Below are 56,860 nucleotides of genomic sequence, written 5' to 3'. Positions count from 1 at the left end.
GGCCAGCCCGCGTACCAGCGGCGCAGCAGGGCGAGCTGGGTCTCCGGCGGCTCCGGGCGGGGCGCGCCGGCGGCGGTGGCCACCCAGTAGATGCCGCCCCGGCTGGAGCCGCCCGAGGAACCACGCTCGCCCAGCGAGGCGGACACGAAGCGGTAGCCGGCGCCGAGCACCTCGCCGCCGACGGGCTGTTCGGCGGGCAGCTTCGGGGCCCGGTACCAGGGGATCACCGCCCGCCAGGCGGCGCAGCCCGAGCTGATCACGCCGGACTCCGGCGCGAGCTGCCGGCGGATCTCGCTGTCGGTGCCGTCCGCGGCGACGACCAGGTCGGCCTCGATGGTGTGTCTGCCGTCGCCGACCGCGGGACGCTCGCCCGACACGGCACGGACCGTCCGCACGGTCACCCCGGTGCGCAGCTCGACCTCGTCGCCGAGCCCGGCGATCAGCGCGTCGTGCAGGTCCTCCCGGTGCACCACCACCGGCAGCCGGTCGGCCGGGGTCTGGCGGGGCTGCACCAGCCGGTGCCCGTCCGGGCGGCGTACCCCGCCGTCGGGCACCGTCGTGGCGATCGCCTCCAAGCCGGCGCCGAGGCCCAGGGCGCGCAACGCGCGTACGCCGTTGGGCCAGAGCACCACGGCGGTCGGATCGGGGCGGACCCGGTCGGCCCGCTCCAGCAGGGTGACCCGCCAACCGGAGCGGGCCAGCGCGCCGGCGACCGCGAGGCCGCCGATTCCGGCGCCGACCACGACCGCGCTACGCATTGTGGTGTTCCTCCTCAGCTGTCGCGGTCGGCAGGCCGGGCGCCCGTGCCCCCGGCCCGGTCCTCCAGGGTCTCCCCGGTGGCGTCCGACCCGGCGGACGCGGCGCCGTCACGGACCGCCGCGGGTCCGGCCTCGTCGCCACCCGGCCCGGCACCGGTCGGTGATTCGTCCTCGTCGGGGTGTGCCTCCCCGGCCGGTTCGGCCGGCGCCTCGCCGGTCTCCTGCCAGTGCCGGTACTGCTCCTCGCTCACCACGCGGTAGCCCTCGGGAGCGGCCGGCTGGGAACCGGCCTCCCGCGCGGACAGGTCGACCTGCGAGACGTCGGAGTCGTCGGCCGCAACGGGCGTCGCGGCGGGGCCGACCGGGACGAGGTACTCCCGGGGCCCGCGTACCCGCACGAAGTAGGCCAGGGCGCCGAGGAAGACCAGGCCGGCGGTCCAGACGTTCAGGCGTACGCCGAGGATGGTGTTCGCCTCGTCGGTGCGCATCAGCTCGATCCAGAACCGCCCCGCCGTGTAGCCCATGACGTAGAGGGCGAACGCCCGGCCCCGGCCGAGGCGCAGCTTACGGTCGAGGGCGAAGACCAGCGCGGCCACGCCGAGGTTCCACAGCAGCTCGTAGGCGAACGTCGGGTGGTAGAGGCCCGGTTCGAGGATCGGCTGGCCGGCGTCGTCCCGCAGGGCGTGCCCCGGATTGTCCGGGTCCATCCGATGGATCTCCAGGCCCCACGGCAGGGTGGTCCGGCCGCCGTAGAGCTCGTTGTTGAACCAGTTGCCGAGCCGGCCGATCGCCTGCGCCAGCGGCAGGCCCGGGGCCAGCGCGTCGGCGACCACCGCGAACGGGATGCCGAGCTGCCGGGCCGCGAGCCACGCGCCGACGGCCCCGCCGGCCACCGCGCCCCAGATGCCGAGACCGCCCTCCCAGATGGCGAACGCCTTCATCGGATCGCCACCGGTGCCGAAATACTTCTCCGGCGAGGTGATCACGTGGTAGATCCGGGCACCGATGATGCCGGCCGGCACCGCCCAGACCGCGATGTCGAGGACCGCGCCGGGGGCGACGCCCCGCGCGCGCAGCCGCCGCTCGGTGACCCAGCAGGCCACCACGATGCCGAGGATGATGAACAGCGCGTACGCCCGGATCGGCACCGGCCCGAGCTGCCAGACCGCGGTGCTGGGGCTGGGCAGGGCTGCCTGGGGGGACAGCGAGGCGAGAGTCACGGGTGCACACGCTACCGCCGTGGGCCCCTCCCGCGGCACCCCGGTCCGCCGTGGCCCGATCCCGGTGACTTCTGGTTTGCGCCGCCGTACGCTGTTTGTCCATGGGTGCGTTCACCTGGGCGGTCGCCGCGGTCGTCACCGACGACGCCGGCCGGGTGCTGCTGTGCCGACAGGGCCGGGGCGAACGCCGCCACGCGCTTCCCGGCGGGCGGCTGCGCCCGGCGGAGAGCCCCGTGCACGCCGCCGCACGCCACATCCGGGCCGAGACCGGGTGGGAGGTGGAGGTCGTCGACCTGGTCGGCATCTACCACCTCACCGGAACGTGCGGGCCACCCCCGGCCGGTCACGCCGGGCCGCTACCCGACGTCCTGGTGCACGTCTTCCGGGCCCGCGCCCGGGGCACGGGCCCGGCCGGCGACCCGATGGGCGGGTGCCGGTTGTCCTGGCACCACCCCGGGGCGCTACCCGAGGCGCTCACGCCGACCACCCGGGCGGCGCTCACCGACGCACTGGCGGACCGCTCCGGCGTCCTACGCCACGCCACCCCCACCAGCCCTGCCCCGCTCCCGCCCACCCCTGACGAACCCGCCCCGGGTGATCCCGCCACGGTTCCACCTGCCACGGGCGGTCCCGCCACGGGCCTGTCCACCACGGGCGATCCCGCGCCGACCACCAACCACCCACCAGGCCAACGAACCACCCCGCCCACCACCCACATGACCCACCCCTGACTCCGTTCCACACGGGGCCGGCACCACCCCGCTCCGTCCCACCCCCTGCCCGGCTCGGCCCGGCTCGGCCCGGCCCGGCTCGGCCCGGCCCGGCTCGGCCCGGCTCGGCCCGGCCCGGCTCGGCCCGGCTCGGCCCGGCCCGGCTCGGCGATCTTGCACTTTCCGCCCCGACAAGGCGGACATAAGCCGCGAACGCGGGGCGCAAAGTGCAAGATCGCGGGGAAGAGGGCACGGAGGGGCGCAAAGTGCAAGATCGCGGAGGCGAGGGCGCGGAGGAGAGGGCGCGGAGGGGCGCGAAGTGCAAGATCGCTGGGAGGGGGAACCGCTAGGGGGTGGGGGTGCGGACGCCTTCGGCCAGTTCGGTGCTGAGGGTGCGGAGGGCGGCCAGGCCGGATGCCTCGTCCGGGGCGTCGAGCAGGCAGCGGATCAGGGCGCTGCCGACGATGACGCCGTCGGCGTACCCGGCGACCGTGGCGGCCTGCGCGCCGGTGCCGACGCCCAGCCCGACGCCGACCGGCAGGTCGGTGACCTCCCGCGTACGGGAGACCAGGATCGGGGCCGCGTCGGAGGTCTTCGCCCGGGCACCGGTGACGCCCATGATGGCGGTGGCGTAGACGAAGCCCCGGCAGTGCCCGGTGGTCATCGCCAGCCGCGCGTCGGTGGAGGACGGCGACACGAGGAAGGTGCGGTCCAGCCCGTACGCGTCGGAGGCGGCGAGCCACTCGCCCGCCTCCTCCGGGATCAGGTCCGGCGTGATCAGGCCGGTGCCCCCGGCCGAGGCCAGGTCGCGGGCGAAGGCGTCGACGCCGTAGCGCTCCACCGGGTTCCAGTAGGTCATGGTGACCACGGGCGCCCCGGTGGCCGCGACCGCCTCGATGATGCGCAGGGTGTCCCGGGTGCGTACGCCGCCCGCTAGGGCGATGTCGCTGGCCTTCTGGATCACCGGGCCGTCCATCACCGGATCGGAGTACGGGATCTCCACCTCGATCACGTCGACACCGGCGGAGACCATCGCGGTCATCGCGGCGATGCTGCCCTCGACGGTCGGGAACCCGGCCGGCATGCAGCCGACCAGCACGGCCCGCCCGTCGGCGCGGGCCTTGTCGAAGGCCACCCCGATCCGGCTCACGCTCTCACTGCTCCTTGTCGAGGATGCCGAAGTAGTCGCCGGCGGTGTGTACGTCCTTGTCACCCCGGCCGGAGAGGTTGATCACGATGGTGGGTTCCCGGCCCAGCTCCGCGGCGAGCTTCGGCGCGATCTTGAGGGTGCCGGCGAGTGCGTGCGAACTCTCGATCGCCGGGATGACGCCCTCGGTCCGGCAGAGCAGCTCGAACGCGGCCATCGCCTCGTCGTCGGTGACCGGCAGGTACGTCGCCCGGCCGCTGTCGTGCAGCCAGGCGTGCTCGGGCCCGACGCCCGGGTAGTCCAGCCCCGCGGAGATCGAGTGCGACTCGCACGTCTGCCCGTCGGCGTCCTGGAGCACGTACGTCCGGGTGCCGTGCAGCACCCCGGCGGAGCCGCCGGTGATGCTGGCCGCGTGCCGGCCGGTCTCCACCCCGTCGCCGCCGGCCTCGAAGCCGTAGAGCCGCACGTCGGGGTCGCCGACGAAGGCGTGGAAGATGCCCAGCGCGTTGGACCCGCCGCCGACGCAGGCGGTGACCGCGTCGGGCAGCCCGCCGGTGAGGTCGAGGCACTGCTGGCGCGCCTCGTCGCCGATGCCGCGGACGAAGTCGCGGACCAACGCCGGGAACGGGTGCGGGCCGGCGGCGGTGCCGATCAGGTAGTGGGTGTCGTCGACGTTGGCGACCCAGTCGCGCATCGCCTCGTTCATCGCGTCCTTGAGGGTGCGCGAGCCGTTGGTGACGGGGACGACGGTGGCGCCGAGCATCCGCATCCGGGCCACGTTGAGCGCCTGCCGCTCGGTGTCGACCTGACCCATGTAGACCACGCAGTCGAGGTCGAACAGGGCGGCGGCGGTGGCGGTGGCGACGCCGTGCTGGCCGGCGCCGGTCTCCGCGATCACCCGGCGCTTGCCCATCCGCCTGGTCAGCAGGGCCTGGCCGAGCACGTTGCGCACCTTGTGCGCCCCGGTGTGGTTGAGGTCCTCCCGCTTGAGCAGCACCCGCGCCCCCACCCTGGCGGAGAACCGGCGGGCCTCGTAGAGCAGCGAGGGGGTGCCGGCGTAGTCGCGCAGCAGGGCGGCGAACTCGGCCAGGAACGACTCGTCGGCCATCGCCGCGCGGTGCGCGGCGTCCAACTCGTCGAGCGCCGCGACAAGCGCCTCCGGCACGAACCGGCCGCCGAACCGGCCGAAGTGACCGGCCGGGTCGGGCAGTGGACCGGCCGCGGCGGCCAGCGCGTCGGCGCTCATGCCGGCACTCCGCTTCGCTCCGCGCCGGCAGGAGGCACCACCGCACAGAACCTGACGATTCGCTCGCTCATGGGATCGTCCTCTCCGGGCTGACGAACCGGCGCGAGCTCAGCGCGCCGGACGGGGAGTCGCCGGGTGGTTGCCGGCGTTGACCAGCTCGGCCACCGCCTCGCGGGGGCTCTTCTGGGTGACCAGGCCCTCGCCGACCAGGACCGCGTCGGCGCCCGCCGAGGCGTACCGGATGAGGTCGTGCGGGCCACGCACCCCCGACTCCGCGATCTTGACGACGCTGCTGGGCAGGCCGGGCGCGATCCGCTCGAACACCGAGCGGTCGACCTCGAGGGTACGCAGGTTGCGGGCGTTGACCCCGATGACCTGGGCACCTGCCTCCAGGGCCCGGTCGGCCTCCTCCTCGTCGTGCACCTCGACCAGCGCGGTCATGCCCAGCGACTCGATCCGCTCCAGCAGGCCCACCAGCGCGTTCTGCTCCAGGGCGGCCACGATCAACAGCACCAGGTCGGCGCCGTGGGCCCGGGCCTCGTGCACCTGGTAGCTGGAGACCACGAAGTCCTTGCGCAGCACCGGGATGTTGACGGCGGCACGGACGGCGGCCAGGTCGTCGAGCGAGCCGCCGAACCAGCGCCCCTCGGTGAGCACGCTGATCGCCCGCGCACCGCCTGCGGCGTAGTCGCCGGCCAGGTCGGCGGGGTCGGTGATCTCGGCCAGTCGCCCCTTGGACGGCGACGACCGCTTCACCTCGGCGATCACCGCGACGCCGGGCTTGCGCAGGGCCGCGTACGCGTCCAGCGGCGGCGGCGCGGCGGCGGCCAGTTCGCGGATGCGCTCCAGTGGAAGCTGCTCCTGTCGCCGGGCGACGTCCTCACGCACGCCGGCCAGGATCTCGTCGAGTACGCCTACGGACGCCGCCGGACCGGCTTCGTCCCCCTCCGCGTGCGCATGCTCAGCAGTCACCAACGGACTCCCCTCTCCGGGTGTCATGGGCCGATGCTAGGGGGCGCCACCTGGCGACAGGTGCCGGGGGTATGGCGTGCCTCACGAGATGGGCTGGGGCATAATGGCCGACCTCCGGTGAACGGGATGTCACGCAGGGCGACCGTCCTCGTCGACGGTCGCCACACGACCACCCCGCCCCCGCCACCCCGGCCATCGACATGATCCTATCCGCCGGCCCGGCGGACCGCTGCCTCGCCCTGCGGCACCGATACCCGTCGATCCTGTGACCTACCTCAAGGGCCAACGGCCCTTTCCCTGGTGGCGGCCCTGGAAGCAGAGTTGACGTGTCGGTCACCACGGCGAAACGTGAGCCAGCCAGCATCGTCCTCGGGCAGACTCGATGAGGCGCCTGCCCCACCGTAAACAACGATCTCCGTGCGGGGTGATCATGGGAACTGTCCAGCCCAACGAGACCATCGGACTGACGACCATCTCGCGGACCGTCGCGTCGCTCGCGGTCGGCGTCGTGCACACCCTGGAGCGCGCGGTGATCGGCGAGGCACGGATGCGCACCGCGCGGGGCAACGCCTGGGAGGCCGTCTGCGCCGACCGGGCCCGCGCCGACCAGCGGGCCGAGATCGACCGCCTGGTGGCGGAGCTGGCGGCGGCCCGGGCCGCCGCCCGGGAACGCCAGCCGGTCAGCTGACCGTCGGGTCCTCGCCCCGGTCCAGCGCGTCCCACGCCTCGGTGGTGTGCCGCCCGGTGACCCGGCCGTCCGCACCCGCGACGCCCGGGCGGGCGTCCCGTCGGGCCCGCCGCTCGTAGCGGGCGCCCATCGCCGGCCACCGGTGCCCCCGCAGCGCCGTCAGCAGCCCGCCCGCCCCCGCGAGCACCCCGCCGAGCAGGCAGAGCCCCGCCCAGTGCCGGCTGACCGCGCCGTCGAAGGCGGCGACGAGGCCGTAGCCTCCGCCGGCCGCCACCGCCGCGCCGAGCCCGCACAGCAGCCCACCCAGCAGCCGCCGCGCCCGGCCCCGGGTGGCGAGTACCGCGCCACCGCCGGCCAGCCCGACCAGCGCCAACGCCGGCAGCCAGGGCAACAGGCCGGCGCCCGTGCGCGCGTCGCGCAGCGGCGGCAACGGAGCGGGCCGGGCCGTCAGGTCGACCGCCCAGGTGCGGGTCGACGCCCACAGGGCCAGGCCCGCACCGGCCAGGCAGAGCAGCACCGCGTACGTCAGCTCGCGCCGGCCCGCGACGGCCCGCGCGCCCGCGCCCGCCTCGGCCACGGCGGCCGTCCCCGGTTCCCGGCCCCGCGGCTGCGCGGCCGTCATCGGGCGGGCCGCAGGGTCTCGGCGGCGGCGATGGCGGCGAGCACGGCGGCGGCCTTGTTCCGGGTCTCCTGGTCCTCGGCGGCGGGATCGGAATCGGCCACCACCCCCGCCCCGGCCTGCACGTACGCCCGACCGTCGCGCATCAGCGCGGTGCGGATGGCGATCGCCATGTCCAGGTCTCCGCCGAAGCCGAAGTAGCCCACGGTGCCGCCGTAGAGGCCGCGCCGGACCGGCTCCAGCTCTTCGATGATCTCCATGGCCCGCACCTTGGGCGCCCCGGAGAGGGTGCCGGCGGGGAAGGTCGCGGCCAGCGCGTCGAAGGCCGTACGGTCCTCGCGCAGCGTGCCGACCACGGTCGAGACGATGTGCATGACGTGGCTGTAGCGCTCGATGGTGGCGAACTCCGGCACCTCCACCGTGCCGGGCCGGCAGACCCGACCCAGGTCGTTGCGGCCCAGGTCGACAAGCATCACGTGCTCGGCCCGCTCCTTGGGGTCGGCGAGCAGCTCCGCGGCGAGCCGGGCGTCGGCCTCCGGGTCGCCGCCGCGCGGCCGGGTGCCGGCGATCGGATGCAGCAGCGCCCGACGCTGGCCGTCGGCGTCGCCGGTCACCTTCAGGTGCGCCTCCGGCGAGGACCCGACGATGTCGAAGCCGTCGAAGCGCAGCAGGTACATGTACGGGCTGGGGTTCGTCGTGCGCAGCACCCGGTAGACGTCCAACGGGTCGGCGTGCGTCTCCCGCTCGAACCGCTGGGCGAGCACGATCTGGAAGCACTCGCCGGCCCGGATCGCCTCCTTGGCCGCCTCGACGGCCTTCGGGTAACCGCCCTCGGGCGTGCGGCTGCGTACCTCGCCCGCCGGTGGCCGGTCGACTGTCGAGACCATCGGCGGGATCGGGCGGGACAGGGCGGTGGTCATCGCGTCGAGCCGGCCGACCGCGTGATGGTAGGCGGCCGTGACCCGCTCGTCGCGGTCCGGCTCGTCCGGCGGCGGCAGGATCGCGTTGGCCACCAGGATCGCGGAGCCGTCGTAGTGGTCGAGCACCACCAGGTCGGTCGCCAGCATCATGCCCAGCTCGGGCACGGCCAGGTCGTTCTCGGTCAGCTCGGGCAGTCGCTCGAAGCGCCGGATCAGCTCGTAGCCGAGGTAGCCGACCATGCCGCCGGTCAGCGGCGGCATGCCGCTGGCCGCGTCCCAGGCCGGGCCGGCGAGCGCCGCGACGGTCTCGCGCAGCACCCGGACCGGGTCGCCGGAGGTGGGCAGCCCGGCCGGCGGGTGGCCCGTCCACACCGCGGTGCCGTCGCGCTCGGTCAGCGTGGCGCTGCTGCGCACGCCGATGAACGAGTACCGCGACCAGGCGAGACCCGCCGAGCCGACACCCTGCTCGGCGGACTCCAGCAGGAAGGTCCCCGGGCCGCCGGCGAGCTTGCGGTAGACGCCGACCGGGGTCTCCGCGTCGGCGAGCAGCCGCCGGGTGACGGGGACGACCCGCCAGCGGGCGGCCAGCTCGGCGAAGGTGGCGAGGTCGGGGCTGACCGTGCCGTCGGTGCGGGAGCCCCCGCCGGGCGTCGCGCGCTGCGTGGTCACCGGCCACCCGCCCCGTCCCCGCCGACCGGCAGCTCGGTGAAGAAGCAGGTGCGCTGCCCCGTGTGGCAGGCCGCGCCCACCTGGTCGACGTCGACCAGCAGCGCGTCGCCGTCGCAGTCCAGCGCGACGGAGCGGACGTACTGGTGGTGCCCGGAGGTGGCGCCCTTGACCCAGTACTCCCGGCGGCTGCGCGACCAGTAGGTGGCCCGGCCGGTGGTCAGGGTGCGGTGCAGCGCCTCGTCGTCCATCCAGGCGACCATCAGCACCTCGCCGGAGTCGTGCTGGCGGACCACCGCGGCCACCAGGCCGTCGGAGGTGCGGCGCAGCCGGGCGGCGATGGCCGGGTCGAGCCGGGACGGACGGGCCGGGCCGGCGGCCGCGGGCTCCTGCGGACTGGGGTGGGCGCCGGTCACGGGCGCGTCAGGTGCGGGCACAGTGACCCATTGTCCCGCACGCGGGGCGGGCACCGGTGACGGCTCCCGCCGGGGGGCCGGCGGCCGGTGGGCGGGCCGGGTCAGCTGGTCGACGTACCGGTCCAGCCGGCCGTCGAGCAGGGCGTCGGCCAGGTCCGTCCCGGCGGCCCGCGCGACCTCGGCGGCGTACGGGCGGATCAGCGGCAGGACCCCGGCGACCAGCCGGGCCGCGGCGGCGCAGAGCTGCCCGGCGGCGCCGGGTCGCAGCCCGAGGCAGAGCAGCAGGTCCTCCCGGTAGTCGGGCGGCGCCACCGGCAGGTCCAGGGCGGCGGTGAGGGCCACCCGGCGCGACGCCACCCGGACCGTGGGGTTGGCCAGCCGCAACACGGACGGGCAGAGCCGGGCCAGGTCGGCGGCGGCCAGCCGGACGCCGAGACGGTCGTCGGCGTCCCGCGCGCCGGCCACCTTGCCGAGCGTCGCGATCAGCTCCTCCAGCTGCGGCTCCCCGGCGGGGTGGCAGAGCACCGGCAGGTCGATCCGGGACCGCCAGTGCGGATCCGCCCACAGCAGCCGGGCCGGCGCCGTCACCGGCAGCCCGAACGCCCAGTCGGCGGGCTCGCCGAGGCGGGCCAGCCAGGACCGGACGTCGCGGGCGGCCACCGAGACGTGGGTCAGCCGGCCGCCGTGTTCCGCGAGGTACGCCTGGCGGGCGGCGTACGGGGCGCCGGCGAGCAGCACGTCGACGTCGACGTCGCTGTGCGCCGTGGCGGCTCTGCGGGCGTGGCTGCCGCGCAGCATGATGCCGACCACGGGCTGCTCGGCAGCGGTTCGCAACCGGCCGGCCCATTCACCGAGGAAACCCTCGTCCGGTGACGCAGCGTGACCCACGGCGTCATCGTGCCGTACGCCCGATCAGGGCGCAATGCCCGATGCCGCGCCGGATGCCCGTTGCCAAGCCCAGTGTCCGGTCCGAAGGCTAATGCCCGACCGTTCTCGGCGCCGCCGTGGGGGTACCGCGCCGGAGCGTTGTGGCCCGGCCGACGGCCCCGCTAGCGTGACCTCCGACGGGTGCGGTGTTCTTCCGGGAGGCGCCGGTGGACGAGGCGATAGCCGTCCGGGGCCTGGTCGTCGACCGGGGCGGGCGACGGGTGCTGCACGGCATCGACGCGTCCGTGCCGCGCGGCCTGGTCACCGGGCTGCTCGGCCCGAGCGGCAGCGGCAAGACCACGCTGATGCGGGCGGTGGTCGGCGTGCAACTGGTCAGCGCCGGCTCCGTGACGGTGCTGGGGCGTCCCGCCGGCGCGCCGCAACTGCGCCACCGCGTCGGCTACCTCACCCAGGCCCCCAGCGTCTACGCGGACCTGACGGTGCGGGAGAACGTCCGCTACTTCGCCGCCCTGTACGGCCGGGGCCGGGCCGAGGCCGACCGCGCGGTCGCCGACGTCGGGCTCGGACCGGCCGCCGGCCAACTGGTCGGCACCCTCTCCGGCGGGCAGCGCAGCCGGGCGTCCCTGGCCTGCGCCCTGGTCGGGGAGCCGGAGCTGGTCGTCCTCGACGAGCCGACCGTCGGCCAGGACCCGGTCCTGCGGGCCGACCTCTGGGACCGGTTCCACGCCATGGCCGCCGCCGGCACCACCCTGCTGGTCTCCAGTCACGTCATGGACGAGGCGGCCCGCTGCGACCGGCTGCTGCTGATCCGCGAGGGGCGGCTGATCGCCGACGACACCCCCGACGCGGTCCGCGCCGCCGCCGGCACCGCCGACCTGGACGAGGCGTTCCTGCGGCTGATCAGGGCGGGCGGGCCGGGCCCCACCGGCCGGGAGGCGTCGTGAACCCCCGGATCCTGGCCGCCACCACCGGCCGCGTCCTGCGCCAGCTGCGGCACGACCGGCGCACCGTGGCGCTGCTGGTGGTGGTGCCGTCGGTGCTGCTCACCCTGGTCCACTACATGTACGTCGACCAGCCCGCCCCGCCGGGCCAGCCGTCGACGTTCGACCGGGTCGCCCTGGTGATGCTCGGCTTCTTCCCCTTCGTGATCATGTTCCTGGTGACCAGCATCGCGATGCTGCGCGAGCGCACCTCGGGCACGCTGGAGCGGCTGCTCACCACCCCGCTGGGCAGGCTCGACCTGCTCATCGGCTACGGCGTCGCGTTCGGGCTGGCCGCGGTGGCGCAGGCCGTCATCGCGTCGGTGGTCGCGTACGGGGTCCTCGGGCTGGACACCGCCGGCAGCAGCGGCCTGGTGATCATGATCGCCGCGCTGAACGCGGTGCTCGCCGTCGCGCTCGGGCTGTTCTGCAGCGCCTTCGCCCGCACCGAGTTCCAGGCCGTGCAGTTCATGCCGGTCGTGGTGGTGCCCCAGTTGCTGCTCTGCGGGCTCTTCGTGCCGCGGGGCGAGATGGCCGGCTGGTTGCAGGCGGTCAGCGACGTGCTGCCGCTGTCGTACGCCGTCGAGGCGCTCCAGGAGGTCGGGGCCAACTCCGCGCCGACCGGCACGATGTGGCGGGACGTGGCGGTGGTGGCCGGCGCGGCGGCGCTGGCGCTGGTGCTCGCGGCAGCCACCCTGCGACGGCGCGGCGGCTGACGGCGCCGGCCGCCGACCAGGCGCGGGTCAGGCGTCGTCGGTGCCGGCCCGGTCAGGCGTGGTCGGCGTGCCGGGAGACGGCGTGCCGGCAGACCAGCGGGTGCAGGATGCGGGCCAGCTCCGCCTGGCCGGCCAGCGGGCGCGGGAACTCCAGCCGGACGCGCCGGCGGGCGCCGGGCCGGCCGTGGGAGACCAGCAGGCCGTACCTGTCGATCCGGACCACCCGGGGCGCGGTGTCGGGGGCGTCGCCCGCGAGGCCGAGCTGGCGGCGCAGGTAGCCGGCGACCTCGGCGCCGTGGTGCTCGGCGAGGTCGGCCAGCAGCCCGGCCTCGACCGGGTGCAGCGGGTCGGGCTCGGCCTCGGCGTACGCCCCGGGATCGATCCGGCGCACGGAGTCGCCGCGTTCCCAGCGGGCCTCGACCACCTCGAAGCGGTGCAGCCGGAACCGGGTGCCGACGTCGAGCAGGTCGCCCGTCGGCTCCGCCGCCGCGAAGTCCAGCGCGGCGTGTCGCTCCTCCGCCCCGTCGAGCCGGGACGCCCAGCCGGACACCCAGGCGCGGCCGAGGCTCGGCGCGCCGGCGGCCGGCGGCAGGTCGAGCACGTCGAGCACCAGCGCGACGTCGGAGTCGCCCGCGGCGGGCCGCAGCGCGGCGGCGAGGTCGCTGACCACCGGCACCAGCAGCAGGACCCGCCCGTCGGGGTCGGTCGCGTGCCGGACCTGGTGTGGGCCGGGCCGGTGCGCGACGTGCACGAGGCCGGGCAGCCGGCCCGAGACGAGGGTACGGACGATCTCCGCCGGGCTCGGTCGCATGGCACGACTCCTCTGTAGGTTAGGCTTACCTAACTCGGAGACTAGAGCACCCGACCGGAGACGTCCAGCGCGATCAAGATCGGGCCACCGCCCCGGCCCTCCCCCGCCCCCGACGCGCCGGCGACGGAGTGCCACGCCCGCCGACCGCTCAGCGGGTCTGCTCCAGCCAGGAGGCGTAGAGCAGGCCGTAGACCGACTCGGGGTCGCGGACCAGCTCGTCGTGCGGGCCGCGCTGCACGATCCGGCCCCGGTCCACCACGATCACCTCGTCTGCGGCCTGCGCGGTGGAGAGCCGGTGCGCGATCGCGAGGGTGGTACGCCCCCGGGTGACCGCGTCCAGGGTGCGTTGCAGCCGCACCTCCGTGGCGGGGTCGACCGCGCTGGTCGCCTCGTCCAGCACCAGCAGGTCCGGATCCGCCACGTACGCGCGGGCCAGCGCGACCAACTGCCGCTCACCGACGCTCAACGCCTCGCCCCGCTCCCCCACCGGGGTGTGCAGCCCCGACGGGAGCCCGTCCACCCAGTCGGCCAACCCCAGCTCGGCGAAGGCCACCGCGAGCTGCTCGTCGGTCAGCTCGGGGCGGGCGAACCGGACGTTCTCGGCCACGGTGGCGTCGAAGAGGAAACCGTCCTGCGGCACCATCACCACCCGCGCGCGCAACGAGGCGAACCGGACCCGCTCCAGCGGCACACCGGAGAGCAGCACCTGGCCGGCGGTCGGATCCATCAACCGGGTGAGCAGCTTCGCGAAGGTGGTCTTGCCGCTGCCGGTCTCGCCCACCACCGCCACGCGGCTCTTCGCCGGGATCTCCAGGCTGATGTCGTGCAACACCGGCGGTCCGCCCGGGTACGCGAAGCGCACCCCCGCGAAGCGGATGTCCAGCGGGCCCGACGGCAGCTCACGCCCCTGCTCGCCCGGGTCGGCGACGTCGGGCGCGACGTCCAGCACGTCCAGCACCCGGCGCCAGCCGGCGATGGCGTTCTGCGCCTCGTTGAGCACCTCGGTGGCGACCTGCACCGGCTGGATGAAGAGCGTGACCAGGAAGAGGAACGCGGTCACCTCGCCGACGCTCAGGGTGCGGTCGGCGCCGAGGGTAACCCCGAGCACCACCACGCCGGCCAGCGCGAACCCGGCCGCCAACTCCCCGACCGAACTGCCCACGATGCTGATCCTGATCGCCCGCTGCTGGGCCCGCCGCTGGGCGTCGATCGCCTCGTCCAGCCGTCGGGCGGTCCGCCCAGCGATCCCGTAGGCCCGGATCACCGGCGCGCCGACCACGCTCTCCCCGATCGTGCCGAGCAGCGTCCCGGTGCGCTGCCGGACCACCCCGTACGCCCCGGCGAGGCGCCGCTGGAGCAGCCGGATCACGAACACCGCGGGCAGGAAGGCGGCGAAGACCACCAGGGTCAACTGCCAGGAGTACGCGAGCATGACCAGCGTGGTGATCGCCAACTGGCCGAGGTTGACCACCAGGATCACGCCGCCCCACTGGAGGAACTGGGTGATCTGGTCGACGTCGCTGGTCACCCGGGAGACCAGCGAACCGCGCCGCTCGGACTGCTGGTGCAGCATCGACAGGTCGTGCACGTGCCGGAACGCCCGCACCCGCACGTTCGCCAGCGCCGTCTCGCTGACCGTGAAGAGCCGGCGCGTCATCAGATACCCGCAGAACGTGGTGACCACCAGCACCGCGGCGGTGGCCGCGACCACCGTCCAGACCACGGTCAGGTCCAGGCCGCCGACGATGCCGTTGTCGATGCCCTGCTGCACCGCCACCGGCACGGCCGCCCGGCCGACCATGTAGACCAGGGCCAGGCCGAGCGTGCCGGCGAGGCCGACCCGCAGCTCCGGGGAGAGCGCCAGGCCGCGCCGCAGCGTCTGCCAGGTCGTCTCGGTCTCCCGCTCATCCGTCACATCCGCGCTCACCGGTCCACCCCTCCCTGCACGACTGCGGGCTGCGCTGCGCTCACCGGTCCACCTCGATCTCCAGGCCCGAGGGGAGCGGCGCCACCTCGTCGTACGGCTCGTCCTTGGCGTGGTCGACCTCGGCCTGCTCGTAGGCGGTGACCAGGTCGGCGTAGCCCGGCACGGTGGCCAGCAGCTCGGCGTGCGGGCCGCTGGCGACCACCCGGCCCTGCTCCAGGTAGACCACCTCGTCGGCCAGCGCGATGGTGGCCCGCCGGTAGGCGACCACCAGGATCGACGCGGCCGGCGCCCCGCCCGCCGAGGAACGCAGCCCGGCCAGGATCGCCGCCTCCACCCGGGGGTCGACGGCGCTGGTCGCGTCGTCGAGGACCAGCAGTCGCGGCCGGCCGGCGAGCGCGCGGGCCAGGGTGAGCCGCTGCCGCTGGCCGCCGGAGAGCGAGGTGCCCCGCTCGCCGACCTTCGTGTCGAGGCCCTCGGGCAGGGCGGCGACGAAGCCGTCCGCCTCGGCCAGCCGCAGCGCGGCCCAGACGTCCTCGTCGCCGATGCCCGGCCGGTCCAGGGTGATGTTGGCCCGCACCGTGTCGTCGAAGACGAACGGCACCTGGGCGACCAGCGCGGCGGTGCCGGCCAGCGAGGCGGCGGTGAGCTGGCGTACGTCGACCCCGTCCAGGCTGACCGTGCCGGCCCGGGGGTCGACCAGACGCACGGCCAGCGAGGCGATCGTCGACTTGCCGGAGCCGGTCGGCCCGACCAGGGCGACCGTCCTGCCCGCGGGCACGTCGAAGGAGACCTCGCCGAGCACCTGCGTGCCGGGCAGGTGCGCCTCGGCCGGTTCGTAGCCGAAGTGGACGTCGGCGAACGTGAGGGTGGCCGGGCGGGGCTCCGCCGGGTCGAGGGTCGTGTCGCCGTACGGCATCTCGCCGGTGGCGTCGAGCACCCGGCGGACCCGGTCCCAGCCGGCGACGCTGCGCGGCAGCTCGGCCAGCACCCAGCCGATGGCCCGCACGGGAAAGGCCAGCACCGTGAAGAGGAAGGCGACGCTGACCAGCTCGGCGACGGTGATCGCGCCCTGCCGCAGCCGGAGCGTGCCGACCACCAGCACGGCGAGGGTGCCGAGGCTGGGCAGGGTCTCCAGCAGCGGGTCGAACACGCCGCGCAGCCGCCCCACCGCCACCAGCGCGTCGCGCAGCTCGCCCGCGCGGGCGGCGAACCGCCCGGTCTCCTGCGCCTCCCGACCCATCGTCTTGACCACCAGGGCGCCGTCGAAGCTCTCGTGGGCGATGCCGCTGACCTCGGCGCGCAGGCGCTGGGCCCGGGCCTGGCGGGGTGCCATCCGGCGGGAGTAGGCGACGTTGAGCCCGAACAGCGCCGGGAAGACCGCGAGGCCCACCAGGGCCAGCGCCCAGTCGGTGACGAAGAGCGACGCCACCGCGCCGACCAGCATCACCAGGGTGCCGACCGCGAACGGCAGCGGGGCGATCGGGTGCCAGGCGGCCTCGACGTCGGAGTTGGCGTTGGACAGCAACGTGCCGGTGGCGTTGCGGTGGTGCCAGGACAGCGGCAACTCCAGGTAGCGGCGGGTGACCCGGCGCCGGTAGGCGGCCTGGAGGCGGTACTGCATGTAGCCCGCGCCGAGCCGGCGGCCGAAGATGCCGGCGATCCGCAGCACGCTGATGCCGAACAGCGCGACCGCCGCCAGGGCGAGCCCGGCGGCCCCGACCGAGCCGCGCTCGATCGCCGGCACCACCACGTCGCCGACCACGGCACCCACCACGTAGGCGCTGCCGACCGTCATGGCCCCGAAGAGCACGCTGCCGGTCACCGCGACCGCGAAGATGCGCGGCTCCTCACGAATCGCTTGCCAGAGGACGGCAAGCCCTCGACCGAGCACGTCCCGACTTGTCCTGCTAGCCACTCTCTCCCCCGCCGTAAGCCGCAATTATCTCCCTCATCCTTACCGGTCGCGGTCAGCTCCGCCGACCCGGCCAGCATGTCCGCCGTCACGTCTCGGCGCGCCGATCCGGCCGTACGCGCCTACGATCGGTGCCATGCCGCGGTACGCCCGATCGGAGCGCGAGGCGCTCGCCGACCTGATGCTGGAGCTGGGACCGGACGCGCCGACGGTCAACGAGGGGTGGACCACCCGCGACCTCGCCGCCCACCTGGTGTTACGGGAACGCCGGCCCGACGCCGCGGGCGGCATCCTGCTCCCGCCGTTACGTGGTCACGCCGAGCGGGTGCGGCTGCGCATCGCCGCCCGCCCCTGGCCGCGCCTGATGGACCAGGTTCGCCGGCCGCCGGCGTGGAGCCCGGTCAGCAACCCGGTGACCGACGAGCTGGCCAACACGATGGAGTTCTTCATCCACCACGAGGACGTCCGCCGGGCCAGCCCCGGCTGGCTCCCCCGCGACCTGCCGGCCGGGCTCCAGGCGGTGCTGTGGCGGCGGTGCGCCGGGCTGGCCCGGCTGGCGCTGCGCCGCTTCCCCGCCGACGTCCTCGTCCAGGCTCCCGGTTACGGCGCACTCTCCGTCGGCCGGGGCGGCGAGCCCGTCCGGGTGGTCGGGTCACCCGGCGAGTTGACCCTGTTCCTCTCCGGCAGGCAGCGGGTCGCCCGGGTGCAGGTCGACGGGCCGCCGGCGTTGGCCGGCCAGCTCCGGGGCGCCGACCTGGGCATGTGACCTGCTGTGCGCAAGCGGTCACGCAGAGATCTGGGAACGCGCTCTCCCCAACGACGGGAGCCGATCCCTGCTCCCGTACGCTGTTGCGCGCCGTCCCACCCGGGGGCGGCGCGACAGGGGGCACCATGCGGACCTTTGCGGTCTCGGCGCTACGTGAACCCCCCTTTCCCGCACGCCGGCACGGCGCCACCGATCGGGTGGCGCTGGAGAGCATCGACTGGGCGCTCCGCCACAAGCTGATCAGAACCGGGCACCGGCTGCACCGGCTGCGCCGCGCCGACGCCGCCGGGCTGGCCGGGCGGGCCTGCCCGGAGGGGCCGATCGACCGCCTGCGGCTGCTCACCGACCTGATCTCCTGGCTGTTCGTGATGGACGACGCCTGCGACGAGGACGGCCTCGGCGAGGCCCCCACCCGGCTGGCGCCGACCGTCGCGGCCCTGCTGGACGTACTCGACCGGCAGGGAGCCCCGGCCGGCGGGCCCGCCACCGATGCCGGCCCGCTCGGCGAGGCACTGGGCGACCTGTGCCGGCGGGTCCGGGCCACCGGGTCGCCGGCGTTCCTGCTGCGCTTCGTCGGCGACGTGCGGGAGTACCTGCTGGCGCTGCTCTGGGAGGCGGCGAACCGGGAGCACGGGCGGGTGCCGGAACTGGCCGAGTACGTGCAGATGCGCCGGCACACGGGGGCGGTCCACCCCAGCTTCACTCTCACCGAGCTGGCCGCCGGGCCGCCGCCGGACCCGTCGAGTCGCGCGGACCCCGCGCTGGTCGCGCTCGACCTGCTCGCCGCCGACCTGGTCTGCTGGTGCAACGACGTCTTCTCGTACGGCAAGGAGAACGTCTCCCAGCCGGACGCGCACAACCTGGTCACGGTGATCGCCGCCGGCCGGCCGGCGGGCGAGGAGGCGGTGGCCCTGCGCGCGGCGGCCGACCGGTTCAACGACTCCCTGGCAACGTACCTGGCGACGGAGAAGGCGCTGCTCGCGACCGGGCACGACGGCTTCCAGCCGGCCCTCACCGCCCGGCGCAACTGGATCCGGGCCACCTACGACTGGTCGCTGGGGGCCGACCGGTACGCCTGAGTCGGGCGCCGCGCACCCCAGACGTGGCCCAGCCGTGATCCACAGGGCTAGCCGATGCCCAGGCGCAGGCAATACCCTTCGGTAACGAACACTGACGTGACGATCGTCACGCCTCCACCCCCGAAGGCGGCTACAGCGATGGCTCTCGATGTACCGTACCGTTCCATCCCCGACATGTTCCTCAAGCGCGTGGCGGCGTCCCCCGACCGCGACGCCTTTGCCCACCCGGCCGCCGACGACTCCGGCCCGGTCTGGCTGAACTGGGAGCAGGTGGCCCACCGCGCCAAGGCGGTCGCCGCCGGGCTGCACGGGCTCGGCGTCGGTCTGGAGGATCCGGTCGCGATCCTGGCGAACACCCGGCTCGACTGGGTGATCGCCGACCTCGGCATCATGTGCGCCGGCGGTGCGACCACCACCGTCTACCCGACCACGGAGCCGGAGGACGCGACCTACATCATCGCCGACTCCGGGTCCCGGGTGCTGTTCGCCGAGAACCCGGCCCAGGCCGCCAAGATCGCCGGGGCGGACCTGCCGGCGCTGACCCACGTCGTGCTCTTCGACGGCGCCGCCGACCCGTCCGCCGCCGTCCCCCAGCTCACGCTCGCCGAGCTCGAGGAGCGGGGCACCAGCGCGCTGGCCGCCGAGCCCGACCTGATCGAGATGCTGGTGGCCGGGATCGGCCCCGACCACCTCGCCACGCTGATCTACACCTCGGGCACGACCGGGCGCCCCAAGGGCGTCGAGCTGCTACACGGCGGCTGGTGCTGGGAGGGCGTGGCACAGGCCGACGTGGGGCTGCTCCGCGACGACGACCTGCAGTACCTCTGGCTCCCGCTGTCCCACTCGTTCGGCAAGACCCTGCTCTGCGGGGCGATCCACGTGGGCCTGCCGACGTACGTCGACGGCCGGGTGGACAAGCTGGTCGACCTGCTCTCGGTGATCCGGCCGACGCTGATGTGCGGTGCGCCCCGGGTGTTCGAGAAGGTCTACAACAAGGCGGTGACCACCGCGCAGGCCGGTGGCGGCGCAAAGGCGAAGATCTTCGCCTGGGGCGTCCGGGTCGGCAAGGAGAAGGTCGCCCTGGAGCAGGCCGGCCGGCCGCTCCCGACCGGGCTGAAGCTGAAGTACGCGGTGGCCGAGAAGCTGGTGTTCAGCAAGCTCCAGGCCCGCCTCGGCGGTCGGATCCGGGTGCTCGTCTCGGGCGCCGCCCCGCTCAGCCCGGAGATCGCCACCTTCTTCGCCGCGGCGAACCTGCCGATCTCCGAGGGCTACGGCCTGACCGAGACCAGTGCCGGCAACTTCGTCAACCCGCCGCAGGGGCTGCGGATCGGCACGGTCGGCAGGGCGATGGGCGACCTGGAGTGCCGGATCGACACCGACGGCGAGATCCTGGTGCGCGGCCGGCCGGTGATGCGCGGCTACCACAACCTGCCCGAGGAGACCGCCGCCGCGTTCACCGAGGACGGGTTCTTCCGCACCGGTGACATCGGCACCCTGGACGCCGACGGCTACCTGAAGATCACCGACCGGAAGAAGGACCTGGTCAAGACCTCCGGCGGCAAGTACATCGCGCCCTCGCACATCGAGGGGATGTTCAAGGCCACCTGCCCGTACACGTCGCAGGCGGTGGTGATCGGCCAGGCCCGCAACTACTGCACGATGCTGGTCACGCTGGACCCGGAGGCGATCAAGGGCTGGGCCGCCGGCACCCCGCTGGAGGGCCGCGACTACACCGAGATCGTCACCTCGTCGGAGGCGAAGGCCATGGTCGAGGGGTACGTGGCCGAGCTCAACGCCAAGCTCAACCGCTGGGAGACGATCAAGAAGGTCGCCATCCTGCCGCGCGACCTGACCATCGAGGACGGCGAGATCACCCCGTCGCTGAAGATCAAGCGCCGCGGTGTGGAGAGCAACTTCGCCGGCGAGATCGAGAAGATGTACGCGGGCACGCTCGCCGAGCTCTGAGCGCACGACGCCGGTGGCCCCGCTCCCGCGAGCGGGGCCACCGGCGTCAGAGATGGTGGCCCCGCCACCGGGTCTGCTCCTCCTCGGAGGCGATCTGCTCCTCCAGCGCCACCTGCCGCACCTGCCGCCGCCGGTGGGTGTCGACGACGGTCTGCGCCGCGACCACCAGCACGGCGGTCGCCGCCAGCACGGCCAGGGCGACCAGTTCCGGCAGCCTCGCGGCCACCGGGACCAGCAAGACGAGAAGCACGACCCCGCCGACGAACGGCCACCGGGGCACGCCGAGCGCCCGCCGGCCGAGCATGATCAGCGTGGACCCGTAGAGCAGCACCCCGCCGTAGAGGGCCAGCAGGTCGAATCCGGGCAGGGGCACGCCCCAGCTCGGGGTTTCCGGCGCCGCACCCTCCTGGATGAGCCCCTTGAGGCCGAGGGCGAAGAGGATCACGCCCGCGATCAGCGGCAGGTGCAGGTAGGTGTAGACGTCCCGGGCCAGCCGGGCGCGGGCGTCCGGGTCGCGGGTGCGGTGCAGGGCCTGCTCCATGGCGAGGGCGAGGGTGTCGAAGTACGCCCACCACAGCGACGCCACCACCGCGATGCCAAGGACCGCGGAGATGATCACCGGCCAGGTCAGCGGCAGGCCGGTGGTGGCGCCGGGAGCGATCCCGAGCGCGATGATCGACTCGCCGAGCGCCACCATGATGATCAGCGCGTGCCGTTCCGCCCAGTGCCCCGCCGACAGCACCGTCCACCGGGCCCGGTGCTGGGCCAGGCCCGAGCCGTACTCGACGCCGAGCGCGGCGATCCAGAACACGAGCCGGAGCGCGAACTCCGCCGTGTCGTCGCCGAGCCGCTGCGGCACCAGCGCGGCGGCGAGAATGAATGCGGTCGCCACCAGGAACGGCAGGGCCAGCCGCGGGATCCGGTGACGCACCGCCGGGTCGGTGCGGACGGCCCAGAGGAAGATCGACACCTGGCTCGCGCGGACCAGGAAGTAGCAGGTGGCGAAGACCAGCGGCCCGGAGAGCCCGCCCGGCCGGTCGATGAACGCCTTCGGCAGGCTCAGCGCGAGCACGAACACGAGGGCCGAGATGGCGAAACCGAACAGTGGCACGATCCCCTGGTCGGTGCGGACCACGTTGCCCAGCGCGGCGAAGCCGGTCCAGCACCACCAGAGCAGGGCGAGCACCACCAGGCACTGGACCAGGCCGCGTCCGGTCAGGTTGCCGGCGGTCACCGTGGTGACGTTGAGGAAGGCGAAGACGAAGACGAGGTCGTAGAAGAGCTCGATGCGGGTGGTGCGGGAGCCCGGCGCGCTCGGCCAGACGCCGCGCGGCCACCTGATGTCGCCCGGGTTCCCCACCTGCGCAGTCTCCCAGCCGGCGGGTGGGCACAGGGCCCATCCCGGCGAGCCGGGTCGCGCCGTTGCCGAAGACGACAGCGGTTCGGCCGGCCGCCGGCCAGGGCCGGCCGGCCGTCAGGGGGCGGGCGACGGTCAGGCGATGACCGCCGGTTCCCGCCACCGTCGACGGCCGCCGTGGTCCAGGTCGTACCGGACGGCGGCGATCCGGCCGACCGCCTCCGCCAGGTCGGCGGCCGGCAGGGTGAACGGCAGCCGCAGGAAGCGCTCCAGCGTGCCGTCCAGGCCGAACCGGGGACCGGGCGCCAGGCGTACGCCCACCTCCTCGGCGGCCCGGGCGAGCGCGCTGGAGATGGGCCCGTCGAGCTCCGCCCAGAGGGTCACCCCGCCGTGCGGGACGGTGACCCGCCACTCGGGCAGGTGCTCGGCGAGCGCCGCCAGCAGCGCGTCCCGCTGGGTGGTGAGCTGCGCCCGGCGCGCGGCGACGATGGCCGGGGCGTCGGCGAGCAGGTGGACCGCCACCAACTGGTCCAGGACCGGGCTGGCCATGTCGACACCGACCCTGGCGGCGGCCAGCCGCTGCACCTGCGGGGCGGAGGCACGGACCCAGCCGATCCGCAGGCCGCCCCAGAACGGCTTGCTCATCCCCCCGATGGTGACCACCCGGGAGTGCCGGTCGAAGCTGGCGGTGGGCGGGGGCAGCACCGTCCCGTCCAGCGGCAGGTCGACGAAGGACTCGTCGACGATCAGGTCGGTGCCGACGGCGTGCCCGGTGGCCACCACCTGCTCGCGCAGCGCCGCCGGCATCAGGTGCCCGGTCGGGTTCTGGAAGTCCGGGATCAGGTACGCCAGCTTGGGCCGGGCCTGCCGGAGGGCGCCGAGCAGCAGGTCGGCGTCCCAGCCGGGCTCCTCGACGGCCAGGCCGTGCGTGGTGATGCGGGCCCGGCGGGCGGCCAGCGCGGCCAGCGCGTTCGGATAGCTGGGCGCCTCGACCAGCACGTTGCCGCCGGGGGCGAGCGTCAGGCGGAGCACCAGGTCGAGGGCGTGCTGGGTGCCGTTGGTGACCATGATCTGGTCGGGCGAGGTGGGCAGGCCCCGGTCGGTGTACGCGCGGGCCACCGCCTCGCGCAGCTCGATGATCCCGGTCGGGTGGTAGCCGGCGCCGCCCAGGTAGCGGGGCAGGTCCTCGGCCGCCGCGCGGGCGGCCGGCAGCAGCTCGGGCGGCGCGGCGAGCGCGGCCACCCCGAGATCGATCATGTCCCGGTCGTCCAGCGGGGTCCAGAGCCCGGTGCTCGCCACCCGGTGGGTGCCCGGGAGCATCGTCCAGCTACCGGCACCCCGCCGGCTGGCCAGGTGCCCGCTCTCCCGCAGCTCCCGGTACGCGGCCGTGACCGTGGTCCGGCTGATCCGCAGGGCCTCGGCCAGTTCCCGTTCCGCCGGGAGGCGTACGCCCAGGGGCAGCCGGCCGTCGGCGAGCAGGCCACGGACGGTGCCGGCCAGCGCCGCGTAGTCGGGGCTGCGGCGACGGGCGGGGAGCGCGTGCCACTGACCGAGGAGCCGGGCCAATTGGACACCTCTAACCTGACTCGTCACGGCCACTCCTCCAGAATTGGCTCTTACGCTGCACCAATTGGCCTTTAGCGTGGCATGGGTGAAACCGATTGGCAATCTCCGGTACCGGCCCGCGCGGCGGCTGGCCCAGCTCTACGCGGGGCTCGTCCTCTACGGCGTGAGCATGACCCTGATGATCAACTCGGGGCTGGGCCTGGACCCGTGGGACGTGTTCCACCAAGGCCTGTCCGAGCTGACCGGCCTCTCCTTCGGCACCGTCACCATCGCGGTGGGCGCGCTGGTGCTGCTGCTCTGGATTCCCCTGCGTCAGCGACCCGGGCTCGGCACGGTCAGCAACGTACTGGTGATCGGGCTGGTCGTGGACGCCACGCTCGCGCTGCTGCCGGCGGGCGGACCGCTGGCCGCCCGGATCGCGCTGCTGGCCGCCGGCATCGTGGCCAACGGCGCCGCGACCGCCCTCTACCTCGGCGCCCGCCTCGGGCCCGGCCCCCGCGACGGCCTGATGACCGGCTACGTCGCCCGCCGGCCCGGCCGCTCCGTCCGGCTCGTCCGGACCGTCATCGAGGTCACCGTGCTGGCCCTGGGCTGGCTGCTCGGCGGGACGGTGGGCGTGGGCACCGTCGCCTACGCGCTCGCCATCGGCCCGCTGACCCAGGCCTTCCTGCCGCTGTTCACCGTCGCCGAGCCGGACAACCGTCCGCAGGGCCCCCTCGCGCCGCTGCCGGCGTCCTGACCCGCCACCATGGCCGGAAGCGTGCCCGCGTCTCGACCCGTCGGCGGCCGTCGGCGGTCGACCGACCCGGCCCGCCGGCGCCTGACCCGGGCCGGTCGGGCGCGTCGCCCCCGCTCCACCCCGGAGCCCCGGCACGGCGACCCCTGTCCCGGAACGCGGACGAGATGCCGGTGTTCCCTTCCGGGGCGACGCCCGGCAGAATCCTCGCATGGGGGAGAACGGATGGCGCTGGACCGACGCCTGGATCTTCGTCTCGGTGGTGATCGCCAGCGGTGCGGGACGGCACCGCCGGGCGGCGTCCAGCAGACGCCCCGAGGGCGTACGACTCGCCGACGTGCTCTCCACCGCCGACCACCTCAACCAGGCGATCCCCGAACGACACGAGGTGGAGACGGCCGTCCGACGCCTCCTCGGTAGCGGTCTGGTCAGCGTCACCGACGGCTGGTTCCGGATCACCGACGACGGGGAGCGCCTGTGGCGCACCCGCCCGAGCGCCGGGCTGGCCACCACTGTCGACACCGTGCAGGGCGCGCTCAGCCGCCGGCACACCCCGGTCAGCGCGGAGTGGCACCTGGACGAGGCCGACCACGCCGCCGCCGTCCAGGAGTACGTGGTGCGTTCGATCCCGGCACCCCGGCGCTCGACCGAGAACCGGTCCCGCCCGGACTGACCCCGCCGCTGCCCCTGGAACGGGTGGTCCGGCCCTCGGCCTATCGGGTCTGCCGCCAGCGGGGTCGGTCGGATTCGACCTGGTCTCCACGCCGAGCGTCTGCGCGACCGCGTGGGCGTCAGCGGACCGGGTGACCCGCCCCGCGCAGCGCGTCCTTGACCTCGGCGACCGTCAGCTCACCGAAGTGGAAGACGCTGGCCGCGAGCACCGCGTCGGCGCCGGCGCCGATGGCCGGCGCGAAGTGCGCCACCTCTCCCGCGCCACCGCTGGCCACCACCGGGACGTCGACCACCCGGCGGACCGCGCCGATGAGTTCGAGGTCGAAGCCGGCCTTGGTGCCGTCGGCGTCCATCGAGTTCAGCAGGATCTCCCCCGCGCCCAGCTCGGCGCCGCGGCGGGCCCACTCGATCGCGTCCAGCCCGGTGCCGCGCCGGCCGCCGTGGGTGGTGACCTCGAAGCCGCTGGGCGTGCCGCCGCCGGGCGTACGCCGCACGTCGAGCGAGAGCACCAGCACCTGCCGCCCGAACCGGTCGGCGATCTCGGCGATCAACTCGGGGCGGGCGATCGCCGCGGTGTTCACTCCGACCTTGTCCGCCCCGGCCCGCAGCAGGGTGTCGACGTCGGCGACCTGGCGGACGCCACCACCGACGGTCAGCGGGATGAAGACCGACTCCGCCGTGCGGCGGACCACGTCGAGCATGGTGCCCCGGTCGCTGGAGGAGGCGGTGACGTCGAGGAAGGTCAGCTCGTCCGCGCCGGCCCGGTCGTAGGCCGCGGCCAACTCCACCGGGTCACCGGCGTCGCGCAGGTCGAGGAAGTTGACCCCCTTGACCACCCGACCGGCGTCCACGTCCAGACACGGGATGACCCGCACCGCCACCGTCATGCAGTGAGCCTATCCTTCCCGGCGACGGCGGCGGCCGACCTGTGAGGCCGGCCACCGCCGTTCCGTATGCGGCCCGTGCGACCACCGGTTAGGAAGGGGCCCTTCCTCTACCGAAAGCGTTAGGAAGGTGCCCTTCCTTACAGCCGGACGAGCATCTTGCCGAGGTTCTCGCCGCGCAGCAGGCCGAGGAACGCCGCCGGGGCGTTCTCGATGCCGTCGACGACCGTCTCGTCGTACGAGACCTGCCCGTCGCGCAGCCAGCCGGACATCTCGCGTACGAACTCGGCGCGCAGGTGGTTGTGGTCGCCGACCAGGAAGCCGCGCAGGGTGAGCCGCTTGCCGATGACCAGCGCCAGGTTGCGCGGGGCGGCCGGGGGCTCGGTCTCGTTGTACTGCGCGATCATGCCGCAGATCGCGGCCCGGCCGTGCACGTTCAGCGCGGAGATCGCCGCCTCCAGGTGGTCGCCGCCGACGTTGTCGAAGTAGACGTCGATGCCGTCGGGGGCGGCAGCCTTCAGCGAGTCGCGTACCGGGCCGTCGTGGTAGTCGAAGGCGGCGTCGAAGCCGAGCGCCCGCAGCCGCTCCACCTTCGCCGCCGAGCCCGCGCTGCCGATCACCCGCGCGGCGCCCCTGAGCCTGGCGATCTGGCCGACCAGGCTGCCCACCGAGCCAGCGGCGGCGGAGACGAAGACGGTCTCCCCCGGCTTCATCCCGGCGACCTCCAGCAGACCGGCGTACGCGGTCAAACCGGTCATGCCGAGCACGCTCAGGTAGGCGTTCACCGGGGCGACGTCCGGGTCGACCTTCCGGGCGGCCTTCGCGTCGAGCAGCGCGTACTCGCGCCAGCCGAGGTTGTGCAGCACGGTGTCGCCGGGCCGGACGCTCTCGGCTTCGCCGGCCACCACCTCGCCGACGGCCCGGCCGTCCAGCGGCGCGTCGAGCGCGAACGGCGCCACGTACGACTTGGCGTCGTTCATCCGCCCGCGCATGTACGGGTCGACCGACATGTACTGGTTGCGGACCACGATCTGACCCGGGCCCGGCGTCGGCACCTCGGTCTCCACCAACCGGAAGTTCTCGGCGGTCGGCCAGCCGGTGGGCCGGGAGGCCAGGTGGATCTCCCGGTTGCGGGTGCTCACCGGTGTAGCACCAGGTCGTCGGTCATCGCCGAACCGTAGCGCGCGATTCAATTGCGCGCTACCAAACGGCTGGACGGCCGCCGGTCAGAGCCGCCCCGCCACCGTCTCCGCCACCCGCTCCAGCGGGGCGCGGTTCTCCGCCGGGTCGTTGAGCCGGACCAGCCGCACCGACACCCACCGGCCGGAGCGGTTGACGAAGACGGCCTCGTGGCTCTGCCGGGCCGCCGCCGGCAGCCGGCCGCCGGTCAGCGCGACGAGCCCGGCAAGTGCGCGTAGATCCGCCGCCGCCAGCTGTCGTCCAGCTCGGCGGCCCGGCGCAGCCCGTCCTCGGCGATCCGGGTGGCCTCGGCCAACTGCCCCCGGTACGCGCGGACCAGCCCGTCCAGCCAGTCCCCGGACCGTACGGGGTGTGCCGTCCGGGCCGGCTCAGCGGTCGCCGAGGTACGCCTCCAACTCCACCTCGACCAGGTGCTCCGGGTCGAGCAGGCCGGCCACCACCACCATGGTGGCCGCCGGGCGGAACGCGCCGAACACCGCGTTGTGCGCCCGGCCCACCTCGTCGGCGTACGCCCGGTCGGTGACGTACATCCTGGTCCGCACCACGTCCGCGGGCCCCGCGCCCACCTCGGCGAGCGCGTCCAGCGCGATCCGCAGGGCCTGCGCGGTCTGCGCCGCCGCGTCCCCGACGTGGGTGACCACGCCCTCCACGGTGGAGGTGCAGCCGGCGGTCCAGGCCCCGTCACCGGCCCGGACCACCCGGGAGTAGCCGTACACCGCCTCCCACGGCCCACCCGAGCCGAGCCGGGTGACGGTCATGCCGCCGCCAGGGCTTCCAGGGCCTGCGCCACCGTGAAGGCCCCCGCGTACAGGGCCTTGCCGGCGATCACGCCCTCCACCCCGACCGACTCCAGGCCGGCCAGGGCCCGCAGGTCGTCCAGCGTGGAGACGCCCCCGGAGGCGATCACCGGGGCGTCGGTGCGGGCGCAGACCTCGCGCAGCAGGTCCAGGTTCGGCCCGCGCATGGTGCCGTCCTTGGTGATGTCGGTGACCACGTAGCGCGCCGCGCCGGCCTTGTCCAGCCGCTCCAGCACCTCGAAGAGGTCGCCGCCGTCGCGGGTCCAGCCCCGCGCGGAGAGGGTACGGCCCCGCACGTCCAGCCCGATCGCCACCCGGTCGCCGTACTCCCCGCACACCCGGTCGCACCAGACCGGGTCCTCCAGGGCGGCGGTGCCGATGTTCACCCGGGCCGCACCGGTGCCGAGCGCGGCCTGCAACGACTCGTCGTCCCGGATGCCGCCGGACAGCTCCACCCTCACGTCGAGCTGCCGCACCACCTCGGCGAGCAGGTGCGCGTTGGAGCCCCGGCCGAACGCGGCGTCGAGGTCGACGAGGTGGATCCACTCCGCACCGTCCCGCTGCCAGGCCAGCGCGGCCTCCAACGGGTCGCCGTACGACGTCTCGCTGCCGGCGGCGCCCTGCACCAGACGGACGGCCTGGCCGTCGGCGACGTCCACGGCGGGCAAGAGGGTGAGGCTCACAGGGTTTCTCCTCGAAGTCAGGTGCGACGGTCCAGGGCGATCACCACGATCGCCGGCAACACGAGCAGCAAGAGCACGACCAGCCCGATCCGCAGCGCCAGGTCGTCGACGAACGTCCAGATCAGGGTTATCGCCGCCAGGGTCAGCATCACGATGGCGGCGCGCTCGCCCCGGCTGTGCCGCAGCAGCCGGCCGGTCCGCCGCCGGCGCAGCGACGGCGTCACCCGGCGTACCAGCGCGCGCCGCCGGGCCCGCCGGGCCGCCCGTCGCTCGCGGGCCTGCCGGTCCCGGGTTGCCTCCGCCTCACGGGCCGCCCGACGCCGGGCCCGCTCCTTGCTCACGACGTGGCCCGCCGTCGGACGGGGGCGCGGTCACCTGCGACGAGCCGGCGCGGCAGCACCGCGCGGGCGGGGCGCTCAGTCACCGGCCGAGAGCGTGGCGAGCCAGTTGCGCAGCAGCGCGGCGCCGTTGTCGGCGGACTTCTCCGGGTGGAACTGCGCCGCGCGGAGCGGACCGCGCTCCACGGCCGCCACGAAGTCCGTCCCGTGGTGGGCGGTGGTGACCGCGGCGCCGGCGTCGGCCAGCGCGCCCGGGTCCCCGACCCCGTACGAGTGCACGAAGTAGAAGCGGCTGCCGGCGGGCAGGCCGGCGAAGAGCACCGACCCGGCCGGCGGCGCGACGGTGTTCCAGCCCATGTGCGGCAGCCGGTCGGCGGCCAGCCTCGTCACCCCGCCGGGCAGCAGCCCGAGGCCCTTGGTCACCACCCCGTGCTCGTCGCCGTGCTCGAAGAGCACCTGCATGCCCACGCAGATGCCCAGCACCGGCCGGCCGGCGGCGACGCGCTCGGCGATCACCGGCCCGGCACCGAGTGCCTCGATCCCGGCCATGCAGGCGGCGAAGGCGCCGACGCCCGGCACCACCAGGCCGTCCGCCTCGGCGGCGGCGTTCAGGTCGTCGGTGACCGTCACGTCCGCGCCGGCACGCGCCAGGGCACGCTCCGCCGAACGCAGGTTGCCCGACCCGTAGTCGAGCACCACCACCCGGCTCACGCGCCCTCCCCCGGCAGCAGCCAGAGCACGCCGCCGGCCGTGGCCAGCACGGCGAGCAGCGCGGTGACGACGACCGCCCCGCGCGGAGCGCCCTGCTTGTGCAGCGACCACGCCCCGCCGACCAGCACACCGGCCAGGATCAGCAACAGCGTCGGCAGCACCCCACCCATCAGCTCCGCCTTCCGTTCGCTACTGCGGGACTCCGCTGCGCTGCGTTCCTCGCGCTCACACTCACAGCGCGCCCTTCGTGCTGGGGATCGCGCCCGCCGCGCGCGGGTCGACGGCGGTGGCCTCGCGCAGCGCGCGGGAGACCGCCTTGAACTGCGCCTCCACGACGTGGTGGGCGTCCGGGTGGCCGCCGGGGCGGGCCGCCCGCAGCACGTCCACGTGCAGCGTGATCCGGGCCGCCTGGCCGAAGGACTCCCAGATGTGCCGGGTCATGCTGGTCGGGTAGACCGGCCCGATGTACGGCGCCAGCACCGGCTCGTCGTGCACCACGTACGGGCGCCCGGAGAGGTCGACCGCGGCCCGGACGAGCACCTCGTCCATCGGGACGGTGGCCGAGCCGTACCGCCGGATGCCGGCCTTGTCCCCCAGCGCCTGGTCGAACGCGGCGCCCAGGGCGAGCGCGGTGTCCTCCATCGTGTGGTGGGCGTCGATCTCCAGGTCACCCACGGTGCGGACGGTCAGGTCGAAGCCGCCGTGCCGGGCGATCTGGTGCAGCATGTGGTCGTAGAAGCCGACGCCGGTGCCGATCTCGGCCTGGCCGGTGCCGTCGAGGTCGATCTCGACGAGCACCTTCGTCTCCTTGGTGATCCGCTCCACGCGGGCGGTCCGGCTCATTGCCTACCTCTCGGTCGCGGCTGCGGGGCTCGCAGGCTCACTCCTCGCGCTCCCATCAGATCCTTTCCATGGCGGTCAGGAAGGCGTCGGTCTCGGCGGGGGTGCCGGCGGTGACCCGCAGCCAGCCGGGCAGGCCGACGTCGCGCACCAGCACGCCGGCGTCGAGCAGGGCGCGCCAGGCGACGGACTGGTCGCCCCCCACCTCGAAGAGCACGAAGTTGGCGTCGCTGTCGGCGACCCGGACGCCCCGGTCGCGCAGCCGCGCCACGATCCGGTCGCGCTGCGCGGAGATCGCGGCCACCGTGCCGAGGAGGGCGTCGCGGTGGGCCAGCGCCGCCCGGGCAGCGGCCTGGGTGAGCGCCGAGAGGTGGTACGGCAGCCGGACCAGCTGCACCGCCGCCACCACCGCCGCGTCGGCGGCCAGGTAGCCCAGCCGGCCACCGGCGAACCCGAACGCCTTGCTCATCGTCCGGGTCACCACGAGCCGCGGGTGGCCGGGCAGCACCGCCAGCGCGCTGACCGTGCCGGGCCGGGCGAACTCGGCGTACGCCTCGTCGACGACCACCATGCCGGGCGCCGTGTCCAGCACCGCGGCGACCACCGCCGGATCCAGGGCGGTGCCGGTCGGGTTGTTCGGCGAGCAGAGGAAGACCACGTCCGGCTGGTGCTCGCGGACCTGGGCGACCGCCTCGTCGGCGGTCAGCCCGAAGTCGACGCCGCGCCGGGCCGGCACCCACCGGGTGCCGGTGCCGAGCGCCAGCAGCGGATGCATCGAGTACGCCGGGACGAACCCGAGTGCGCTGCGCCCCGGCCCGCCGAACGCCTGGAGCAGTTGCTGCTGGATCTCGTTGGAGCCGTTGGCCGCCCACACCTGCTCGGCGGTGAGCCCGTGGCCGAGGTGGCCCGCCAGGTCGGCGCGCAGCGCCAGCGCGTCGCGGTCCGGGTAGCGGTTGAGGTCGCGCAGCTCCGCCGCGAGGGCCTTGCCGATCGCGTCCACCACCGGCTCGGGCACCGGGTAGGAGTTCTCGTTGGTGTTCAGCCGCACGGGCACGTCGAGCTGCGGCGCCCCGTACGGCGAGAGCCCGCGCAGGTCGTCGCGGATCGGCAGGTCGTCGAGGCTGGTCATGCCGCCACCTCGCTTCGCTCGGCGGCGGCACTGGGGCTGAGCCTGCTGGTTCGCTCGCTGCGCTCGCTCACGCCAGGCCCCCCGGGAACCGCACCTGGACCGCCCGGCCGTGCGCGGGCAGGTCCTCGACGCCCGCCAGGGTGACCACGTAGGGGGCCACCTCGCGCAGCGCCTGCTCCGAGTAGTCGATCAGGTGGATGCCGCGCAGGAAGGACTGCACCGACAGCCCCGAGGAGTGCCGGGCGCAGCCGCCGGTGGGCAGCACGTGGTTGGAGCCGGCGCAGTAGTCGCCGAGCGACACCGGCGACCAGGCGCCGACGAAGATCGCCCCGGCGTTGCGCACCCGCAGCGCCCACTCGCGGGCGTCCCGGGTCTGGATCTCCAGGTGCTCGGCCGCGTACGCGTCGACCACCCGCAGCCCGGCGTCGAGGTCGTCGACCAGCACCACGCCGCTCTGCTCGCCGGTGAGCGCGGTGGTGACCCGCTCGGCGTGCTTGGTGGCCGGCACCTGCCGGGCCAGCTCCCGCTCGACCGCCTCGACCAGCTCCACCGACGGGGTGACCAGCACGCTGGCCGCGAGCGGGTCGTGCTCGGCCTGGCTGACCAGGTCGGCCGCGACGTGCGCCGGGTCGGCGGTGTCGTCGGCCAGGATGGCGATCTCGGTCGGGCCGGCCTCGGCGTCGATGCCGACGACGCCGCGCAGCAGCCGCTTGGCGGCGGTCACCCAGATGTTGCCCGGGCCGGTGATCATGTCGACGGGATCGCAGTGCGCGCTTCCCTCGGCGTCGACCGCCGCCCCGTACGCCAGCATCGCCACGGCCTGGGCACCGCCGACGGCGTAGACCTCGTCGACGCCGAGCAGGGCGCAGGCGGCGAGCACCCGGGCGTCGGGCAGGCCGGCGTTGTCCTTCTGCGGCGGGCTGGCCACGACCAGCGAACGCACCCCGGCCACCTGGGCCGGCACCACGTTCATCACCACGGTCGACGGGTACATCGCCAGGCCGCCGGGGACGTAGAGGCCGACCCGGTCGACCGGCACCCAGCGCTCGGTCACCGTGCCGCCCGGCACCACCTGGGTGGTGTGGTCGGTGCGCCGCTGGTCGGCGTGCACCTGCCGGGCCCGGGCGATCGACTCCAGCAGCGCGGCGCGCACCTCGGGGTCGAGGGTCCCCTCCGCCTCGGCGATCGCCTCGGCGGGCACCCGCAGCACCTCGGGCGAGACGCCGTCGAACCGCTCGCTGGCCTCCCGGATCGCCGGGTAACCATGCTCCCGGACCGCCTCCACGACGGGGCGGATCCGCTCGACGGCCACGGAGACGTCGAGCTGGGCACGGGGCAGCAGGCGGCGCGGGTCACGGACACCGCCGCGCAGGTCGATCCGGTTCAACACCCTTGCGAGTCTAGGCGGCCCGTCCGGGAGCAGGCCGGCACCGCCCGCAGGCCGGGACGGTGAGCCGGGACACGCCGTCGCGACCGGATCGGGCTACGCTCGACGCGTGACTGCGCGGCTGCCGGTGTTTCCGCTCGGGACGGTCCTCTTTCCCGGTCTGGTGTTGCCGTTGCACATATTCGAGGAGCGCTACCGCGCCCTCGTCCGGCACCTGGTCGGGCTGCCCGAGGGCACCGCGCGCGAGTTCGGCGTGGTGGCCATCCAGGCCGGCTGGGAGGTGGCCCCGACCGGGCCGGACGGCCGACCGGTGCCCGGCGGCGGCGACGTCACCCTGCACGAGGTGGGCTGCACCGCCGAGCTGCGGCAGGTCACCGAGCGCCCCGACGGGGGGTTCGACATCGTGACGGTGGGCAAGCGCCGGTTCCGCATCGCCGACGTCGACCGCGACACCGCGCCCTATCTCACCGCCGCCGTCCAGTGGCTGCCCGAGCCGGGCGGGCCCGACGAGGCCGCCGACCTGCTCGCCGCCCGGGTGATCTCCGTCTTCCGGCAGTACCTGGGCCTGATGCGCGCCGACCCGGCGGAGCTGACCGAGCAGCTGCCGGAGGACCCGACGGTGCTGTCGCACCTGGTGGCCGCGACGGCGGCGTTGACCCTGGCCGACCGGCAGCGGCTGCTCGCCATCGACGACACCGCCGCCCGGCTCCGCGCCGAGTTGCGACTGCTCAACCGTGAGGCGGCGCTGCTGCGCCAGGTGCGGGCGGTTCCGGTGCCGCTGGCGGAGCTGGCGTCCCCGCCGACCCCCAACTGAGCCCGGGAGCGCCGGGCTCGGGCTCCGGGCGCAGCGACGGCCAGCGGGACCAGCCGGCCAGCAGGGTGTACGCCACGGCCGCCCCGAACGCCGGCAGCAGCAGGTTGCCGTGCGGCACCGGCAGCACGCCGAACACCCAGTCGATCCCGCCGGCCCGCAGGTCGGCCGGTTTCTCGAAGGCCCGGCCGACCGCCGCGGTCTCCAGCAGCCGCTCGTAGCCGGCCAGCCCGATCCGGCGACCGACCTGCCAGGCGACCAGCGCCGCCCCGAACGCCCCGAGCACCGCGGCGAACAGACCGACCGGCCCCCGCGCCCGGCGCAGCAGGAACCACAGCACGAGCGCGACGAGCACCCCGAAGGCCAGCCCCAGCAGGCTGAACCAGCCGTCGGCGGCGATCGGCTGCTCCGGCTGCGACTCGGCGTAGATGGCACCGCCGGGGACCTTGAGCACCGGCGTGTCCGGCGCGAGCGCGGCCCAGAGCAGCCCGAGCGGCACCCCGAGCACGCTCGCCGCGAGCACCGCCAGCAGGGCGAGCCGCAGCGCCCGCCCGCGCGGCAGGTCCGGCTCGGCCGGCGGCGCCAGCGGGTACCCGGCGGCGTACTCCAGGCCCGTCGGCGGGCCGGCCGGTGCCGGGGCGTACGGGTCGGCCGGTGCCGGGGCGTACGGGTCGGCCGGTGCCGGGGCGTACGGGTCGGCCGGTGCCGGGGCGTACGGGTCGGCGGGGGCGCCCGTGGCGGGAAGGGCCGGTTGCGCCCAGGCTGCCGGTGCCGGTGCCCCCGGCTGGTCGGGCCGGCTGCCGGGCCGGTCGGGTTCGGGGGTGTCCGCGCTCACCCGGTGATCCTCTCAGGCCGGTGGGCGGCGTGGGTGGCCGGTGGCGGCACACCCGCTCACCGGGCGAACGGCTCCAGCATCACGGACGCGGCCTTCAGCCACGCCTGCCGGGTCTCCTGCTGGAGCTGGTGGTATTCGATCGAGGAGCCGGTCTCGAGCGCCGGGTCGTAGGGCACCACGGCGACGGCCCGGGTGCGGGTGGCGAAGTGCCGCTCCAGGTCGTCCTGCAACGACGAGCGGCCCGGCGTCGGGCAGGAGATCAGGGTGACCGCGTTGTCGGCCAGCTCGCCCATCCCCACCTCGTGCAGCAGATCGAGCATCCAGTCGGCGCTGAACGCGGCGTCCTCACGGGGCACGGTGGTCACCACGAGCTGGTCCGCGGCCTGCATGACGGTGCGCCAGTTGGCGCTCTCCACGTTGTTGCCGGTGTCCACGCAGACCACGTCGTGGGTGCGCCGCAGCAGCTCCAGCACCCGGCGGACGGTGAACTGGTCGAGCCGCTGGGCGAACCGGGGGCTCTCCTCGCCGGCCAGCACGTCGTACGAGCCGTCGGAGGCGTGCCGCAGGTAGTCGTCCAGGTGCTCCAGCAGCTCGGCGCCCTCCTTGATCTCGACGTGCGCGAGATCGCTGACCAGGTGCCGGATGGTCCGGGCGTGCCGGGCGCTGCCGGCGCGCAGCCCGAGGGTGCCGCGCAGCTCGTTGTCGTCCCAGGCCAGCACGCCACGCCCGCGTACGCTGCCGACGGTCGCCGCGGCCAGCACGGTGGCCGTGGTCTTGTGGACGCCGCCCTTCGGGTTGGCGAACGCGAGCACCCGGGGGGTGCCCAGCTCGCGGCGGAGCACCCCGGCGGCGCGTTCCAGCTCGCTCTCCGCGCCCTGCTGGCGCCACTCGACGCGGGCCGGGTAGCCCCGCTCGGCGACCACCGGAGCGGCGACCACCGGCGCGGCGACCATCGGCGCGGCGGGCGGAGGCGGGGGTGGGGGCGGAGGGGCCCGGTGGGTGCGGTAGCCGTTGTCCAGCACGGCGTACCGGGACTCGACCGGAGGCGGATCGGGCCGGTAGCCGTTGTCCAGCACCGCGTAGCGCGACTCGACCGGCTCCGGACCCCGGCGCGGCTCGGGCTCGGCGCGCGAGGGCTGGCGCGGCACCCGGTATGTCGGCTCGACCGGATAGTCCGCCCGGTACGTCGGCTCGACCGGGTATTCCGGCTCCGCCCGGTACGTCGGCTCGACCGGGTATTCCGGCTCCGCCCGGTAGGACGGCTCCGCCGGCTCCATCCGATAGGGCTGCTCCGCCGGGTCCACCCGGTAGGCCGGCTCGACCCGGTAGGTGGCCTCGGCCCGATAGCCCGGGTCGACCGGGCGGCCGAGGTCCGCGCCGTACGACGGCGGGACCGGCTCCGGCGCGTACGGCGGCTCGGTCCCCCGCCCGATGGCCGGCACCCGGCCGGCGTAGCCGTTGCCCGACGAGCGGCGGGGCAGGGGCTCCGGCGGCAGGGGCGGCGGGTCGGCGTGCCGGTCGGCCTCGGCCTCGGCCGAGCGCCCGGCGTGCCGGGCCCGGTCGAGCAGCGCCCGCCACCGTGGTGCTGGTTCGGCCGGCCGTCCCCAGCCGGTCTCGCTGCCCTCCACGGCTCGCCCTCCCAGCGCCATCGATGCCCGTCTGACAGGCTACGAACGAAACCCTATTCGGACCACACCCGTCTACGCACCTCCGGTTGTTTCTCCCGTTCCGGGACGGCCGCCGCGCCGCCGGTGTCCGCCGAGGTCGGCGGGCTCACCAGCGGCGCACCGCCGAAGATCGACCCGGTCGGATCGGGTGACGGACCCGTCACGGCCGGTGCGGGTTCCGACGTTTCGCCCACCGTCGGGCCGGATCGCAACCGCCCGCGGCACCGGCACGTCGGCGACGGCCGGATCGGTCGGGCGGCACGACGGTCAGTCGCGGAGGATCTCGAGGGCACGGTCCAGGTCGTCAGGGTAGTCGCTGACGAAGCACACCTCGTCGCCCGTCCGGGGGTGCAGGAAGCTCAACGACCGGGCGTGCAGCCACTGTCTGGCCAGGCCGAGCCGGGCGGAGAGGGTGGGGTCCGCGCCGTACGTGAGGTCGCCCACGCACGGGTGCCGCAGGGTGGAGAAGTGCACCCTGATCTGGTGGGTGCGCCCCGTCTCCAGCCGGACGTCGACCAGGCTCGCCGCCGGGAACGCCTCCAGGGTGTCGTAGTGGGTGATGCTCGGCTTGCCGCCGGTGACCACCGCCCACCGGTAGTCGTGGGTGGGGTGCCGGTCGATCGGGGCGTCGACGGTGCCGCGCAGCGGATCGAGGTGCCCCTGCACCACCGCGTGGTAGCGCTTCTCCACCTCGCGGTACTTGAACGCCCGCTTCAGCACGGTGTACGCGTGCTCGCTCTTGGCCACCACCATGATCCCCGTGGTGCCCACGTCGAGCCGGTGCACCACGCCCTGCCGCTCGGCGGCGCCGCTGGTCGAGATGCGGTGCCCGATCGCGGCCAACGCGCCGATCACCGTCGGACCGGTCCAGCCGGGGCTGGGGTGGGCCGCGACGCCGACCGGCTTGTCCACCACCACGATGTCGTCGTCGGCGTGGACCACCCGCAGGCCGGGCACCGCCTGCGGCACCACGGTGGGCGGGGCGGCCGGCGCGGGCAGGGTCACCTCCAGCCAGGAGCCGGCCTTGACCTTGTAGGAGTTGGCCCGCACGGCCCCGTCGACCAGCGCGTCGCCGGCGTCGACCAGGGCCGCGGCGGCGGTGCGGGACAGCCCGAAGAGCCGCGAGACGGCCTGGTCGAGCCGGGTCCCGTCGAGGCCGTCGGGCACGGGCAGGGAGCGGTGGTCGCCGCCGGCGGCGAAGGCGGTGGTCATGCCGGCCCCCGCTGCCCGGCGTCGGCCCGCGCCACCTCGTCGGCGGGCTCGTCCTTGCCGATCCGGGTGCCGTCGCGCTGGCGCCCGGTGAGTTCCAGCAGGAGGGCGAGCAGCACGCCGCAGACCAGGGCGCTGTCGGCCAGGTTGAACACCGGGAAGACCCGCCCGTACGGGGCGAAGACGCTGACCATGTCCACCACGTGCCCGACGAACCAGCCCGGGGCGCGGAAGATCCGGTCGACGAAGTTGCCCAGCGCCCCGCCCAGCACCAGGCCCAGCGAGATCCCCCAGGGCACCGAACGCAGGCGCAGCGCCATCCAGACGATCCAGGTGAACACACCGAGGTTGATCAGGGGGAAGACCCAGGTGTGGTCGGCACCGATGCTCCATGCCGCGCCGCTGTTGCGGGTGAGGCTGAGGTAGACCGCGCCGCCGAGCAGCCGGACCGGCTCCCGGTCCTCCAGGGCGCCCAGCGCGAGATGCTTGGTGACCGCGTCGGTGGCGAGGATGGTCAGCGCGAGGCCGAACAGGATGGCGACCGCCCGGCGACGGGACGTGCCGGCAGCCGGCTGAGCGCTGCCGGCGCCCGGCCCGGCGCTGCCGGGCCCGGCGGGTGGTGCTTCGGACATCTGCTCCCCATCGACACTCGCGGCGGCGCTCGCGCGCCGCCTCTCACGGCCGCCGGGGAGCGGGCCTCAGCGCCGCTCCTCCAGCTGCTTGCACGTCACGCAGAGGGTGGCCGACGGGAAGGCGGCGAGCCGCTCCACCGGGATCGGGTTGCCGCACCGCTCGCACCAGCCGTAGCCACCCTCGTCGAGCCGCTCCAACGCCCGCTCGACCTGCGTGATCCGTTCCAGGATGCTGTTGGCGAGTGAGATCTCCTGCTCCCGCTCGAACGTCTTGGTCCCGGTGTCGGCCTGGTCGTCCCCGGCCGAGTCGGTCAGCCGGTCGCGCTGCAGCTCGGTGATCTCGCTCAGCGTCCGATCGTACTCGGCACGCAACTCGTCCCGGCGCGCCGCCAGGGCCGCGTGGATCTTCTCGGTCTCCGCCGCGCTGCGGGTAGCCTTCGCCACCGGCTTCCGTCCGGCGGTCCTGGTGTCGGCTGGCTTCGCCATCGTCGCTCCCTCGGCCGCGGAGCCGCGGCGGTCCGCGGCACCTGGACAGGGGCCGCCGGCATCGGCGCCCCCAGGTACAAAAGGGGCGCGCGGCCACGGGCCGCGCACTCCGGAGGTTCGCAAGAATACGGAACGTACAGGCGCACGACAACGTGCCGCACCGTCGCACTGACGTTCGATCCCCAGTACTCATAAACCGGGCAAAAGGAACGCTAGCAGCTCAGCCGTCATGATCCCGGCCGTACTCGCCAAACCAGCGGGCCAGTCGGCCGCGCCGGCTCACCGCCCGCAACCGCCGCTCCGCCTCGTCGCGCACCCCGGCGGTCGCCACGATCAACAGGCTGTCGCCGGTCTTGAGCCGGAAGTCCGAGCCGGGCACCACGCCCACCCCGTCGCGCAGCACCAGCGTCACCGACGCGCCCAGCGGCAGCCGCAACTCGTCGACGTGCACCCCGGCCAACCGCGACCCGGGCGGCACCTCCAACTGGAGCAGATCCGCGCCCATCCGCTCCAGCGGCGCCGTCTCCACCCGGATCTCGGTCGCCTCGGCCGGTGCGGTGACCCCCAGCCAGCGGGCCGCCGGGGCGAGCGTCCCGGCCTGCACCAGCGTGAAGATCACCACCAGGACGAAGACCGAGTCGAAGAGCCGATCGGCACCGGGCACCCGCTCGGACAGCGGAATGGTGGCGAGCACGATCGGCACCGCGCCACGCAGCCCCGCCCAGGACAGGAACGCCTGCTCACGCAGGTCGAACCTGAACGGCAGCGCCGAGGCCGCCACCGACAGCGGCCGGGCGAACAGCACCAGCGCCAGCCCCGCCACCACGGCCGGCAGCACCGCCGAGCCCAGCCGGCTCGGCGAGACCAGCAGTCCGAGCAGCACGAAGAGCCCGATCTGGGCCAGCCACGCCAGGCCGTCGGCGAAGCCGAGGATCGCCTGCCGGTGTGGCAGCCGGGCGTTGCCGAGGACCACCCCCGCCACGTACACGGCGAGGAACCCCGAGGCGTGCAGCACCGCGCCGGCCGCGTAGGCGAACACCGTCAGCCCGACCGCCGCGATCGGGTAGAGCCCCGCCGAGGGCAGGGCGGCGCGACGCAACGCCCACCTCCCGCCGACGCCCGCCACGAGGCCGACCGCCGCGCCGACGCCCAGCTCGTAGCTCACCAGGGCCGTCTCGTACCACCACGGGTGGCTGACCCCCTCCCGGGACAGCAGCACCACCAGCAGCACCACCGGGGCGTCGTTCATCCCCGACTCCGCCTCCAGGGTGGCCACCAGGCGGGGCGGCAACCGCAGCCGGCGCAGCGTGGCGAAGACCGCCGCGGCGTCGGTGGAGGAGAGCACCGCGCCGTAGAGCAGAGCCAGCCGCCAGTCCAACCCCAGCAGCAGGTGCACGGCGAGACCGACGACCAGGATGCTGACCACCACGCCGACGGTCGAGAGCAGGGCGGCCAGCCCCAGCACCGGGCGAAGCGCGCTCCACCGGGCGGTCAGGCCGCCCTCGGCGATGATCACGATGAGCGCGCAGAAGCCGAGGGTCCGGGTCAGTTCGACGTCGTCGAAGCGGATGCCCAGCCCCGCCTCCCCGATCGCCACGCCGAGGGCCAGGTAGACCAGGAGGCTCGGCAGGCCGAGCCGGGTGGAGAGGCGGACCGCGCCGACCGCGACCAGCAGGACCCCCGCGCCGAGCAGGAGCGCGACGTCCAGCCCCGGCGTCACCGCCGCCTGGCCCGGGCGTCCGTCACCCGGCGGTCCCGTCGCGCAGCCGGTGCAGCGCCTCGGTCAGCTCCGGGGCGCGGCCGTCGACCACGAAGAGCTTGTCCCGGCTGGCCGCGCCGGCCCGCAGCGACACCACGGCCGGCCGCACGCCCAGTGCGGCGGCCAACGCCCGCCGGGCCGCCTCGGTGGCCCGGCCGTCCACGGCGGGCGCGTTCACCGCGATCACCAGGGCCGGCCCGTGCGGCCCGTCGAAGCGCCCCCCGACGCGGGCACGCGCGGAGCCGGGCTTCACCCGGACCGCGACGGTCAGCGAGTCCGCCATGGAAGCCGGCCGCCGCTCAGATCCGGCGGAAGCCGGCGAGCAGGGCGGTGTCCGGCGCGCACTGGCCGCACGGGGTGAAACCGAGATCGACGGCCTCGGCGACCGGTAGTGTTTCGTGCTCCCGCCCGGCGAGGTGTGCGCAGTCGGCCAGGTGGTAGCGGGGGCGCCCGTCGACCACCCGCACCTCGGCGTCGAGCCGGGCCACCCGGGCGGCCTCGCCCGGAGTGACGTCCTGCGCGGGTGGCTCGTCGTCGTACGGCAGCGTGAAGTCGGCCCCCGGCGGGTCGTGACGGGGCTCGCCGGCGGTCGCCGACGGTTCGGGCGGTTGCCGCCACCCGGTGCCGTCGGTGTCGACCATGGGCGGACCATGCTGGACGGGAATCTCCGGCTCCCCGGGCGCTCCGGGTGCGGAGGGCGCTCCGGACGGGCCGGCCGCCCGGCGGGGCCGCCACCCCGGCCGGCCCTGATCCGCCGCCACCCGGTCCGCGGCAGCCTGGCGGGCGCCCGCGACCAGCGCGACGGCGGCCAGCAGGCTGGCCGCGATGGAGATGATCAGGAAAATGCTGGAGCCACCGGCCAGGCCGACCACCAGCAGCAGCACCGCGACGAGGATGAGCAGGAGACTGGCGACTATCACGTCTCACCCCCGCCGCTCGTGCTGATGAGGCGAGGTCGGCGACCGTCACGGTGACGGTCGCCGACCGGTGGTTCAGCGGCCGGCTTCGAGAGCGCCGGAGCGGCTGCCGCCGTAGGAACCGGCGAGACCGGCTGCGGCCAGCCCGTTGCCGCCGGCGGCCCGGGTGCCCTCGCCGCCGCGGGTCAACTCGACCTCCTGTCCGCGGTTGTCGAGGTCACGCAGCTGGCTCTCCAGGTAGGCCTTGAGGCGGGTGCGGTACTCCCGCTCGAACTGCTTGAGCTCCTCGATGTGCTTCTGCAGAGCGGTGCGCTTGGCGTCCAGGCCGCCCATGGCCTCCTGGTGCCGCTGGCGGGCGTCGCGCTCCAGCGCGTCGGCCTTGGCGCGGGCCTCGCGGGTGACCTCCTCGGCCTTGGAACGGGCCTCGGAGAGCAGCTGGTCGGCCTCACGACGGGCGTCGGAGACGTGGTCGTCGGCGGTCCGCTGGGCCATCATCAGCACCCGCAGCGCCTGCTGCTCGCCGTCAGCGCCGGCCGCCGGGACACCGGCGGAGCGCACCTGCTCCAGCTCGGCCTGCATCGCCCGGGCGGCCTGCTCGGCCGCCGCCTTGTCGCGCTGCACCCGGTCGAGCTGGGCCTTGACGTCGTTGAGCTCCGCCGCGATACGGGCGTCGCCGCCGGGGCCGGCGGGGGCACCACCACGGCCGCCGCGCTCCACCTGGGCACGCAGCTCGTTGTTCTCCTCGATGAGACGGGCCAGCTCGCGCTCGACCTCGTCCAGGAAAGCGTCGACCTCCTCCTCGTCGTACCCCCGCTTGCCGATCGGCGGCTTTTTGAAGGCGACGTTGTGGACGTCGGCCGGGGTCAGCGGCATCGAAACTCCTCGGGTCAGTTGCGGCCGCGAAAGCGCGTCGGTCATCAGACGGTGCCGATGATCGACCGCCTCAACACGAACTCCATCAGCACGAACAGGATAACCAGGAGCACAAGTGAGGCCAGGTCGATGCTCACGGTACCAATTCGCAACGGAGGGATCACACGCCTCAACGCGTTGAGGGGGGGATCAGTGACGCTCCACACGATTTCCAGCCCCGCCGATGCCCCACGGCCAGGCTGCCAGCGCCGACCGTACTGTAGGACGGCGCTCAGGACGAACCGGGCCAACAGGACGAGCAGGAAGACATAGAGCACCAGGTACAGCACTTGCAGCACGATCGACAACACGGCAGGCGACGTCCCTCGGGTCGGGCGGGGGCTAGCTCAGGCTGAAGAAGCCGCCCTCGGCGATCTTGGCCTTGTCCTCCGCGGTGACCTGGACATTGGCCGGCGAGAGCAGGAACACCCGATTGGTCACGCGCTCGATCGTACCCCGCAGCCCGAACGCGAGACCGGCCGCGAAGTCGACAAGTCGGCGCGCGTCCGCCTCGTCCATCTCGGTGAGGTTGATGATCACCGGCACCCCGTCGCGGAAGTGCTCGCCGATGGTGCGCGCCTCGCGGTAGGTGGTGGGGTGCAGCGTGGTGATCTGGTAGCGCTGCTCCTCCTCGGCCACCACGGCGCGCTCCCGGGGCTGCGCCTGCGGGGCCAGGGCCAGGTTGTCGCGGGTGTGGTAGGTCAGCGCACCCGAGGTCTCGCCGGCCGTCGACCGGGTGATGGAGCGGACGCTGGACCGGTCCACCCGCTCCGGCCGGTCGCTCTCGCCCCGTTCGGCGTCGGCGGCCCGGGAGGCGGCGCGCTCGGACAGCCGGCCGCGGTCACCGAGCCGGGGACGGGGCGCCGGCGGCTCCTCGGCCTCCTCTTCCTCGTCGTCGGCGAACTCCTCCGAGTACCGGCTCTGCCGGTAGCGCGAATCGCGGTAGCCACCCTTGTCGTAGCCACCGTCGTCGTAGGCCCGCTCGTCGTCCTCTTCGACCAGACCGAGCCAGACCCCCGCCTTGCGCAGTGCACCCATCCCGCGCCCTTCCCGTCCGCCGTGCGGCACGCGCCCCCGTACCAGTGTCGCCTGTCGCGATTGGACCAACTCCTGCCCACCGCGGCGGAACGGTAATCCCCCGGCACGCGATTCGCGTCGCGCGCCGCGACCCCCGACAACGGGACTCCGCTCCTGCAAACAACACAGATGTAATTTGCTTCTCGCGGTCAGGCTACCGCAGCGTGGGACGCATTCCGAGCAACGCGCTACCGACGCGGACATGTGTCGCGCCGTACCGGATCGCGATTTCCAGGTCGCCGCTCATCCCGGCGGAGAGCGCGACGGCTCCCGGGTGGACCGCCCGGAACGCGGCGGCCACCTCGGCCAGCCGGGCGAACGCCCGCTCCGGCTCCCAGCCCAGCGGCGCCACCGCCATCAGGCCGGTCAGCCGCAGGGCTTCCGCACCGGCCACCGCCTCGGCCACCGGGTCGAGGCCGGCATCCGGGTCGGCAGAATCCGGCAACGCCCCGCCCCGGACCGCGTCGGCGTCGATGCTGACCTGGAGCAGCACGTCCAGCGGCCGGTCCCGGCCGGCCGCCGACGCCGCGTCCAGCGCCCGCGCCAGCCGGACACTGTCGACCGAGTGCACGACGTCGGCGTAGCGGACCACCGACCGGGCCTTGTTGCGCTGCAACTGCCCGATGAAGTGCCACCGGGGCGTCACCCCGGCCGCGGCCACCTCGGCCGCCTTGGCGGAGGCCTCCTGGTCGCGGTTCTCCCCCACGTCGGCGACGCCGAGCCCGGCCAGGGCCACCACGTCCCCCGCCGGGTAGGTCTTGGTCACCGCGATCATGGTGACCTCGGACTCGTCCCGTCCCGCGGCGGCACAGGCCTCCGAGACCCGGGATCGTACGCGGGCCAGGCCGGCTGCGAGTTCGGCGCGCCGGTCCGGGCGTACCGTGGCTGGGCTGTCGGTCATCAGCGGGGCTCAGGAACCGTTCTTGAGGAAGTCGGGCACGTCGACGTCGTCGAAGAGCACCCGGCGGGGCGACTGCTGCTGGGGCGGCAGGGTGCTCGGCGGCGTGACCGGCGGCGCGGGCTGCGTCGGCTGGTTCTGGTTGGGCTTGCGGCCCGAGTCGGACGCCTTGTACGCCGGCGCGCCCCCGTCGAAGCCGGCCGCGATGACGGTGACCCGCACCTCGTCGCCGAGGGCGTCGTCGATGACCGCACCGAAGATGATGTTGGCGTCCGGGTGGGCGGCGTCGGTGACGAGCTGGGCCGCGTCGTTGATCTCGAACAGGCCCAGGTCCGATCCGCCGGCGATGGACAGCAGCACACCACGCGCCCCGTCCATGCTCTGCTCCAGCAGCGGGCTGGAGATGGCCGCCTCGGCCGCCTCGACGGCGCGGTTCTCGCCGCGCGCGCTGCCGATGCCCATGAGCGCGCTGCCCGCCCCGCTCATCACGCTCTTGACGTCGGCGAAGTCCAGGTTGATCAGACCCGGGGTGGTGATCAGGTCGGTGATGCCCTGGACACCGGAGAGGAGCACCTGGTCGGCGGTGCGGAACGCGTCCATCATGCTGATGTTGCGGTCGCCGAGCGCCAGCAGCCGGTCGTTGGGGATGACGATCAGCGTGTCGCACTGGTTACGCAGCTCGTCTATTCCGGACTCGGCCTGCACCTGGCGGCGCTTGCCCTCGAAGGAGAACGGCCGGGTGACCACGCCGATGGTCAGCGCGCCGAGCTTACGGGCGATGTTCGCCACCACGGGCGCCCCGCCGGTGCCGGTGCCGCCGCCCTCGCCGCAGGTCACGAAGACCATGTCGGCGCCCTTGAGCACCTCCTCGATCTCGTCGCGGTGGTCCTCGGCGGCGTTCTTGCCGACGTCGGGGTTGGCGCCGGCGCCGAGGCCGCGGGTCAGCTCGCGACCGACGTCGAGCTTCACGTCGGCGTCGCTCATCAGCAGCGCCTGCGCGTCGGTGTTGATCGCGATGAACTCGACGCCCTTGAGCCCAACCTCGATCATCCGGTTGACGGCGTTGACGCCGCCGCCCCCGATGCCGACGACCTTGATGACCGCCAGGTAGTTGTGCGGAGGTGTCATCTCCGGTCCTTTCCTTCGAGATTGGCATGGGCCGACCGGCTACGGCTTGGCCAGACCAGCGGCCGACGACAGCTGTCACCAGCGAGGATCAGGGGTAAACCCTCACCCTCTACTAGAGGCTTACAGTTATGTCAACCACTGATCCCTTCGAGGCAACGTAAGCGCCGCCACGCGATGAGCCAAGGACCCGATCGGCGTGTCGCCGCCCGGAGCGGGACGGGTCACGTCGCGGGCCGAACGACCCGGTCACCGCAGGGTCACCACGTCCGGCGCGCTGACGTCGATGGTCTCCGCCTTCCGGTCGAGCAGCGCACTGGCCACCCGGGCCTTGTCCGCGCCCCGGGTCGCGTCGCCCCAGACCACCACCCGGTCGTCGCGCAGCCGCAGCGTGATCCGGGCCAGCCCTTCGACGGTCACGTCCACAAGTTCGGCGCGCAGCCGCGGGGTGAGCGCGGTGAGCACCTCCAGGGCGGCCCGGGTCGCTCCGTCGCCCGGGCCCGGCTCGGCGAGCCGGACCAGCGGCAGCCCGTCCGGTGGGCGCGGCACCGTCCGGAAGACGACACCCGCGCGGTCGATCACCACGAACTGCTCCCCGCGCGGCACCACCGCCACGCCGGTGCGCTCGGTCACCCGGACCACCAGCGCGTCCGGCCAGTCCCGGGTCACGACCGCCCGCTCCACCGCCGGCAGCCCGCCGACCCGCCGCCCGGTGGCGGCCAGGTCGACCCGGGCCAGCGGGGCGTCGTCGGGCACCGCCGCCGCGTCGCGGACCTGCACCGCCGTCACCAGTTCGGCACCCTCGACGCGGACCTCGCGCACGCCCAGCAGGCCGGTGCCGAGCAGCGTCCAGGCGACCAGCCCGGCCACGGCGAGCACGCCCGCGGCGATCGCCCACGGCAGTGCCGCACGCATCCGGCGCTGCCGGGCCCGCGCCATGAACCGGCGGGTCGAGGCGGGGACGGCGTCGCTGCCGGCCCGGACCAGTTGCCACCGGCGCACCGACCCGCGCCGACCGCCGCCGTCCGCGCCGGTGGTGCGCCCCCGCGCCGGGCCGGGACTCATCCGGCCGCGGGCGCCGCGCCGTCCGGGGCCGCGCCGCCGGCACCACCGACGCCGGCACCACCGACGCCGGGGACGGTGCCGCCGATGGTCGTCGACCCGCCCGCGTCGCCGCCGGGAGTCGTGCCGGCCGGCGTCGCCGGATCGGCGGTACGCGCCGACAACGCGTCGAGCAACTGGTCACCCATCAGCGAGATCGGTGGGGCGCCCATGGTCACCACGACGTCACCGGGGCGGGCCCGCCGGGCCACCTCGGCCGGCGCGGCCTCCCACGAGTCGACGAAGACCTTCCGCTCCGCCGGCAGCGACACCGCCTCGATCAGGGCCGCCGAGCCCTCGCCCGGCTGGCGCAGCTCACCCGGGCCGAAGACCTCCAGCAGCACCACCTCGTCGGCGATGGCCAGCGACTCGGCGATCTCCGCCTGGAGGTCGCGGGTGCGGTAGAGCCGGTAGGGCTGGAAGACCACGATCAGCCGGCCGTCCCCGGCCACCTCGCGGAGCGTCTGCAACGCCAGGGTCATCGAGGTCGGGTGGTAGGCGTACTCGTCGTAGACCAGCACGTCGTCGGCGACGCCCTTGCGCTCGAAGCGCCGCCGCACGCCCGGGAAGGCCGCGAGCGCGCCCTCGGCCGCGTCGAGCGGCAGGCCCAGCAGGTACGCGGTCAGCACGGCCGAGGCGCTGTTCAGCCCCATGTGCCGCCCGGGCACCGGCAGCCGGAACTCGCCGAGCGACCGGCCGTCGATGCCCGCCAGGTAGCGGACGCCCCGGGCCGACGAGGCGATGTCGGTCAGCCGCAGGTCGGCGTCGGCCGCCTCGCCGTAGGTGTGCACCCGGCGGCCCTCCGCGCGCAGGGTCTCGGCCAGCCGCCGCCCGCCCGGGTCGTCGGCGCAGGTGATGATGAAGCCGTCCGGGTCGGTGAGCCGGGCGAACTCGGCGAAGGCCGCCTCCAGCGTGGCGAGGTCGCCGTAGGTGTTGAGGTGGTCGGCCTCGACGTTGGTGATGATCGACACGTACGGGCGGTAGATCAGGAACGAGCGGTCGCTCTCGTCCGCCTCGACCACGAAGTACTCGCCCGTGCCGTGGTGGGCGCCCGAGCCGACCTCGGAGATCTCCCCACCGATCACGAAGGACGGGTCCTGCCCGGCCTGCTGGAGCACCATGGTGACCATCGAGGTCGTGGTGGTCTTGCCGTGGGTGCCGGCGACCGCCACCGTCCGGCGGCCCGTCATAGCGGCGGCCAGGGCCTCCGAACGGTGCAGCACGCGCAGGCCGCGCCGGCGTGCCTCCACCATCTCCAGGTGGTCCTGCGGGATCGCCGAGGAGTAGACGACGGTGTCGACGCCGTCGAGGTTGGACGCCTCGTGGCTCATGTGGATCGTGCCGCCGAGGGCCCGCATGCCGGCCAGGGAGGGCCATTCCCGCAGCTCGCTGCCGGAGACCCGGATGCCCCGGGTGAGGAAGAGCCGGGCCAGCCCGCTCATGCCGACCCCGCCGACGCCGATCAGGTGGATCGTGCCCAGGTCCTCGGCGGTGAGCGTGCCCGCCGGGGTGAACTGTGCGGTATTCATGCCGAGTACCTTCCCGTCGCGGCGCCTCCGGTCACGGGAGCACCGTCGTTCGCGACTGCGGGGCTCCGCTGCGCTGCACTCCTCGCGCTCACCGAGCCAGTCTTTCCGTTCGCGACTGCGGGGCTCCGCTGCGCTGCACTCCTCGCGCTCACCGAGCCAGTCTTTCCGTTCGCGACTGCGGGGCTCCGCTGCGCTGCACTCCTCGCGCTCACCGGGCCACCGCCTCGTAGACGAAGTTGAGCAGCGCCTCGTCGCCGTCGCGGCGGCCGTACCCGGCCGCGGCGGCGCCCATCGCGTACAACCGGTGCGGGTCGCGGATCAACGGGATGACCGTGCGCTCGACCCAGTCCGGGGTCAGCTCGGCGTCGTCGACGAGCAGCCCGCCACCGGCCTCCACCACGGGCAGCGCGTTGCGCTTCTGCTCCTGGTTGCTGTGCGGATATGGCACGTAGATGGTGGGCAGCCCGATCGCGGCCACCTCCGCGCAGGTCATCGCCCCGCCCCGGCCGAGCATCAGGTCCGCCGCGGCGTAGCCGGCCTCCATCTCGGACAGGTACGGCAGCGTCACGTACGGGACCGGCAGGTCGGTGGGGACCGGCACGGGCTCGTTGCGGGCGCCGATCACGTGCAGCACCTGCACCCCGTTGCGGGCGAGTTCCTTGGCCGCCCCCGCGACGGCGAGGTTGATCGAGCGGGCGCCCTGCGAGCCACCGGCGACGAAGAGCACCGGCAGGTCGGGACGGAGTCCGAAGTGGGCCCGCGCCGCGTTGCGCATGGCGACCCGGTCCAGGCCGGCGATGCCCCGCCGCAGCGGCACCCCGACCACCCGGGCGTCACGCAGGACCTCGGCCTGGGCGGGCTGGTGCGGGAAGCCGACCGCCACGTGCCTGGTGAACTTCATCCCGAGCCGGTTGGCCACCCCCGGCGGCACGTTCACCTCGTGGATCACGATCGGCAGCTCACGCCGCCAGGCCGCGAGGTAGGCCGGCACGGAGACGTACCCGCCGAAGCCGACCACCACGTCGGCGCGCACCTCGTCGATCACCTTGCCCGCGGCGCGGGCCGCGGTCCACATCCGGCCCGGGGTCTTGACCAGGTTCATGTTCACCGACCGGGGCAACTGGTAGGCCGGGATCTGGCGCAGGTCGTAGCCCTGCGGCGGGATCAGCTCGTTCTCCAGGCCCTTCGGTGTGCCCAGGCAGGTGATCCGGACGCCGGGGTCGTGTCGGCGCAGGCAGTCGGCGAAGGCGAGCAGCGGGTAGATGTGCCCCCCGGTGCCACCTCCCGCGAGCACCACCGAACGCAGCGGACCCATCAACGTCTCCTCTCGTCCGCCGACCCGCGGCGGGTCCGGGCCAGCCGGACACCGCGTGGTGCGGCCTGGTCGTCGGGCCGCCGCTCCCGCGACCGGGGCACGGACCCTCGGGCAGCCGGAGGCGCCGCCGGACGGCGGCGCCGCCCGGGAAGCGGCGGCAACGGGGCCCAGAGTAGTCGGACCCATCGGGCCGGCGGACGGGCATGCAGCGCTCTGGCGGCATCGGGCTCGGCACGGGCGAAGGAGGCGAGCATCCCGATCGCGGCGAGGGTGACGACCAGGGCGCTCCCGCCGTCGGAGATGAACGGCAGCGGCACGCCGGTCAGCGGCAGCAGGCCGACCACCCCGCCGATGTTGATCACCGCCTGCGCGACCAGCCAGGTCGTCGCCGCCGCGGCGGCGAGCCGGCGGAACGGGTCCTCGACCCGGCGGGCGATCCGCAGGCCGGTGTACGCCAGCACGGCGAAGAGCGCCACCACCACGATGCACCCGACGACGCCCAGCTCCTCGGCGACCACGGCGAAGATGAAGTCGTTCTCCGCCGCCGGCAGCCACTCCCACTTGGCGATGCTCTTGCCCAGGCCGACGCCGAACCACCCGCCGTTCTCGATCGCGTAGCGGGCCTGGGCGATCTGGTAGCAGTCCGCCAGCTTGCACTCGTCCGGCGGCGGCGGGTCGATGAAGGCGGTCAGCCGGGCCAGCCGGTAGTTCTCCTCGCCGATCTCGCCGGAGCCGGCGCCCAGCGAGGCCACCGCGACCAGCAGACCGATGCCGAGCAGGCCCACCGCGGAGAGCGCGGCGAAGACCCGCATCCGCACCCCCGCCGCCCAGAGCAGACCCACCACCAGCGCGAGCAGGCAGAGCATCGTGCCCAGGTCGTTGTAGCCGACGAGGACGAAGAGCAGCCCGACCACCGGGAAGAGCGGCGTGGCCAGTTCCCGCCACCAGCCCAGCGCGGCGCCCTTGCGGGCGATCACGTGGGCGCCCCAGAGCACCAACGCGAACTTCGCGAACTCGGAGGGCTGCAACTGGATGCCGCCGACGAAGAGCCAGAGCTGCGAGGCCTCGACCGGGCCGATCCGGGCCGGGCTGTCGGTCAGCCGGGCGAACGCGAGCAGCAGGTTGAGCACCAGCAGCAGGCCGACGGCGGTGAACAGCAGCGGCCGGCCCAGCGACCGGTAGGTCGTGGCCGGCAGCCGCTGGCACGCCCAGAACGCGACGATGCCGATCACCGCGAAGATCGCCTGCTTGACCACGGACGTCGAGGCGTTGCCGTTCGCGGCGTAGTCCCGGACGCTCGTCGCCGAGAAGACCATGGTCAGGCCGATCAGCAGCAGCAGGCCGGCGCTGGACAGCAGCAGATAGTAGGAGGCCAGCGGCCGTTCCAGCAGCCCGCGCAGCGCGGCCAGCCCGCCCGCGGCGTCCAGCCCGCGCGGTGCCCGGGAACCGGGTTCGTCCGGCCCCCGCGTCGCGGCGGGCGCGTCCCGGGAACGCGTGTTCCCCGCCGCGCGCCGGGGCGCGCCCTCCGTCGTGACCTCGTTGTCTCGTCCCTCCCCCACCCCGACATCATGGCGGTTTCCCGGGCCCGCCACCGCCGCAACCGGCCGGTCGGCGTGTCGGGCTTGCGTCGCGCCTGCCCCCGTCGGGGGTGAACCCGGACCCGACCCCCCACACACGTCACGGGGCCCGGGCGGCACGCGCCCGGGCCCCGTGGCGGGACGGCCGGTCGGCTCAGTTCATGTTGGCGAGGAACTCGCTGTAGAACAGGCCCAGCGCGATGGCCACGCCGATGCCGGCGATGATCCAGAACCGGACCACGATATTGACCTCGCTCCAGCCGGCGAGCTCGAAGTGGTGCTGCAACGGCGACATCCGGAAGACCCGCTTGCCGGTGGTCCGGAACGAGATGACCTGGATCACCACGGACATCGTGATGATCACGAAGAGGCCACCGATGATCGGCAGCAGCATGATCGTCCGGGTGGACATCGCCATGCCCGCGATCAGGCCGCCGAGGCCCAGCGCGCCGGTGTCGCCCATGAAGATCCGCGCCGGCGAGGTGTTCCACCACAGGAAGCCGACGCAGGCCCCGGCCGCCGCGCCGGCGATCAGCGCGATCTCCAGCGGATCCCGGACGGCGTAGCAGTAGTCCTGGGTGTAGTCCGGGTCCGCGCACCAGTGCCGGTACTGCCAGAACGCGATCAGCGCGTACGCGGCGAGGACCATCACCGAGGCGCCGGTGGCCAGGCCGTCGAGGCCGTCGGTGAGGTTGACGCCGTTGGTCGCGGCCATCACCACGAAGATGAAGATGATCACCGCGCCGATCTTGGTGACGTCCAGCGCCGGGATGTCCCGGATGAAGCTCAGCGTCGTGCTGCCCACCGTCTCGGTGTTGGTCACCGCGCCCGACGCGTCGGTCATGGTGCTCGGGAAGTAGAGCGCCACCACGCCGAAGACCGCGCCGACCAGGATCTGGCCGAGCAGCTTGCCGCGCTTGTTGAGCCCGCCGCTGTGCCGCTTGCGCACCTTGAGGAAGTCGTCGATGAACCCGACGGCCCCGGAGAAGACCATCAGCCCCAGCAGCACCAGCGCGGTGATCGTCGGCTCGACCTGGGCGATCTGCGCGTCCGGCAGGGTGGTCAGGGCCAGGTGGCCGGCGACGTACGCGATGACCGTGGCGAGGATGAACACCACGCCGCCCATCGTCGGCGTGCCCTTCTTGCCCTCGTTGCTGGCGAGCCCGAGGTTTGACCGGATCGGCTGGCCGGCCTTCAGCCGGGCGAACACCTTGATCGCGATCGGGGTGGCGAGCAGCGAGACCAGGAAGGCCACCCCGATGGCGACGATGACCGCCCTCATGCGGCGCCGCCCTCCGTCTCCGTCCCGCTGGCCTGGCTGCCGGCGGCGTCCGCGCGCAACGCGTCCGCCACCTCCCAGGTGCGGTACCGGGAGCCCTTCACCAGGACGACATCGCCCGGCCGTAACTCGCCCCGCAGCATCTCGACGGCCGCCGCCTGATCGGTGAGCAGCACCGACTCTCCTCCCCAGTCACCTACCGATGTCGCGCCTTCGTGGATCGGCGCGGCCGGCTCGCCCACCACGAGCAGCCGGTCGACGCCCAGTTCGGCCGTGAGCCGGCCGACCTCGGCGTGCCCGTCGCGTTCGAACGGGCCCAACTCGGCCATGTAGCCGAGCACTGCGACGGTGCGCCGCTCCCGCCCGATGCCGGCCAGCGCGCGCAGCGCGACCGCCATGGAGGCGGGGTTGGCGTTGTACGAGTCGTCGATCACGGTCACCCCGTCGGCGCGCTCGAAGACGTCCATCCGACGGGTGGAGACCAGCCCCAGCGCGCCCAGCGCGATGGCCAGTTCGGCCAGCGGCATGCCCAGTTCGCGGGCCACCGCGGCGGCGGCGAGCGAGTTGGACACCTGGTGCCGGCCGGTCAGCCCCAGCCGCACCGGCGCGGTCCCCTCCGGGGTGACCAGGGTGTACGCGGGCCGCCCCCGGTCGTCCAGCGTGACGTCCTCGGCGCGCACGTCGGCGTGCGCCGCCTCGCCGTAGCGGACCACCCGGGCGACCGTGCGCGTGGCCATCGCGTCGACCAGCGGGTCGTCGGCGTTGAGCACGGCCAGGCCGTCGGCGGGCAGCGCCTCGACCAGTTCGCCCTTGGCCAGCGCGATGGTCTCCACCGAGCCGAACTCGCCGATGTGCGCCACCCCGACGTTCAGCACCACGGAGATCCGCGGCGGCACCACGTCGCAGAGGTAGCGCACGTGTCCCACCCCCCGGGCGCCCTTCTCCATCACCAGGTAGCGCGTCTCGGGCCCGGCCTGCAACGCCGTGTACGGGTGCCCCAGCTCGTTGTTGAACGACCCGGGCGGGGCGACCGTCGGGCCGAGCCGCGCGGTGAGCTGGGCGATCAGGTCCTTCGTGGTGGTCTTGCCCGACGAACCGGTCAACCCGACGACGGTGAGCCCGGGCAGCCGGTCGACCACCGCTCGGGCCAGCCGGCCCATCGCGGCCAGCGCGTCGTCGACCAGCACCATCGGCACGCCGGGCACCTCCCGGGTGCCGAGCACGGCCACCGCGCCGGCCGCCACCGCTCCGGCGGCGTAGTCGTGCCCGTCCACCTTCTCGCCGGGGAAGGCGACGAAGAGCGCGCCCGGGGACACCTTGCGGGAGTCGAACTCGACCGGGCCGGTGACCCGGGCACCCGGGTCGACGCCGGCCAGCCGCCCGTCGACCGCCGCGGCGACCTCGGCCAGGCTGAGCGCGATCACCGCTGGCCCGCCGGGTCGGCGAAGCGGGCGCGCAGGGCGTCGGCCAGCTCGGCGCGGTCGTCGAACGGGTGCACCTCGCCGCCGATCTCCTGCCCGCGCTCGTGGCCCTTGCCGAGCACCGCCACCACGTCGCCCGGCTCGGCGAGCCGGACCGCGGCGTCGATCGCGCTCCGGCGACCGGCCACCTCCTCGATCCGGGCCGTCGTGCCGGCCCCGCGGGCACCGGCGAGCACCTCGGCCCGGATCGCCGCCGGGTCCTCGGTACGCGGATTGTCGTCGGTCACCAGCACCACGTCGGCTCCCTCCGCCGCGGCGGCGCCCATCACCGGCCGCTTTCCCCGGTCCCGGTCGCCGCCGGCACCGATCACGCAGATCAGCCGGCCGGCGCTGAGCTCCCGCAACGCGGCCAGCGCGGCCACGATCGCGTCCGCCTTGTGCGCGTAGTCGACCACGCCCCGGACCGGGCCGGGCGCGGTCACGAGTTCGAGCCGCCCGGGGACGCCGCCGCAGGCGGCCACCCCGGCGGCGGCGGTCTTCGGGTCCACGCCGGCGGCGACCAGCACGGCGATCGCCAGCAGGGCGTTGGCCACGTTGTGCCGCCCCGGCAGCGCCACGCCGGCCGGCAGGACCAGCCCGTCGGGGCCGTGCGCGGTGAACCGCTGCGCGTATCCCTCGCCACCGACCTCGTCGGCCCACCAGGTCGCGGTCGGGTCGCCGGCCGCCGAGTAGGACACCGTCGCCGGGCCGTACAGCGGCTTCAGCGCCGGGTCGTCGTGGTTGAGCACCTCCACCGCGCAGCGCCCGTCGAACAGCTGCGCCTTGGCGGCGAAGTAGTCCGCCGCGTCGGCGTGGAAATCCAGGTGGTCGGAGCCGAAGTTGGTGTAGCCGCCGACGGTGAACCGGACGCCGCCGACCCGGCCCATCGCCAGGGCGTGGCTGGAGACCTCCATGACCACGGCGGTGACGCCGCGTTCCCGGGCGGCGGCCAGCATCGCGTGCAGGTCGGTGGCCTCGGGCGTGGTGCGCACGCTGTCGACCACCAGGTCGCCGAGGCGGGTCTCGACGGTGCCGATCAGGCCGGTGGTGTGGCCGGCGGCCCGCAGCCCGGACTCGACCAGGTAGGCCGTCGAGGTCTTGCCGGCCGTGCCGGTCACCCCGATCACCGTGAGCCCGTCGGTCGGGTCGCCGTAGACGGCCGCGGCGAGGGTGCCCAGCACCGCGCGCGGGTCGGCCACCACCAGGGCGGGCAGGCCCGCCTCGGCCGCCGCCGGGGCGCCCGCCGGATCGGTCAGCACGGCCACCGCGCCGGCCGCCGCCGCGCCGGCGGCGAACTCCGCCCCGTGCCGGCGGGCGCCCGGCAGCGCCGCGTACAGGTCGCCGGGGCGGACCTCCTGGCTGGCGTGGGTCACCCCGGTCACCACCAGTTCGGCGGCGCCCTCCGGGGGGTCGACGGCGAGCCGGGCGGCGAGGTCGCCGAGCCGGACACCGATAACGGTACGGGGACGAGGATTGCCGGGCACGGCGTCAGACCCTACCCGGTCGTCCGGTTCCGACCGCACAGCCGCCCCGGTGGTTTCGTCCGCACTCACCGATGATGTCCCGGGATGGCCGCTCAGCGCGGATAGACGGTGAACTTCGGGGCCTTCTCCCCGCTCGGCGGCACGCCGTTCTGACGCAGCGTGAACTGCATCATCTCCCGGAACGCGGGAGCGGCGATGTCCCCGCCCCCGCCGGAGGGCGTGTGCGCGAAGACCGCGATCACGTACCGGGGCTTCTCGGCCGGGGCCATCCCGATGAAGGAGGCCACCTCGCCGGGCTGCTTGCGCCCGTCGACCAGCCGCCAGCCGGTGCCGGTCTTGCCGGCGACCCGCCACTCCGGGATCGCCGCCGGCGTGCCGGTGGCGTCCTTGACCGTGGTGACCGCCTCCAGGATGTGCCGCAGGGCGGCGGCGTTCTCCGGGCTGAGCACCGACCGGGTGACCGGGGGCTCGGTCGGCGTACGCTTCCCGTCCGGCCCGATCACCGCCTTGACCAGGCGCGGCTGGACGTACGTGCCGTTGTTGGCGATCGTCGCGTACGCGGCGGCCATCTGCAGCGGCGTGGCGTCCACGCTGTGCCCGATCGGCACCGACCCGTGCGACGATCCGCTCCACTCGTCGGCCGGCAGCAGTCGCCCGCTGGCCTCGCCGGGCATGCCGACCCGCGTCGGTTCCCCGAGGCCGAACCGCTTCTGGTAGTCGATCAGGCGCTCCGGGCCGAGCTTCTCGGCGATCTGGATCGTGCCGACGTTGGACGAGTACGCCATCATGCCGGGCAGGCTCATCCGCCTTCCGCCGGCCCTGTGCGTGTCGGAGAACCAGACGTCGCCCTGCTTGATCGCGTTCGCGACCGGCATGGTGGTGTCCGGGGTGATCACCCGCTCCTGGAGCGCGGCGCCGAAGGTGATCGCCTTGTGCACCGAGCCGGGGTCGACCACGAAGCTGGTGGCCGCGTCCTCCCGGTCGGTCGGCTCGCTCGACACGGGCTTCGCCGCGTTGTAGGTGGGGTGACTGGCCTGGGCCAGCACCTCGCCGGTGCCCACCTCGATCACCACCGCGGCGCCGGTGCTGCCCTTGCTCTGCGCCATGTGCCGGCTGAGCATCCGCTGCACCATGAACTGCAGGTCGCGGTTGATGGTGAGTTCGAGGGAGCTGCCCGGCTTGGCCTTCGTCGTCTCGCTGTAGCCGCCGGGGATCGGGGCGTTCAGGTCGCCGAGGCCGACCTCGTAGACCCGCTTGCCGTCCTTGCCGCGCAGCAGGTCGTCGTAGCGGGCCTCCAGTCCCTCCAGCCCGACCATGTCCTGGCTGGTGAAGCCGAGCAGGTTGGCGGCGAGGTCGCCGCCGGGCACCTCGCGCCGCTCGTCGCGGTGGGTGTAGATGCCGGGCCGCTCCAGCGCCGTGATCTGCCGGGCGCGGTCGATGTCGACCCCTCGGGCGAGGTACTCGAACTCCGAGTCCTTGCCGTTGTCCCGCTTGCGGGGCTTCATCTTCTCGGCCAACTCGGAGGCGGGAATGCCGAGCAGCGGGGAGAGCGCCCTGGCGGTGCCCAGCAGGTCCTCGACCTGGGTGGGGTCGGCGTACACGTAGCGGGCCTCGACGCTGTGCGCCAGCGGAGCGCCGGACCGGTCGTAGATGGCGCCGCGCGGCGCCGGCAGGGTGACGGTACGCAGCCGGTCGGAGACGCCACCGCCGGCGTACGCCGGGGTCTCCACGGCCTGGAGGGCGACCAGCCGGATGCCGATGACGGCGAACAGCGTCAGCGTCAGCACGGTGCCCAGCCGCAGCCGGCGCCGGGAATCGGCCAGCCGGGGCGGCTTCGGCGGCTTGCGGGACGGCCGCCCGGCCGCCGGGCGCTCCGGCCGACGCGTGGTGCGGGGGCCGGGGCGGCGGCGCGGCGCCGGCGGCTCGTCGTCGTGGCGCGGGGTACGCGGCGTGACGGTGCGGACGACGCCGGGGCGGCCCGCCGCCTCGCGACGGCATCGGCATCAAGATCGGCCCCGGCGACACCCAGGCGGGTTACCGGGTCGCCGAGCCGATCGAGGCCGCCCGCGCCCTCGGCCTGC

54 protein-coding genes and 1 pseudogene (1 of these 55 cut by a window edge) are annotated in these 56,860 nt (G+C 74.5%); 10 read left to right on the top strand and 45 right to left on the bottom strand.

Going from position 1 to position 56,860, the window contains the following annotated elements; all coding sequences use genetic code 11:
- Window positions 1-758: the 5' portion of an NAD(P)/FAD-dependent oxidoreductase gene (locus tag ABZ809_RS15640; protein ID WP_357563184.1), read on the bottom strand. Its footprint begins 430 nt before the window's first position; 758 of the gene's 1,188 nt are visible here — the first part of the coding sequence; its start codon is at window positions 756-758; its stop codon lies off the left edge, out of view.
- A gap of 14 nt (window positions 759-772) precedes the next feature.
- Window positions 773-1,978 (bottom strand): prolipoprotein diacylglyceryl transferase, encoded by a 1,206-nt coding sequence (lgt, locus tag ABZ809_RS15635; protein ID WP_357563183.1) that lies wholly within the window; start codon window positions 1,976-1,978, stop codon window positions 773-775.
- A 101-nt stretch (window positions 1,979-2,079) separates the two neighbouring features.
- Here lgt and ABZ809_RS15630 point away from each other — a divergent pair, with 101 nt between their 5' ends.
- Window positions 2,080-2,709 carry an NUDIX domain-containing protein gene (locus ABZ809_RS15630; protein ID WP_357563182.1) on the top strand — a complete coding sequence of 210 codons (630 nt, stop codon included), beginning with the start codon at window positions 2,080-2,082 and terminating at the stop codon, window positions 2,707-2,709.
- Window positions 2,710-3,034: 325 nt separating this feature from the next.
- Here the strand turns inward: ABZ809_RS15630 and trpA are convergent, their stop codons facing one another.
- The 3 genes from trpA to trpC form a co-directional block, all read right to left on the bottom strand.
- A complete protein-coding gene (gene trpA / locus ABZ809_RS15625) occupies window positions 3,035-3,838 on the bottom strand; it encodes a tryptophan synthase subunit alpha (protein WP_357563181.1) in 804 nt (267 codons plus the stop codon).
- Between the two features lie 4 nt (window positions 3,839-3,842).
- A complete protein-coding gene (trpB, locus tag ABZ809_RS15620) occupies window positions 3,843-5,081 on the bottom strand; it encodes a tryptophan synthase subunit beta (protein ID WP_357563180.1) in 1,239 nt (412 codons plus the stop codon).
- 108 nt (window positions 5,082-5,189) lie between these two features.
- Window positions 5,190-6,053 (bottom strand): indole-3-glycerol phosphate synthase TrpC, encoded by an 864-nt coding sequence (gene trpC, locus ABZ809_RS15615; protein ID WP_357563179.1) that lies wholly within the window; start codon window positions 6,051-6,053, stop codon window positions 5,190-5,192.
- 430 nt (window positions 6,054-6,483) lie between these two features.
- Between trpC and ABZ809_RS15610 the strand changes: the two genes are divergently transcribed.
- The gene (locus ABZ809_RS15610) at window positions 6,484-6,741 is read left to right on the top strand and encodes a hypothetical protein (protein WP_357563178.1); all 258 of its coding nucleotides are present in this window, start codon (window positions 6,484-6,486) and stop codon (window positions 6,739-6,741) included.
- On the opposite strand, the gene ABZ809_RS15605 is transcribed toward ABZ809_RS15610, so the two are convergent.
- From ABZ809_RS15605 to ABZ809_RS15590, 4 genes and pseudogenes are all read right to left on the bottom strand, one after another.
- Window positions 6,734-7,363, bottom strand: a complete 630-nt coding sequence (locus tag ABZ809_RS15605; protein WP_357563177.1) for a Trp biosynthesis-associated membrane protein — start codon at window positions 7,361-7,363, stop codon at window positions 6,734-6,736. The genes ABZ809_RS15610 and ABZ809_RS15605 overlap by 8 nt on opposite strands.
- Window positions 7,360-8,949, bottom strand: a complete 1,590-nt coding sequence (locus tag ABZ809_RS15600; protein ID WP_357563176.1) for an anthranilate synthase component I — start codon at window positions 8,947-8,949, stop codon at window positions 7,360-7,362. Before ABZ809_RS15600 ends, ABZ809_RS15605 begins: the two co-directional genes overlap by 4 nt.
- Window positions 8,946-9,383, bottom strand: coding sequence for a phosphoribosyl-AMP cyclohydrolase (hisI, locus tag ABZ809_RS15595; RefSeq protein WP_357563310.1), 438 nt, complete (start codon window positions 9,381-9,383; stop codon window positions 8,946-8,948). Before hisI ends, ABZ809_RS15600 begins: the two co-directional genes overlap by 4 nt.
- Window positions 9,384-9,563: 180 nt before the next feature.
- Window positions 9,564-10,160 (bottom strand): annotated as a pseudogene (locus tag ABZ809_RS15590) (phosphoribosyl-AMP cyclohydrolase); the annotation flags it as partial.
- Between the two features lie 296 nt (window positions 10,161-10,456).
- Here ABZ809_RS15590 and ABZ809_RS15585 point away from each other — a divergent pair.
- Together ABZ809_RS15585 and ABZ809_RS15580 are read left to right on the top strand one after the other, a co-directional pair.
- Window positions 10,457-11,194, top strand: coding sequence for an ABC transporter ATP-binding protein (locus ABZ809_RS15585; protein ID WP_357563175.1), 738 nt, complete (start codon window positions 10,457-10,459; stop codon window positions 11,192-11,194).
- Window positions 11,191-11,946 carry an ABC transporter permease gene (locus ABZ809_RS15580; RefSeq protein WP_357563174.1) on the top strand — a complete coding sequence of 252 codons (756 nt, stop codon included), beginning with the start codon at window positions 11,191-11,193 and terminating at the stop codon, window positions 11,944-11,946. Before ABZ809_RS15585 ends, ABZ809_RS15580 begins: the two co-directional genes overlap by 4 nt.
- Before the next feature lie 52 nt (window positions 11,947-11,998).
- On the opposite strand, the gene ABZ809_RS15575 is transcribed toward ABZ809_RS15580, so the two are convergent.
- From ABZ809_RS15575 to ABZ809_RS15565, 3 genes are all read right to left on the bottom strand, one after another.
- Window positions 11,999-12,757 carry a DUF2470 domain-containing protein gene (locus tag ABZ809_RS15575; protein ID WP_357563173.1) on the bottom strand — a complete coding sequence of 253 codons (759 nt, stop codon included), beginning with the start codon at window positions 12,755-12,757 and terminating at the stop codon, window positions 11,999-12,001.
- A 148-nt stretch (window positions 12,758-12,905) separates the two neighbouring features.
- Complete coding sequence (locus ABZ809_RS15570) at window positions 12,906-14,684, bottom strand: ABC transporter ATP-binding protein (RefSeq protein WP_357563172.1); 1,779 nt, start codon at window positions 14,682-14,684, stop codon at window positions 12,906-12,908.
- A gap of 40 nt (window positions 14,685-14,724) precedes the next feature.
- A complete protein-coding gene (locus tag ABZ809_RS15565; protein ID WP_357563171.1) occupies window positions 14,725-16,599 on the bottom strand; it encodes an ABC transporter ATP-binding protein in 1,875 nt (624 codons plus the stop codon).
- Between the two features lie 133 nt (window positions 16,600-16,732).
- Here ABZ809_RS15565 and ABZ809_RS15560 point away from each other — a divergent pair, with 133 nt between their 5' ends.
- From ABZ809_RS15560 to ABZ809_RS15550, 3 genes are all read left to right on the top strand, one after another.
- Window positions 16,733-17,362, top strand: a complete 630-nt coding sequence (locus ABZ809_RS15560; RefSeq protein WP_357563170.1) for a TIGR03085 family metal-binding protein — start codon at window positions 16,733-16,735, stop codon at window positions 17,360-17,362.
- Window positions 17,363-17,487: 125 nt separating this feature from the next.
- Complete coding sequence (locus ABZ809_RS15555) at window positions 17,488-18,441, top strand: terpene synthase (RefSeq protein ID WP_357563169.1); 954 nt, start codon at window positions 17,488-17,490, stop codon at window positions 18,439-18,441.
- A gap of 138 nt (window positions 18,442-18,579) precedes the next feature.
- Complete coding sequence (locus tag ABZ809_RS15550; RefSeq protein ID WP_357563168.1) at window positions 18,580-20,406, top strand: long-chain fatty acid--CoA ligase; 1,827 nt, start codon at window positions 18,580-18,582, stop codon at window positions 20,404-20,406.
- A 46-nt stretch (window positions 20,407-20,452) separates the two neighbouring features.
- On the opposite strand, the gene ABZ809_RS15545 is transcribed toward ABZ809_RS15550, so the two are convergent.
- Both ABZ809_RS15545 and ABZ809_RS15540 read right to left on the bottom strand, forming a co-directional pair.
- Window positions 20,453-21,766 (bottom strand): low temperature requirement protein A, encoded by a 1,314-nt coding sequence (locus tag ABZ809_RS15545; protein WP_357563167.1) that lies wholly within the window; start codon window positions 21,764-21,766, stop codon window positions 20,453-20,455.
- 132 nt (window positions 21,767-21,898) lie between these two features.
- A complete protein-coding gene (locus ABZ809_RS15540) occupies window positions 21,899-23,356 on the bottom strand; it encodes a PLP-dependent aminotransferase family protein (protein WP_357563166.1) in 1,458 nt (485 codons plus the stop codon).
- A gap of 58 nt (window positions 23,357-23,414) precedes the next feature.
- Between ABZ809_RS15540 and ABZ809_RS15535 the strand changes: the two genes are divergently transcribed.
- Together ABZ809_RS15535 and ABZ809_RS15530 are read left to right on the top strand one after the other, a co-directional pair.
- Window positions 23,415-24,068, top strand: a complete 654-nt coding sequence (locus ABZ809_RS15535; RefSeq protein ID WP_357563165.1) for a hypothetical protein — start codon at window positions 23,415-23,417, stop codon at window positions 24,066-24,068.
- A 208-nt stretch (window positions 24,069-24,276) separates the two neighbouring features.
- Complete coding sequence (locus tag ABZ809_RS15530) at window positions 24,277-24,738, top strand: hypothetical protein (RefSeq protein ID WP_357563164.1); 462 nt, start codon at window positions 24,277-24,279, stop codon at window positions 24,736-24,738.
- A gap of 118 nt (window positions 24,739-24,856) precedes the next feature.
- Here ABZ809_RS15530 and hisF read toward each other — a convergent pair whose 3' ends face one another.
- The 10 genes from hisF to hisD form a co-directional block, all read right to left on the bottom strand.
- On the bottom strand, window positions 24,857-25,624 hold the full coding sequence (gene hisF / locus ABZ809_RS15525; protein ID WP_357563163.1) for an imidazole glycerol phosphate synthase subunit HisF: 768 nt from the start codon (window positions 25,622-25,624) through the stop codon (window positions 24,857-24,859).
- A 137-nt stretch (window positions 25,625-25,761) separates the two neighbouring features.
- Window positions 25,762-26,763, bottom strand: coding sequence for an NADP-dependent oxidoreductase (locus ABZ809_RS15520; protein WP_357563162.1), 1,002 nt, complete (start codon window positions 26,761-26,763; stop codon window positions 25,762-25,764).
- Between the two features lie 426 nt (window positions 26,764-27,189).
- Window positions 27,190-27,579, bottom strand: a complete 390-nt coding sequence (locus ABZ809_RS15515; RefSeq protein ID WP_357563161.1) for a RidA family protein — start codon at window positions 27,577-27,579, stop codon at window positions 27,190-27,192.
- Entirely contained in the window at window positions 27,576-28,301 is a 726-nt protein-coding gene (priA, locus tag ABZ809_RS15510) for a bifunctional 1-(5-phosphoribosyl)-5-((5-phosphoribosylamino)methylideneamino)imidazole-4-carboxamide isomerase/phosphoribosylanthranilate isomerase PriA (RefSeq protein WP_357563160.1), read from the bottom strand. Before priA ends, ABZ809_RS15515 begins: the two co-directional genes overlap by 4 nt.
- Before the next feature lie 17 nt (window positions 28,302-28,318).
- On the bottom strand, window positions 28,319-28,642 hold the full coding sequence (locus tag ABZ809_RS15505; protein WP_357563159.1) for a hypothetical protein: 324 nt from the start codon (window positions 28,640-28,642) through the stop codon (window positions 28,319-28,321).
- Between the two features lie 75 nt (window positions 28,643-28,717).
- Window positions 28,718-29,350, bottom strand: a complete 633-nt coding sequence (gene hisH, locus ABZ809_RS15500) for an imidazole glycerol phosphate synthase subunit HisH (RefSeq protein ID WP_357563158.1) — start codon at window positions 29,348-29,350, stop codon at window positions 28,718-28,720.
- Complete coding sequence (locus ABZ809_RS15495) at window positions 29,347-29,520, bottom strand: hypothetical protein (RefSeq protein WP_357563157.1); 174 nt, start codon at window positions 29,518-29,520, stop codon at window positions 29,347-29,349. Before ABZ809_RS15495 ends, hisH begins: the two co-directional genes overlap by 4 nt.
- A 61-nt stretch (window positions 29,521-29,581) precedes the next feature.
- Window positions 29,582-30,193 carry an imidazoleglycerol-phosphate dehydratase HisB gene (hisB, locus tag ABZ809_RS15490; protein ID WP_357563156.1) on the bottom strand — a complete coding sequence of 204 codons (612 nt, stop codon included), beginning with the start codon at window positions 30,191-30,193 and terminating at the stop codon, window positions 29,582-29,584.
- 55 nt (window positions 30,194-30,248) lie between these two features.
- Window positions 30,249-31,319 (bottom strand): histidinol-phosphate transaminase, encoded by a 1,071-nt coding sequence (locus ABZ809_RS15485; protein WP_357563155.1) that lies wholly within the window; start codon window positions 31,317-31,319, stop codon window positions 30,249-30,251.
- Between the two features lie 67 nt (window positions 31,320-31,386).
- Window positions 31,387-32,709 carry a histidinol dehydrogenase gene (gene hisD, locus ABZ809_RS15480; RefSeq protein ID WP_357563154.1) on the bottom strand — a complete coding sequence of 441 codons (1,323 nt, stop codon included), beginning with the start codon at window positions 32,707-32,709 and terminating at the stop codon, window positions 31,387-31,389.
- 106 nt (window positions 32,710-32,815) lie between these two features.
- Between hisD and ABZ809_RS15475 the strand changes: the two genes are divergently transcribed.
- Window positions 32,816-33,520 (top strand): LON peptidase substrate-binding domain-containing protein, encoded by a 705-nt coding sequence (locus ABZ809_RS15475; RefSeq protein ID WP_357563153.1) that lies wholly within the window; start codon window positions 32,816-32,818, stop codon window positions 33,518-33,520.
- Here ABZ809_RS15475 and ABZ809_RS15470 read toward each other — a convergent pair.
- From ABZ809_RS15470 to ABZ809_RS15370, 21 genes are all read right to left on the bottom strand, one after another.
- The gene (locus tag ABZ809_RS15470) at window positions 33,435-34,352 is read right to left on the bottom strand and encodes a DUF2567 domain-containing protein (RefSeq protein ID WP_357563152.1); all 918 of its coding nucleotides are present in this window, start codon (window positions 34,350-34,352) and stop codon (window positions 33,435-33,437) included. The two genes, ABZ809_RS15475 and ABZ809_RS15470, sit on opposite strands and share 86 nt — an antisense overlap.
- A 56-nt stretch (window positions 34,353-34,408) precedes the next feature.
- Window positions 34,409-36,001, bottom strand: coding sequence for an AAA family ATPase (locus tag ABZ809_RS15465; protein ID WP_357563151.1), 1,593 nt, complete (start codon window positions 35,999-36,001; stop codon window positions 34,409-34,411).
- A 285-nt stretch (window positions 36,002-36,286) separates the two neighbouring features.
- Entirely contained in the window at window positions 36,287-37,231 is a 945-nt protein-coding gene (locus ABZ809_RS15460; protein ID WP_357563150.1) for an RluA family pseudouridine synthase, read from the bottom strand.
- Complete coding sequence (lspA, locus tag ABZ809_RS15455; RefSeq protein WP_357563149.1) at window positions 37,228-37,860, bottom strand: signal peptidase II; 633 nt, start codon at window positions 37,858-37,860, stop codon at window positions 37,228-37,230. Before lspA ends, ABZ809_RS15460 begins: the two co-directional genes overlap by 4 nt.
- 66 nt (window positions 37,861-37,926) lie before the next feature.
- A complete protein-coding gene (locus ABZ809_RS15450; protein ID WP_357563148.1) occupies window positions 37,927-38,346 on the bottom strand; it encodes a TraR/DksA C4-type zinc finger protein in 420 nt (139 codons plus the stop codon).
- Window positions 38,347-38,566: 220 nt separating this feature from the next.
- The gene (locus ABZ809_RS15445; protein ID WP_357563147.1) at window positions 38,567-40,066 is read right to left on the bottom strand and encodes a potassium/proton antiporter; all 1,500 of its coding nucleotides are present in this window, start codon (window positions 40,064-40,066) and stop codon (window positions 38,567-38,569) included.
- A 22-nt stretch (window positions 40,067-40,088) separates the two neighbouring features.
- The gene (locus ABZ809_RS15440) at window positions 40,089-40,388 is read right to left on the bottom strand and encodes a DUF167 domain-containing protein (protein ID WP_357563146.1); all 300 of its coding nucleotides are present in this window, start codon (window positions 40,386-40,388) and stop codon (window positions 40,089-40,091) included.
- Window positions 40,389-40,404: 16 nt separating this feature from the next.
- Window positions 40,405-41,025 (bottom strand): hypothetical protein, encoded by a 621-nt coding sequence (locus ABZ809_RS15435; protein ID WP_357563145.1) that lies wholly within the window; start codon window positions 41,023-41,025, stop codon window positions 40,405-40,407.
- A 72-nt stretch (window positions 41,026-41,097) separates the two neighbouring features.
- The gene (locus ABZ809_RS15430) at window positions 41,098-41,895 is read right to left on the bottom strand and encodes a DivIVA domain-containing protein (RefSeq protein ID WP_357563144.1); all 798 of its coding nucleotides are present in this window, start codon (window positions 41,893-41,895) and stop codon (window positions 41,098-41,100) included.
- A 44-nt stretch (window positions 41,896-41,939) separates the two neighbouring features.
- Complete coding sequence (locus ABZ809_RS15425) at window positions 41,940-42,245, bottom strand: YggT family protein (protein WP_334561361.1); 306 nt, start codon at window positions 42,243-42,245, stop codon at window positions 41,940-41,942.
- A gap of 31 nt (window positions 42,246-42,276) precedes the next feature.
- Window positions 42,277-42,972, bottom strand: a complete 696-nt coding sequence (gene sepF / locus ABZ809_RS15420; RefSeq protein WP_357563143.1) for a cell division protein SepF — start codon at window positions 42,970-42,972, stop codon at window positions 42,277-42,279.
- A 193-nt stretch (window positions 42,973-43,165) separates the two neighbouring features.
- Window positions 43,166-43,912, bottom strand: a complete 747-nt coding sequence (locus tag ABZ809_RS15415; RefSeq protein ID WP_357563142.1) for a YggS family pyridoxal phosphate-dependent enzyme — start codon at window positions 43,910-43,912, stop codon at window positions 43,166-43,168.
- 9 nt (window positions 43,913-43,921) lie between these two features.
- Complete coding sequence (gene ftsZ / locus ABZ809_RS15410) at window positions 43,922-45,037, bottom strand: cell division protein FtsZ (protein WP_334561356.1); 1,116 nt, start codon at window positions 45,035-45,037, stop codon at window positions 43,922-43,924.
- Window positions 45,038-45,283: 246 nt separating this feature from the next.
- Window positions 45,284-46,099: an FtsQ-type POTRA domain-containing protein gene (locus ABZ809_RS15405; protein WP_357563141.1), complete on the bottom strand. Its 816-nt coding sequence runs from the start codon at window positions 46,097-46,099 to the stop codon at window positions 45,284-45,286.
- Entirely contained in the window at window positions 46,096-47,664 is a 1,569-nt protein-coding gene (gene murC, locus ABZ809_RS15400; protein ID WP_357563140.1) for a UDP-N-acetylmuramate--L-alanine ligase, read from the bottom strand. The genes ABZ809_RS15405 and murC overlap by 4 nt, the downstream gene beginning before the upstream one ends.
- Window positions 47,665-47,872: 208 nt before the next feature.
- Window positions 47,873-48,979, bottom strand: coding sequence for an undecaprenyldiphospho-muramoylpentapeptide beta-N-acetylglucosaminyltransferase (murG, locus tag ABZ809_RS15395; protein WP_357563139.1), 1,107 nt, complete (start codon window positions 48,977-48,979; stop codon window positions 47,873-47,875).
- Complete coding sequence (locus ABZ809_RS15390) at window positions 48,979-50,388, bottom strand: putative peptidoglycan glycosyltransferase FtsW (RefSeq protein WP_357563309.1); 1,410 nt, start codon at window positions 50,386-50,388, stop codon at window positions 48,979-48,981. The genes murG and ABZ809_RS15390 overlap by 1 nt, the downstream gene beginning before the upstream one ends.
- Window positions 50,389-50,710: 322 nt before the next feature.
- Entirely contained in the window at window positions 50,711-51,838 is a 1,128-nt protein-coding gene (gene mraY, locus ABZ809_RS15385; RefSeq protein WP_357563138.1) for a phospho-N-acetylmuramoyl-pentapeptide-transferase, read from the bottom strand.
- Entirely contained in the window at window positions 51,835-53,259 is a 1,425-nt protein-coding gene (murF, locus tag ABZ809_RS15380; protein ID WP_357563137.1) for a UDP-N-acetylmuramoyl-tripeptide--D-alanyl-D-alanine ligase, read from the bottom strand. The genes mraY and murF overlap by 4 nt, the downstream gene beginning before the upstream one ends.
- Window positions 53,256-54,818, bottom strand: coding sequence for a UDP-N-acetylmuramoyl-L-alanyl-D-glutamate--2,6-diaminopimelate ligase (locus tag ABZ809_RS15375; protein ID WP_357563308.1), 1,563 nt, complete (start codon window positions 54,816-54,818; stop codon window positions 53,256-53,258). The genes murF and ABZ809_RS15375 overlap by 4 nt, the downstream gene beginning before the upstream one ends.
- 53 nt (window positions 54,819-54,871) lie before the next feature.
- Window positions 54,872-56,566, bottom strand: a complete 1,695-nt coding sequence (locus tag ABZ809_RS15370) for a penicillin-binding protein 2 (RefSeq protein ID WP_357563136.1) — start codon at window positions 56,564-56,566, stop codon at window positions 54,872-54,874.
- Between the last annotated feature and the right edge of the window lie 294 nt (window positions 56,567-56,860).

Source organism: Micromonospora sp. NPDC047074, assembly GCF_040643815.1.
GTDB lineage: Bacteria > Actinomycetota > Actinomycetes > Mycobacteriales > Micromonosporaceae > Micromonospora.
Note: the sequence above shows the minus strand (reverse complement) of the source record. Positions and strands in the feature narration are given on the sequence as shown.

Coding starts and splice junctions, on each gene's coding strand:
- ABZ809_RS15630 (WP_357563182.1), top strand. CDS start 2,080: ATGGGTGCGTTCACCTGGGCGGTCGCCGCGGTCGTCACCGACGACGCC.
- trpB (WP_357563180.1), bottom strand. CDS start 5,081: ATGAGCGCCGACGCGCTGGCCGCCGCGGCCGGTCCACTGCCCGACCCG.
- ABZ809_RS15610 (WP_357563178.1), top strand. CDS start 6,484: ATGGGAACTGTCCAGCCCAACGAGACCATCGGACTGACGACCATCTCG.
- ABZ809_RS15605 (WP_357563177.1), bottom strand. CDS start 7,363: ATGACGGCCGCGCAGCCGCGGGGCCGGGAACCGGGGACGGCCGCCGTG.
- ABZ809_RS15575 (WP_357563173.1), bottom strand. CDS start 12,757: ATGCGACCGAGCCCGGCGGAGATCGTCCGTACCCTCGTCTCGGGCCGG.
- ABZ809_RS15560 (WP_357563170.1), top strand. CDS start 16,733: ATGCCGCGGTACGCCCGATCGGAGCGCGAGGCGCTCGCCGACCTGATG.
- ABZ809_RS15555 (WP_357563169.1), top strand. CDS start 17,488: ATGCGGACCTTTGCGGTCTCGGCGCTACGTGAACCCCCCTTTCCCGCA.
- ABZ809_RS15550 (WP_357563168.1), top strand. CDS start 18,580: ATGGCTCTCGATGTACCGTACCGTTCCATCCCCGACATGTTCCTCAAG.
- ABZ809_RS15530 (WP_357563164.1), top strand. CDS start 24,277: ATGGGGGAGAACGGATGGCGCTGGACCGACGCCTGGATCTTCGTCTCG.
- hisF (WP_357563163.1), bottom strand. CDS start 25,624: ATGACGGTGGCGGTGCGGGTCATCCCGTGTCTGGACGTGGACGCCGGT.
- ABZ809_RS15515 (WP_357563161.1), bottom strand. CDS start 27,579: ATGACCGTCACCCGGCTCGGCTCGGGTGGGCCGTGGGAGGCGGTGTAC.
- ABZ809_RS15495 (WP_357563157.1), bottom strand. CDS start 29,520: ATGGGTGGGGTGCTGCCGACGCTGTTGCTGATCCTGGCCGGTGTGCTG.
- hisB (WP_357563156.1), bottom strand. CDS start 30,193: ATGAGCCGGACCGCCCGCGTGGAGCGGATCACCAAGGAGACGAAGGTG.
- ABZ809_RS15485 (WP_357563155.1), bottom strand. CDS start 31,319: ATGACCAGCCTCGACGACCTGCCGATCCGCGACGACCTGCGCGGGCTC.
- ABZ809_RS15465 (WP_357563151.1), bottom strand. CDS start 36,001: ATGGCGCTGGGAGGGCGAGCCGTGGAGGGCAGCGAGACCGGCTGGGGA.
- ABZ809_RS15460 (WP_357563150.1), bottom strand. CDS start 37,231: ATGACCACCGCCTTCGCCGCCGGCGGCGACCACCGCTCCCTGCCCGTG.
- lspA (WP_357563149.1), bottom strand. CDS start 37,860: ATGTCCGAAGCACCACCCGCCGGGCCCGGCAGCGCCGGGCCGGGCGCC.
- ABZ809_RS15450 (WP_357563148.1), bottom strand. CDS start 38,346: ATGGCGAAGCCAGCCGACACCAGGACCGCCGGACGGAAGCCGGTGGCG.
- ABZ809_RS15440 (WP_357563146.1), bottom strand. CDS start 40,388: ATGGCGGACTCGCTGACCGTCGCGGTCCGGGTGAAGCCCGGCTCCGCG.
- ABZ809_RS15430 (WP_357563144.1), bottom strand. CDS start 41,895: ATGCCGCTGACCCCGGCCGACGTCCACAACGTCGCCTTCAAAAAGCCG.
- sepF (WP_357563143.1), bottom strand. CDS start 42,972: ATGGGTGCACTGCGCAAGGCGGGGGTCTGGCTCGGTCTGGTCGAAGAG.
- ABZ809_RS15415 (WP_357563142.1), bottom strand. CDS start 43,912: ATGACCGACAGCCCAGCCACGGTACGCCCGGACCGGCGCGCCGAACTC.
- ftsZ (WP_334561356.1), bottom strand. CDS start 45,037: ATGACACCTCCGCACAACTACCTGGCGGTCATCAAGGTCGTCGGCATC.
- ABZ809_RS15405 (WP_357563141.1), bottom strand. CDS start 46,099: ATGAGTCCCGGCCCGGCGCGGGGGCGCACCACCGGCGCGGACGGCGGC.
- murC (WP_357563140.1), bottom strand. CDS start 47,664: ATGAATACCGCACAGTTCACCCCGGCGGGCACGCTCACCGCCGAGGAC.
- murG (WP_357563139.1), bottom strand. CDS start 48,979: ATGGGTCCGCTGCGTTCGGTGGTGCTCGCGGGAGGTGGCACCGGGGGG.
- mraY (WP_357563138.1), bottom strand. CDS start 51,838: ATGAGGGCGGTCATCGTCGCCATCGGGGTGGCCTTCCTGGTCTCGCTG.